51 protein-coding genes (1 of these 51 only partly in view) are annotated in these 57,024 nt (G+C 66.3%); 23 read left to right on the forward strand and 28 right to left on the reverse strand.

The annotated features are described in order from the left end of the window. Positions 1-56: 56 nt before the first annotated feature. Entirely contained in the window at positions 57-938 is an 882-nt protein-coding gene (locus JKF87_RS15605; protein ID WP_201100818.1) for an AAA family ATPase, read from the reverse strand. Between the two features lie 142 nt (positions 939-1,080). Here JKF87_RS15605 and JKF87_RS15610 point away from each other — a divergent pair, with 142 nt between their 5' ends. Beyond that, a complete protein-coding gene (locus JKF87_RS15610; RefSeq protein WP_201100819.1) occupies positions 1,081-1,887 on the forward strand; it encodes a hypothetical protein in 807 nt (268 codons plus the stop codon). 83 nt (positions 1,888-1,970) lie between these two features. On the opposite strand, the gene JKF87_RS15615 is transcribed toward JKF87_RS15610, so the two are convergent. Beyond that, positions 1,971-2,645, reverse strand: coding sequence for a DsbA family oxidoreductase (locus JKF87_RS15615; protein ID WP_201100820.1), 675 nt, complete (start codon positions 2,643-2,645; stop codon positions 1,971-1,973). 169 nt (positions 2,646-2,814) lie between these two features. On the opposite strand from JKF87_RS15615, the gene alaS reads away from it, so the two are divergent. Then, complete coding sequence (alaS, locus tag JKF87_RS15620) at positions 2,815-5,478, forward strand: alanine--tRNA ligase (RefSeq protein WP_201100821.1); 2,664 nt, start codon at positions 2,815-2,817, stop codon at positions 5,476-5,478. An 89-nt stretch (positions 5,479-5,567) separates the two neighbouring features. Here alaS and JKF87_RS15625 read toward each other — a convergent pair whose 3' ends face one another. The 3 genes from JKF87_RS15625 to JKF87_RS15635 form a co-directional block, all read right to left on the reverse strand. Then, the gene (locus JKF87_RS15625) at positions 5,568-6,122 is read right to left on the reverse strand and encodes a DUF2939 domain-containing protein (protein WP_201100822.1); all 555 of its coding nucleotides are present in this window, start codon (positions 6,120-6,122) and stop codon (positions 5,568-5,570) included. A 39-nt stretch (positions 6,123-6,161) separates the two neighbouring features. Continuing rightward, a complete protein-coding gene (locus JKF87_RS15630; RefSeq protein WP_201100823.1) occupies positions 6,162-6,758 on the reverse strand; it encodes a DUF2939 domain-containing protein in 597 nt (198 codons plus the stop codon). Between the two features lie 163 nt (positions 6,759-6,921). Then, positions 6,922-8,142 (reverse strand): NADP-dependent isocitrate dehydrogenase, encoded by a 1,221-nt coding sequence (locus JKF87_RS15635; RefSeq protein WP_201100824.1) that lies wholly within the window; start codon positions 8,140-8,142, stop codon positions 6,922-6,924. A 179-nt stretch (positions 8,143-8,321) separates the two neighbouring features. Here JKF87_RS15635 and JKF87_RS18545 point away from each other — a divergent pair, with 179 nt between their 5' ends. Next, positions 8,322-8,456 (forward strand): hypothetical protein, encoded by a 135-nt coding sequence (locus JKF87_RS18545; protein WP_257903729.1) that lies wholly within the window; start codon positions 8,322-8,324, stop codon positions 8,454-8,456. 43 nt (positions 8,457-8,499) lie between these two features. After that, positions 8,500-9,615 carry a DUF1176 domain-containing protein gene (locus JKF87_RS15640; protein ID WP_201100825.1) on the forward strand — a complete coding sequence of 372 codons (1,116 nt, stop codon included), beginning with the start codon at positions 8,500-8,502 and terminating at the stop codon, positions 9,613-9,615. Between the two features lie 58 nt (positions 9,616-9,673). On the opposite strand, the gene JKF87_RS15645 is transcribed toward JKF87_RS15640, so the two are convergent. Then, the gene (locus JKF87_RS15645; protein ID WP_201100826.1) at positions 9,674-11,470 is read right to left on the reverse strand and encodes a DUF885 domain-containing protein; all 1,797 of its coding nucleotides are present in this window, start codon (positions 11,468-11,470) and stop codon (positions 9,674-9,676) included. 89 nt (positions 11,471-11,559) lie between these two features. Further along, positions 11,560-13,392 carry a DUF885 domain-containing protein gene (locus tag JKF87_RS15650; RefSeq protein WP_201100827.1) on the reverse strand — a complete coding sequence of 611 codons (1,833 nt, stop codon included), beginning with the start codon at positions 13,390-13,392 and terminating at the stop codon, positions 11,560-11,562. Positions 13,393-13,670: 278 nt separating this feature from the next. On the opposite strand from JKF87_RS15650, the gene JKF87_RS15655 reads away from it, so the two are divergent. The 6 genes from JKF87_RS15655 (at position 13,671) to JKF87_RS15680 (ending at position 19,698) form a co-directional block, all read left to right on the forward strand. Further along, a complete protein-coding gene (locus tag JKF87_RS15655; protein WP_201100828.1) occupies positions 13,671-15,473 on the forward strand; it encodes a long-chain-acyl-CoA synthetase in 1,803 nt (600 codons plus the stop codon). 92 nt (positions 15,474-15,565) lie between these two features. Continuing rightward, a complete protein-coding gene (gene motA / locus JKF87_RS15660; protein ID WP_201100829.1) occupies positions 15,566-16,432 on the forward strand; it encodes a flagellar motor stator protein MotA in 867 nt (288 codons plus the stop codon). A 125-nt stretch (positions 16,433-16,557) separates the two neighbouring features. Then, on the forward strand, positions 16,558-16,860 hold the full coding sequence (locus tag JKF87_RS15665; RefSeq protein WP_201100830.1) for a hypothetical protein: 303 nt from the start codon (positions 16,558-16,560) through the stop codon (positions 16,858-16,860). Between the two features lie 81 nt (positions 16,861-16,941). After that, a complete protein-coding gene (gene mnmC, locus JKF87_RS15670) occupies positions 16,942-18,729 on the forward strand; it encodes an FAD-dependent 5-carboxymethylaminomethyl-2-thiouridine(34) oxidoreductase MnmC (protein WP_201100831.1) in 1,788 nt (595 codons plus the stop codon). A gap of 58 nt (positions 18,730-18,787) precedes the next feature. Continuing rightward, positions 18,788-19,189: a DUF6491 family protein gene (locus tag JKF87_RS15675; RefSeq protein ID WP_201100832.1), complete on the forward strand. Its 402-nt coding sequence runs from the start codon at positions 18,788-18,790 to the stop codon at positions 19,187-19,189. 71 nt (positions 19,190-19,260) lie between these two features. Beyond that, positions 19,261-19,698, forward strand: a complete 438-nt coding sequence (locus JKF87_RS15680) for a hypothetical protein (protein ID WP_201100833.1) — start codon at positions 19,261-19,263, stop codon at positions 19,696-19,698. A gap of 21 nt (positions 19,699-19,719) precedes the next feature. Here JKF87_RS15680 and gyrB read toward each other — a convergent pair whose 3' ends face one another. The 6 genes from gyrB to rpsT all read right to left on the reverse strand — a co-directional run bounded on the left by gyrB (position 19,720) and on the right by rpsT (position 27,540). Next, positions 19,720-22,155, reverse strand: a complete 2,436-nt coding sequence (gene gyrB, locus JKF87_RS15685) for a DNA topoisomerase (ATP-hydrolyzing) subunit B (protein ID WP_201100834.1) — start codon at positions 22,153-22,155, stop codon at positions 19,720-19,722. 166 nt (positions 22,156-22,321) lie between these two features. Next, positions 22,322-23,455, reverse strand: coding sequence for a DNA replication/repair protein RecF (gene recF / locus JKF87_RS15690; protein WP_201100835.1), 1,134 nt, complete (start codon positions 23,453-23,455; stop codon positions 22,322-22,324). 37 nt (positions 23,456-23,492) lie between these two features. Continuing rightward, on the reverse strand, positions 23,493-24,029 hold the full coding sequence (locus tag JKF87_RS15695) for a hypothetical protein (protein ID WP_201100836.1): 537 nt from the start codon (positions 24,027-24,029) through the stop codon (positions 23,493-23,495). After that, positions 24,026-25,144 (reverse strand): DNA polymerase III subunit beta, encoded by a 1,119-nt coding sequence (gene dnaN, locus JKF87_RS15700; protein WP_201100837.1) that lies wholly within the window; start codon positions 25,142-25,144, stop codon positions 24,026-24,028. The genes JKF87_RS15695 and dnaN overlap by 4 nt, the downstream gene beginning before the upstream one ends. Before the next feature lie 195 nt (positions 25,145-25,339). Further along, complete coding sequence (gene dnaA / locus JKF87_RS15705) at positions 25,340-26,794, reverse strand: chromosomal replication initiator protein DnaA (RefSeq protein ID WP_201100838.1); 1,455 nt, start codon at positions 26,792-26,794, stop codon at positions 25,340-25,342. A 476-nt stretch (positions 26,795-27,270) separates the two neighbouring features. Beyond that, positions 27,271-27,540 (reverse strand): 30S ribosomal protein S20, encoded by a 270-nt coding sequence (rpsT, locus tag JKF87_RS15710; RefSeq protein ID WP_201100839.1) that lies wholly within the window; start codon positions 27,538-27,540, stop codon positions 27,271-27,273. A gap of 248 nt (positions 27,541-27,788) precedes the next feature. Between rpsT and JKF87_RS15715 the strand changes: the two genes are divergently transcribed. From JKF87_RS15715 to metK, 4 genes are all read left to right on the forward strand, one after another. Then, the gene (locus JKF87_RS15715) at positions 27,789-30,299 is read left to right on the forward strand and encodes an ATP-binding protein (RefSeq protein ID WP_236261442.1); all 2,511 of its coding nucleotides are present in this window, start codon (positions 27,789-27,791) and stop codon (positions 30,297-30,299) included. A 181-nt stretch (positions 30,300-30,480) separates the two neighbouring features. Further along, positions 30,481-33,147: a TonB-dependent receptor gene (locus JKF87_RS15720; protein ID WP_201100841.1), complete on the forward strand. Its 2,667-nt coding sequence runs from the start codon at positions 30,481-30,483 to the stop codon at positions 33,145-33,147. Positions 33,148-33,432: 285 nt separating this feature from the next. Beyond that, positions 33,433-33,786: a helix-turn-helix domain-containing protein gene (locus JKF87_RS15725; RefSeq protein WP_201100842.1), complete on the forward strand. Its 354-nt coding sequence runs from the start codon at positions 33,433-33,435 to the stop codon at positions 33,784-33,786. Positions 33,787-33,987: 201 nt separating this feature from the next. Continuing rightward, entirely contained in the window at positions 33,988-35,190 is a 1,203-nt protein-coding gene (gene metK / locus JKF87_RS15730; RefSeq protein WP_201100843.1) for a methionine adenosyltransferase, read from the forward strand. A gap of 43 nt (positions 35,191-35,233) precedes the next feature. Here the strand turns inward: metK and JKF87_RS15735 are convergent, their stop codons facing one another. Further along, on the reverse strand, positions 35,234-35,863 hold the full coding sequence (locus JKF87_RS15735) for a bifunctional diaminohydroxyphosphoribosylaminopyrimidine deaminase/5-amino-6-(5-phosphoribosylamino)uracil reductase RibD (protein WP_201100844.1): 630 nt from the start codon (positions 35,861-35,863) through the stop codon (positions 35,234-35,236). Beyond that, the gene (gene gpmA / locus JKF87_RS15740; RefSeq protein ID WP_201100845.1) at positions 35,860-36,576 is read right to left on the reverse strand and encodes a 2,3-diphosphoglycerate-dependent phosphoglycerate mutase; all 717 of its coding nucleotides are present in this window, start codon (positions 36,574-36,576) and stop codon (positions 35,860-35,862) included. Before gpmA ends, JKF87_RS15735 begins: the two co-directional genes overlap by 4 nt. Positions 36,577-36,829: 253 nt before the next feature. Between gpmA and JKF87_RS15745 the strand changes: the two genes are divergently transcribed. Beyond that, positions 36,830-38,329, forward strand: coding sequence for a phosphomannomutase/phosphoglucomutase (locus tag JKF87_RS15745; protein WP_201100846.1), 1,500 nt, complete (start codon positions 36,830-36,832; stop codon positions 38,327-38,329). A 72-nt stretch (positions 38,330-38,401) separates the two neighbouring features. Here JKF87_RS15745 and JKF87_RS15750 read toward each other — a convergent pair whose 3' ends face one another. The 7 genes from JKF87_RS15750 to JKF87_RS15780 all read right to left on the reverse strand — a co-directional run bounded on the left by JKF87_RS15750 (position 38,402) and on the right by JKF87_RS15780 (position 44,263). Next, complete coding sequence (locus JKF87_RS15750) at positions 38,402-39,778, reverse strand: S41 family peptidase (RefSeq protein WP_201100847.1); 1,377 nt, start codon at positions 39,776-39,778, stop codon at positions 38,402-38,404. 237 nt (positions 39,779-40,015) lie between these two features. Beyond that, positions 40,016-41,092, reverse strand: coding sequence for a murein hydrolase activator EnvC family protein (locus JKF87_RS15755; RefSeq protein ID WP_201100848.1), 1,077 nt, complete (start codon positions 41,090-41,092; stop codon positions 40,016-40,018). Position 41,093: 1 nt separating this feature from the next. Continuing rightward, positions 41,094-41,558: a 23S rRNA (pseudouridine(1915)-N(3))-methyltransferase RlmH gene (gene rlmH / locus JKF87_RS15760; protein ID WP_201100849.1), complete on the reverse strand. Its 465-nt coding sequence runs from the start codon at positions 41,556-41,558 to the stop codon at positions 41,094-41,096. Between the two features lie 3 nt (positions 41,559-41,561). Beyond that, on the reverse strand, positions 41,562-41,975 hold the full coding sequence (gene rsfS / locus JKF87_RS15765) for a ribosome silencing factor (RefSeq protein ID WP_201100850.1): 414 nt from the start codon (positions 41,973-41,975) through the stop codon (positions 41,562-41,564). A gap of 155 nt (positions 41,976-42,130) precedes the next feature. Beyond that, positions 42,131-42,796 (reverse strand): nicotinate-nucleotide adenylyltransferase, encoded by a 666-nt coding sequence (locus JKF87_RS15770; RefSeq protein WP_201100851.1) that lies wholly within the window; start codon positions 42,794-42,796, stop codon positions 42,131-42,133. An 82-nt stretch (positions 42,797-42,878) separates the two neighbouring features. Continuing rightward, positions 42,879-43,769, reverse strand: a complete 891-nt coding sequence (locus JKF87_RS15775; RefSeq protein ID WP_201100852.1) for an alpha/beta fold hydrolase — start codon at positions 43,767-43,769, stop codon at positions 42,879-42,881. 2 nt (positions 43,770-43,771) lie between these two features. Beyond that, complete coding sequence (locus JKF87_RS15780) at positions 43,772-44,263, reverse strand: Fur family transcriptional regulator (protein ID WP_201100853.1); 492 nt, start codon at positions 44,261-44,263, stop codon at positions 43,772-43,774. Positions 44,264-44,421: 158 nt separating this feature from the next. Here JKF87_RS15780 and JKF87_RS15785 point away from each other — a divergent pair, with 158 nt between their 5' ends. Further along, complete coding sequence (locus JKF87_RS15785) at positions 44,422-45,201, forward strand: SapC family protein (protein WP_201100854.1); 780 nt, start codon at positions 44,422-44,424, stop codon at positions 45,199-45,201. Between the two features lie 60 nt (positions 45,202-45,261). Here the strand turns inward: JKF87_RS15785 and JKF87_RS15790 are convergent, their stop codons facing one another. The 3 genes from JKF87_RS15790 to phyR form a co-directional block, all read right to left on the reverse strand. Next, on the reverse strand, positions 45,262-45,669 hold the full coding sequence (locus tag JKF87_RS15790) for a hotdog family protein (protein ID WP_201100855.1): 408 nt from the start codon (positions 45,667-45,669) through the stop codon (positions 45,262-45,264). A 20-nt stretch (positions 45,670-45,689) separates the two neighbouring features. Next, entirely contained in the window at positions 45,690-46,709 is a 1,020-nt protein-coding gene (locus JKF87_RS15795; protein ID WP_201100856.1) for an NADP-dependent oxidoreductase, read from the reverse strand. A gap of 328 nt (positions 46,710-47,037) precedes the next feature. Next, the gene (gene phyR / locus JKF87_RS15800) at positions 47,038-47,832 is read right to left on the reverse strand and encodes an anti-anti sigma factor/receiver protein PhyR (RefSeq protein WP_201100857.1); all 795 of its coding nucleotides are present in this window, start codon (positions 47,830-47,832) and stop codon (positions 47,038-47,040) included. Between the two features lie 199 nt (positions 47,833-48,031). Here phyR and nepR point away from each other — a divergent pair, with 199 nt between their 5' ends. The 5 genes from nepR (at position 48,032) to JKF87_RS15825 (ending at position 52,388) form a co-directional block, all read left to right on the forward strand. Further along, the gene (gene nepR / locus JKF87_RS15805) at positions 48,032-48,235 is read left to right on the forward strand and encodes an anti-sigma T factor NepR (protein ID WP_201100858.1); all 204 of its coding nucleotides are present in this window, start codon (positions 48,032-48,034) and stop codon (positions 48,233-48,235) included. Then, positions 48,232-48,843, forward strand: a complete 612-nt coding sequence (locus JKF87_RS15810; protein WP_201100859.1) for a sigma-70 family RNA polymerase sigma factor — start codon at positions 48,232-48,234, stop codon at positions 48,841-48,843. The genes nepR and JKF87_RS15810 overlap by 4 nt, the downstream gene beginning before the upstream one ends. 123 nt (positions 48,844-48,966) lie before the next feature. Beyond that, on the forward strand, positions 48,967-50,658 hold the full coding sequence (phyK, locus tag JKF87_RS15815; protein WP_201100860.1) for a sensor histidine kinase PhyK: 1,692 nt from the start codon (positions 48,967-48,969) through the stop codon (positions 50,656-50,658). 47 nt (positions 50,659-50,705) lie between these two features. Next, positions 50,706-50,843, forward strand: a complete 138-nt coding sequence (locus JKF87_RS15820) for an entericidin A/B family lipoprotein (protein WP_201100861.1) — start codon at positions 50,706-50,708, stop codon at positions 50,841-50,843. A 90-nt stretch (positions 50,844-50,933) separates the two neighbouring features. Further along, positions 50,934-52,388, forward strand: coding sequence for an NAD-dependent succinate-semialdehyde dehydrogenase (locus tag JKF87_RS15825; protein WP_201100862.1), 1,455 nt, complete (start codon positions 50,934-50,936; stop codon positions 52,386-52,388). Positions 52,389-52,416: 28 nt separating this feature from the next. On the opposite strand, the gene JKF87_RS15830 is transcribed toward JKF87_RS15825, so the two are convergent. After that, entirely contained in the window at positions 52,417-53,217 is an 801-nt protein-coding gene (locus tag JKF87_RS15830) for a hypothetical protein (protein ID WP_201100863.1), read from the reverse strand. An 87-nt stretch (positions 53,218-53,304) separates the two neighbouring features. Here JKF87_RS15830 and obgE point away from each other — a divergent pair, with 87 nt between their 5' ends. Then, positions 53,305-54,351, forward strand: coding sequence for a GTPase ObgE (obgE, locus tag JKF87_RS15835; protein ID WP_201100864.1), 1,047 nt, complete (start codon positions 53,305-53,307; stop codon positions 54,349-54,351). A 68-nt stretch (positions 54,352-54,419) separates the two neighbouring features. After that, positions 54,420-55,448 carry a hypothetical protein gene (locus JKF87_RS15840; protein WP_236261449.1) on the forward strand — a complete coding sequence of 343 codons (1,029 nt, stop codon included), beginning with the start codon at positions 54,420-54,422 and terminating at the stop codon, positions 55,446-55,448. Here the strand turns inward: JKF87_RS15840 and JKF87_RS15845 are convergent. Together JKF87_RS15845 and secA are read right to left on the reverse strand one after the other, a co-directional pair. Further along, the gene (locus tag JKF87_RS15845; protein ID WP_201100865.1) at positions 55,445-56,605 is read right to left on the reverse strand and encodes an aminotransferase class V-fold PLP-dependent enzyme; all 1,161 of its coding nucleotides are present in this window, start codon (positions 56,603-56,605) and stop codon (positions 55,445-55,447) included. The two genes, JKF87_RS15840 and JKF87_RS15845, sit on opposite strands and share 4 nt — an antisense overlap. Before the next feature lie 76 nt (positions 56,606-56,681). After that, positions 56,682-57,024 carry the final stretch of a preprotein translocase subunit SecA gene (secA, locus tag JKF87_RS15850; protein ID WP_201100866.1) on the reverse strand. The gene runs 2,507 nt beyond the window's last position, so only the last 343 of its 2,850 coding nucleotides appear in the window; its start codon lies beyond the right edge, outside the window — the gene reads right to left on this strand; the stop codon is at positions 56,682-56,684.

A 57,024-nucleotide genomic window follows, 5' to 3' on the forward strand; every position in this document is an offset into this window, starting at 1 on the left:
GCTCGTCCGTCAGCCAATACAGGTCACTCATGATCCAGACTCCTCAGGAGCCTGAATCAGATCGCGCGCCTCACATCAATGGGTCCTGAGCCTAGTTTCATGATCATTCTGCACATGGATCTTTGGTTGTTTGGATGGAGGTGTGAATCAGGTTCATCCAATATCAACAATCTTGGGGAGAAATAGAAAACATAAGCCAGTATTTGAGCCATTTGAAGCATGCCAGTACCAGCAAGCTCTAAAGGTATCTCCTGTCCTGAGTTAGACACATAAGCTTCTATGTATTCGGCTAGAGACTCTTCAAATTGGACTCTAATTTCAAAATTTGGAAATATTGTTGAAAATGCATCCTGAAATTTTTTCCACTCTGCTGTTTTAGATAGGCGGTACAATACGTTTCTGAGGACGACATTTGCATCTCCCCGGGCAACTGCTCTCCGTAGAACGCCTTCCGATACAAGAGTCTCGTTCTTAGGTATTCCTGCGAGCCCAGGGCAAAAAACTGAGTACGGTGCATGAATATCAGCAGCAGCCTTTGCTGCCCATGGATGATGAAGTTTTATTGATATGTTTTTATTTTTGCCTTTGTACACAGAAACACTGAAATCTTCTTCATCATCCATGTCGAAGTGAAAAGATATTGCGTTGTCCTGAGTAAGGGCGGATCCATGCGAGACGCTGTAAATGCTCTCGGTTGGAACATATATTAACTCTGAAGGGCCGAAGCTTACGGCTGCTGATCGAGAAGCTACTGCCCATTTTCTATGGTAAGTTATAGTTTGAAGAAGCGAGATTGCAAAATGGATGCCCTGAATAAAGCTAGTTTTCCCAGAATTATTTGGTCCTACAAATAAATTTACTTCTCCAAGGCGAACCATGGCTTCGTCTATGCGCTTAAATCGACGAATTTTCACTTTTTGTAGCGCAGGTAACGCCATTTCTAACTCCCCAACTATTCCGCAACCATCGCTCGCAAGAAAAATAGCAAATTACAACATGCACACATTAGCGAATGCCCCTCCCGTCCGATCCTGACGCACCCGTCCTCCATCCTCCGCCTTTCAGGCAGGAGGCGGCGCAATGAACGATCGGGCTTCGGGCGGGCGGGAGAAGGACTGGCCCGAGAAACACTGGCATGAGGAGGCGCCGCGCATCATCGCCTCCGGCCGGTGGGAGCAGGACGAGTACGGCGGCACCACCTACATCCCCGACCATCTGCGGCCCTCGACCGCCGAGCGGGTCGAGACGACCCCGGCGATCCACCAGGATGTCGCGCGCGGCCATTATGACGAAGACCCGGCGCCGCGCGACGGCTATCACGTCCGCGCCGAGGCGGTCTGGGCGGCGGCGCGCCGCGACTATCTGGCCGGTGATGCGGCCGAGGCCGTGTGCCGCCGCTATGACCTGAAGCTGGGGACGCTGCGGTCCCGCGCCGCGCGCGAGGGCTGGCGCCGCTGCGTCGTCGAGGACGCAGGCGCCTGGCCCGCCCCCTGGCCGGATGAAGACGCCCCGGTCGAGGATGGGGCGGCGGACGCCCCTGACCTGGCCGCCATGACGGCTCAGGCCCTGATGCGGCTGAACCGGGCGGTGCGGCGCGGGCGGGCGGCCGAGGCGGCGTCGTGGCTGCGGACCTGGCGGGCGCTGTCCAGCGTGAACGCCCCTGACGACCCGGCCCCGCAATCGGCGGCCCAACCTGACAGCCAACAGCCTGACAGCCCCCCGCCCGCAGCCTCGCCCGACCCGCTCGACACGCTGGAGGCCGAGATGAAGGCGGTCGCCGCCCTGGCCCGCGACGCCGCCCGGCTGCCCCCCGACGACCATGCGGGCCGCCTCGCCATCGAGGCCCGCATCGCCGCCCTCGACGCCCCGACCGCCCCAGAGCCCTAGCGGGCCGATTTCAGACGATTCAGACGAATTGGACTCTGTTTTTTCCTGCGGGGCCGACCGGCGGTCCGGCCCCGCCCTGAGCCCTACGCCTCGCCGGCGATCTGGCGCAGGGCCTGTTCGAAGGCGTCGGCGGGCTGGCCGCCGCTGATCAGATATTTGCCTTCAACGACCACGGCGGGGACCGAGGTGATGCCGCGCGAGCGCCACAGATCCTCGGCCGCACGCACGGCCTGGGCGTAGCGGCCCGAGGCCAGGACTTCGCCCGCCTCGGCCCGGTCCAGGCCCGCCGTCTCCGCCGCCTGGGTCAGGACGCCGGCGTCGGTGATGTTGCGGTTCTCGGTGAAGTGGGCGACGAACAGGGCGCGCTTCAGGGCGCCCTGCCTGTCCGGCGCGGTCTCCTGCGCCCAGTGCAGCAGGCGGTGGGCGTCGAAGGTGTTCCAGATGCGGCTGTCCTCGCCCATCTGCATGTCAAAGCCCGCCTCGGCCCCCCTCTGTCTGATCATCGCGCGGTTGGCCGCCGACTGTTCGGGGGTGGAGCCGTATTTCCTGCCGATATGTTCGACGATGTTCTCGCCCTCGGGCGCCATCTGGGGGTTCAGCTCGAACGGCTGGAATCTGACATCCGCCTTGATGCCCTCGCCCTCCAGCCGCTCCAGCGCCGTCTCCAGCCCGCCCAGGCCCACGGCGCACCAGGGACAGACGACGTCGGACACGAAGTCGATCTTCAAGGTCTTGAGGGCGGGCGCGGCGTCGGTCATCAGGGGCGTCCTTCTGGAACAGCAGGTGTTGCAGGCATATGGGAACCGCATCGGACGGCGCCACCCCGCACGCGTCAGTTTCAGCCTTCGCACAAACGCATGGCCTGTTGCCGCGCAAACCCCTATATGGCCAGCTTCCCGCCAAGCCGTGTTCGAAGCCCGATAAGTCATGCCCAGCCTGAACGAGATCCGCTCCACCTTCCTCAACTATTTCGAGGCCGATGGTCACGAGAAGGTGCACTCGGCTCCTCTGGTGCCGCAGAACGACCCGACGCTGTTGTTCGTCAACGCGGGCATGGTGCCGTTCAAGGACTATTTCACCGGCGCGTCCAAGCCGCCCTATCCCCGCGCCACCAGCTCGCAGAAGTGCGTGCGCGCGGGCGGCAAGCACAATGACCTGGACAATGTCGGCTATACGGCCCGGCACCTGACCTTCTTCGAAATGCTGGGGAACTTCTCGTTCGGCGACTATTTCAAGGAACACGCCATCGAGAAGGCGTGGAGCCTGGTGACCAAGGACTTCGGGCTGGACGCCAAACGCCTGCTGGTCACCGTCTATATCGACGACGACGAGGCCGCCGCGATCTGGAAGAAGGTCACGGGCTTTGGCGACGACAAGATCATCCGCATCGCCGGTTCGGACAATTTCTGGGCCATGGGCGATAGCGGCCCGTGTGGTCCCTGCACCGAAATCTTCTGGGACCACGGCGACAAGATCGCTGGCGGCCCTCCCGGTTCGCCCGATGAAGACGGCGACCGGTTCGTGGAGATCTGGAACAACGTCTTCATGCAGTACGAGAAGGAGAACGATCAGATCGTTCGCAACCTTCCCAAGCCCAGCGTGGACACCGGCATGGGTCTGGAGCGGATCACCACCGTGCTGCAGGGCGTGCATTCGGTCTATGAGACGGACCTGTTCAAGACCCTGATCGCCGCATCCGAAGAGGCCACCTCGACCAAGGCCGAGGGCGAGCGCAAACCCTCGCACCAGGTCATCGCCGACCACCTGCGGTCGTCGTCCTTCCTGATCGCGGACGGGGTGACGCCGTCGAACGAGGGGCGGGGCTATGTGCTTCGCCGCATCATGCGCCGCGCCATGCGCCACGCCCACCTGCTGGGCGCGACGGATCCGCTGATGCACCGTCTGGTGCCGACGCTGGTGGCCGAGATGGGCGACGCCTATCCCGAACTGGCCCGCGCCCAGCCCTTCATCGAAGACACGCTGAAGCAGGAAGAGATCCGCTTCCGCACCACCCTGGGCCGGGGCATGGCCCTGTTCGACACGGCGGTTCAGGGCTTCAAGCCCGGCGACATGCTGGACGGCCAGACGGCGTTTACGCTGTCCGACACCTATGGCTTCCCGCTGGACCTGACGCAGGATGAGGCGCGCCGTCGCGGCTATTCGGTGAACGTGGACGGCTTCGAAGCCGCCATGGCCGAACAGCGCCAGCGTTCGCGCGAACACTGGAAGGGTTCGGGCCAGACGGCCAACACCAACGAATGGCTGGCCATCCGCGACCGGATGGGGCCGACCGTCTTCACCGGCTATGACAATATCGACGGCTCGGGCGAGGTCCTGGCTATCATGAAGGCGGGCCAGCCGGTCGAGACGGCGGAGGCGGGCGACATCGTCGAGGTTCTGTTCGACACCACCCCCTTCTACGCCGAAAGCGGCGGCCAGGTCGGCGACCACGGCGTGATCGAATGGCCCGGTTCTAATGGAATTGGGGGCAGCGCCGAGGTCATCGACGTGAAGAAGCACGCGGGCGACCTGCACGTCCTGTCGGCCGAGATCACCAGCGGCAAGCTGGAGATCGGAACGCGCGCGGCCCAGACGGTGGATGCCGAAAAACGCCGCACCATCCGCGCCAACCACTCGGCCGCCCACCTGCTGCATACGGCGCTGAAGAATGTGCTGGGCGCGACGGTGGCCCAGAAGGGTCAGTTGGTTGACGCCGAACGCGCGCGCTTCGACTTCAGCCACGGCGCCCCCCTGACCGAGGCTGAACTGGCCGCCATAGAGACAGAGGTGAACGCGGTCATCCGCCAGAACGTCCCGACCGAGACGAAACTGATGGCTCCTGAAGCCGCCATCGAAGCGGGCGCCATCGCCCTGTTCGGCGAGAAATACGGCGATGAGGTCCGCGTCCTGACGCTGGGCCGTTCGCTGACCAGCGATAACGCCCCCTATTCCGTCGAATTGTGCGGCGGCACCCATGTGACCCGCACCGGCGACATCGCTCTGTTCAAGATCGTGCAGGAGACGGGCGTCGCCGCAGGCGTGCGCCGCATCGAGGCCCTGACGGGCGAAGCGGCGCGTCAATATCTGCTGGCCCAGGCGGGCGTGGCCCGTTCGCTGGCGCAGGGCTTCAAGGTCCAGACGGCCGATGTCCCGGCCCGCGTCGAAAGCCTGACCGCCTCGGTCAAGACGCTGGAGAAACAGGTCGCTGAGCTGAAGAAGCAGTTGGCTCTGGGCGGCGGTTCAGGCGCGTCTTCGGCGCCGGAAGAGATCAACGGCGTCAAGCTGATCGCGCGCGTCCTGGACGGCGTGGACGGCAAGGGCCTGCGCGGGGTCGCCGAAGACTTCCGCAAACAGGTCGGCACGGGCGTCGTGGCCCTGATCGGCGTCACAGACGGCAAGGCGGCGGTCACCGTCGCCGTGACCAACGACCTTGCGGGTCAGGTGAATGCGGCGGATCTGGCGCGTGCTGCGGTCCTGGCCATGGGCGGCCAGGGCGCGGGCGGCAAGCCGGACTTCGCCCAGGGCGGCGCGCCGGATGGCGGCAAGGCCGAGGACGGCCTGGCGGCGGTGCGGGCGGCGCTGGCGGGCTGATCCGCCACGCTAACGGCCAAGCGATACAGATGAGGGGGCGGTCACTGACCGCCCCCTCATTGCATTTCAGAGGTGGGTGAGGCCGCCCCCTACTCCATCGGGTCCGGCGTCAGGTCCACGCCCGACAGCTTCCAGCCGAACAGGCCGTGGCGTGTCATCAGCAGCACGAGCGAGTCATCCGGCCTGTCCTTGCGCGTCAGGGCCACGGCGAACTTGTTCAGGCCGCGATAGGACCAGGACTGATGCAGCCGCTCCTTGGGCACGGCAGGCGTGTCGGCGGGCGGGACGGGGCGCTCAGGCTCAGGCTTCTCGGCCGAGCGCACCATGGCGGCGATGGCCTGAGGCGTGACGAAGTTGTCGACCGCGCCCGACACCAGGGACGGCGCGATCAGGGCGCCCAGAGCCGCCAACCCGACGTCCCCCTTGGATCTGTCGCGGATTTCGATGCGGGCGCGGGCGTTCAGTTCGTCCTTCAGGCTGGTGCGGAAGGCGGGAAAATCGACATAGCGCTCCAGCCCCGCCGCATCGCCCGTCCGGGCTGCGCGGATCAACCCCTGCGCCGCCACGAACGGCGAGGCGATCCACACGAACAGGAAGCCCGCGACCACCGCGATCAGCAGGCCGGTGATGATCTTGCGGTTCATGGCGTCTCCAGAAGGAAGCGGGGCGGGAGCCTCATGGCCTCAACCTCTCTCGCCGAGGGCGGGCGATGAGGGTGCGGGCGCGGCGGGAGCGGCAGGCGACGCGCCCTCCGGCAGGCCGATCTGAACCAGACGCCATTCGTACAGGCCCCGCCGCTCGAAGGTGAAGACGGTGCGAGATCCCCCCTTGTCGTCCACAGCGAACCGCGCCCGGTTCACGCCCCAGAAGATGGGCCTGGGCCAGGGCTTCCTGACCTTGGCGTCCGTCGCCGCCGTGGTCTTCCACTGGCTGGCGTAGCGCCCTTCGCCGCGCATCAGGGCCGACAGGGCGGCGGGCGTCAGATAGGAATCCACGTCCGGCGGGCGGATGATGGGGTTGCGATCCAGCTGCGCCCGGAAGGCGCCGATGGGGTCTTCCAGAAACGAGGGCGCGGGCGCCATGGCCTCGGGCCGCCCGATCAGCTGGGGCCGGAGCGACTGGCGCACGGCGGAGAAGTCGATCAGCCGCGTCAGTCCCTGCACGTCGCTGGCCTCCGCCGCCGAACGGATGGCGAAAAAGCCCACGGCGGGCGCGGCGAAGAAGGAGACGACCGCCAGCGCAATCGCCGCCAGCAGCAGATTTCCGAACAGACGCTTCACCCGACCTCCTTCATTTCACTGATCATGCACGGCTTTCACCCCAGCACAACGAAAAGCCCCGCTGGAGTGATCCAGCGGGGCTGAGTTCTTTCGAGCATCCTGCCGTGCTTCGCACGCATCAGGACAGGTCCTCCCCCACTTTGCGGGGGAGGATAGTGACGGCTTAGCCGACGTCCGGCAGAGCGGCGCGCAGGTTTTCGGCGACCTTGTCGAGGAAGCCCTCGGTGGTCAGCCAGCCCTGCTGGTCGCCGACCAGCAGCGCCAGGTCCTTGGTCATCGAGCCGCTTTCAACGGTGTCGACGACGACCTTCTCAAGCGTGTCGGCGAACTGGTCCAGAGCCGCGTTGCCGTCCAGCTTGGCGCGGTGCTTGAAGCCGCGCGTCCAGGCGAAGATCGAGGCGATCGAGTTGGTCGAGGTGGCCTCGCCCTTCTGGTGCTGGCGATAGTGGCGGGTCACGGTGCCGTGGGCGGCCTCGGTTTCCAGCACCTTGCCGTCCGGCGTCATCAGAACCGAGGTCATCAGGCCCAGCGAGCCGAAGCCCTGCGCCACGACGTCCGACTGCACGTCGCCGTCATAGTTCTTGCACGCCCAGACAAAGCCGCCCGACCATTTCATGGCGGCGGCGACCATGTCGTCGATCAGACGGTGCTCATAGGTCAGGCCGCGAGCCTTGAACTCGGCGGCGTAATGTTCGTCGAAGACTTCCTGGAACAGGTCCTTGAAACGGCCGTCATAGGCTTTCAGGATGGTGTTCTTGGTCGACAGATAGACCGGGTAGTTGCGCTGCAGGCCATAGGCGAACGAGGCATGGGCGAACTCGCGGATCGAGGCGTCCTGGTTGTACATGGCCATGGCCACGCCGGCGCCCGGCGCCTTGTAGACTTCGTGTTCGATCACTTCGCCGTCGTCGCCGACGAACTTGATCGTCAGGGTGCCGGGGCCAGGCATCAGGAAGTCGGTGGCCTTGTACTGGTCGCCGAAGGCGTGGCGGCCGACGACGATCGGCTGGGTCCAGCCCGGAACCAGGCGCGGCACGTTCGAGCAGATGATCGGCTCGCGGAAGACGACGCCGCCCAGGATGTTGCGGATGGTGCCGTTGGGCGACTTCCACATCTTCTTCAGGCCGAACTCGGCGACGCGGGCTTCGTCAGGCGTGATGGTGGCGCACTTGACGCCGACGCCGTGCTTCTGGATCGCGTGGGCGGCGTCGATCGTCACCTGGTCGTCGGTGGCGTCGCGGTGCTCCATGCCTAGGTCGTAGTAGTCCAGCTCCAGATCCAGGAACGGGAAGACCAGCTTGTCCTTGATCATCTGCCAGATGATGCGGGTCATTTCGTCGCCGTCGATGTCGACGATGGGGTTTTCGACCTTGATCTTGGCCATGCGCGTGTCCGCCTCTGAACGTTGGGGAAGGAATATCGTGGCGGCGGTATAGCGAGGCAGGGCCGCCACGCAAACCCCGACATGGGTTCGGCGGATTGCGAAAACGTCGCTGCGCCGGTGAACCGGATCGGCCGACATGCGCTTAACCAGGCCAAAGCTTGAGCATAAGGCCCTCCACCATGACCGAAGAGACCAAAATCCTGGTGGACGCCTGGATCGAACGGTTCGGCGAACCGCCCAGCATCATCGACGTGGAACTGATGAAAGACTTGCTCGCTGATGCAGATGAGGCAAACTGCACGACGCTCAATTAACACGGAAATAAGGCTGAGGGGAATGATGGGATCGCGGTACGCTATGAAATGGATGGCGGTGGCGGGCATGGCGGCGCTTGTCGCCTCGTGCGGACGCGGTGAAGCCAGCAAGGACGCCCCGACGGGGGGCCAGTCGGCCGATGCGCCTGTCGCTTCTGCGCCGGACGCCGGACCGACGATCACCCTGGCCAGCCGCCCCGAGAGCAAGAGCTTCCGCGACTGGAAGGTGACCTGCGACAATGGCGCAACCTGCGCCGCCGTCGCCCCCTCGGTCGAGGAGGCCCAGGGCTGGCTGAGCGTTGAGATGGCGCCCGAGACAGCGGCGGTTCCCAAGATTCTGGTCGGCGTCTGGCTGGACAACACCGACAACACCAGCCGTGCAACCCCCGTCACCCTGACCATCGACGGACGCAGCTTCCGCACTGAACCGGTGACCGACGCCGACATTCCAACGGCCCGCGTGGTCGTCGCCGACGCCCTGAACGCCGTGCGCGCCCTGGCGTCGGGCAAGGTCGCAACCGCCAGGGCGGCAGGTGAAACAGTGCCTATTTCGCTGACCGGCGCTTCGGCCTCGCTGTTGTGGATTGATGATCGTCAGGGCCGCCTGGATACGCCCAACGCCCTGATCCGGGTCGGCCAGCGCGTCGCCTCCGTCCAGGGTCCGGCCATACCCGTGATCACCCCTGCCCCCGCCATCGCTCAGGGACAGTTGGGCGGCGACAATCAGGTTCTGCCCAAGTCCATCGAAATCCTGCCCGCCGTCCGCGAATGCCGCAGTGAAAACTCGGGCGGCGGCGACGTCATCTCGGCCAAGCTGGGTCCGCAGCAGGAGCTGTGGGGCGTGCCGTGCGGGTCAGGCGCCTATAACTTCACCAGCAACCTCTACATCACCGGACCAAACGGCCAGAACCCGGTCGCGGCCCGCCTGCCCCAGGCCGACGGCACGACGTCCAACGAAGTGATCAACGGCTTCTACAATGCCGACAAACGCGAACTGGTCGCCTTCGCCAAGGGGCGGGGCATCGGCGACTGCGGCATCGCCCAGACCTGGGTCTGGACAGGGCGCAGTTTCGCCCTGGCGCTGGAACAGTCGATGGACAGCTGCAACGGCGTGCCGCCGGATCAATGGCCGATCAGCTACCGCGCCAAGGTGCAGTGACAAACAAGGATCATCAGCCCCGCCGCCTGACGCAGCGGGGCTGACGGCTGCGGGCGGATCAGGCCCGGCGGCTCATGACCTGTTCAAGCACCGCCAGCGGCAGGGAGCCGTTCTCCAGCACCGCGTCATGGAAGGCGCGCAGGTCGAAACCGGGCTTGGCCTCAGCTTCCTTGCGAAGACGGGCGATCACGGTGTGGCCGACCTTGTAGGCGCAGGCCTGACCCGGCCAGACCGAATAGCGGTTGATCTCGCTGTTCGAGGCGTCCAGCGGCTTGGCGCCCGAGGCCGCCATGTACTGAACGGCCTGTTCACGGCTCCAACGCTCAGAGTGGATGCCGGTGTCGACCACCAGACGCACCGCCCGGAACAGATAGGACATCAGGAAGCCGACGCGGCCCAGCGGATTGGCCGCATAGACGTCCAGATCATTGGCGGCGACCGCCTCGGCATACAGGGCCCAGCCTTCATTATAGGCCGAGAATCCGCCCGCCCGGCGCCATTGCGGCAGTTCACCGGACTCGCGCTGCAGCGCGACCTGCAGATGGTGGCCCGGCGAGGCCTCGTGATAGGTCAGGGTGGGCAGGGCGAACTTCGGCCAGTTCCCGCTGTCGCGCAGGTTGATGTAATAGGCGCCCGGACGCGACCCATCCAGCGGCGGCCCCTGATAGTATCCGCCCGGCGCGCCCGACTGGATCGACACCGGCACGCGCCGGATCTCGACATGGGATTTCGGCAGGCGGCCGAACACCTGCGGCAGCTTCGGGTCCAGATCGGCGACCAGCTGGTTCAGCCAGGCCAGCAGCTCCTCCTTGCCTGCATCGGTGTTGGCGAACAGCTGGGCCGGTTCTTTGTTCAAGGCCTGAATGCGTTCGCCCACCGTCCCCTGCGTATAGCCCTGCGCCTTCAGGATGGCGTCGATCTCGGCGCTGATTTCGGCGACCTGTTCGCGGCCCAATGCATGGATTTCTTTGGCGGTCAGGGTCGTGGTCGTATTGGCCTTCAGACCGGCGGCGTAGAAGGCCTCCCCGTCCGGCAGGCGCCAGACGCCCGCGTCATGCACCGCCTGCGGACGCAGGGCCTCGATGGCGGCCACCTGACGGGCCAGGGCGGGCTTGACCTTCTGATCGACGATGGCGACGCCGCGCGCCTCATAACCCGACAGGTTCAGCGCGCCGGTCTTGCGCGCCAGCGACTTGATCATGGCCATGTCGGCGGGGGAGGCGTCGCGCAGGGTGCGGATCTGCGGCAGCATCCGGTCGATGATGAAGTCGGGCGGGATCACGCCCAGACCGGCGTCCTCGCGGATCTTGGCCGTCTCGCCGTCCAGAACGCCTGCGAAGGCCTCCAGACGCGACAGGAAGGCGTCAGCGCCCGCCGCATCATCAATCCGGTGCTGGTTGTCCAGGAAGTCCGGCACGCTGAAATAGGAGCCTGACAGTTGGGTCACCACATAGGGCGACGGACGGCCTGGTCCGGCCCCATAGGCGAAGCGCGACGTCTGGGCCGCCGTTTCGCGGCCGAAAGAGGCGATCGCATAGTTCAGGGCGCCCGCCTGCGACAGGCCTGATTGGTCAAAGGCGCGCAGCTGCTCCCAGCGGCTGACGGCCTTCTGACGATCCTTGCGGATGGCGTCAGGTCCCGCCTCGCTCAGCTTGCTGGACAGTCCCGCGCGTGCGCCCTTGTCCAGCCCCAGGCTGGTGGCGTGTTCGGGGCTTTCGTCGATGTCCGCCTCGAACCAGCCGTCCAGCAGGGCGTTCAGGCGCCCATCGGCGTCGGTGGAAGCGGCCTGGGCCAGGGTCGGCGCGACCGCAGCCGTGGCGGCGGCGGTCAGCAGAAGGCGGCGACGATCAATCATTCGGTTACTCCCCCGAGCGGGCGCGTCACGCCGGACGCCTCCCCATAAACAACACTCAGACCGGCGCGCCTGCAGACATCAGCGCCGGATCAGGCCTGGGTCGCGACCCAGCCGTCCACGATCCGCTCCAGCACCGACAGGGGAACCCCGCCCGCCGCCAGAGCCGTGTCATGGAAACCCTTGATGTCGAAGCGCGGCCCCAGCGCGGTCTTGGCCTTTTCGCGCAGACGGACCCATTCGTTGTGGCCGACCTTGTAGGCGCAGGCCTGGCCGGGCCAGCCGCAGTAGCGTTCGACCTCGGACGTCGCCGCCCCTTCCTGATCGCCATAGGCCTCCATCATGTAGCGGATGCCCTGTTCACGGCTCCAGCCCTTGGAGTGGATGCCGGTGTCGACGACCAGACGGGCCGAGCGGAACATCAGCGACTGCAGATAGCCGATCTGCCCCAACGGATCATGCTCATAGGCGCCCAGTTCATCGGCCAGCTGCTCGGCGTACAGGCCCCAGCCCTCGACATAGCTGGAGAAGCCCAGAAGGTTCATCAGCATCGGCGCCGACGGGCTCTCCTGCTGAAGGCTGATCTGCAGATGGTGGCCGGGCGAGGCCTCGTGGTAGGTCAGGGTCGGCAGGCTCCACGACGGCCATTCCGACGTGTCCTTCAGATTGATCCAGTAGATGCCGGGCCGCGTCCCATCCAGGCTGGCGGAGTTGTAATAGCCCATCGGGGCGCCGGCCTCGATCTCGGGCGGGACGCGCTTGATTTCGACCGGGGCCTTGGGCAGGCGGCCGAAGGCGCGCGGCAGGCGGCCCTGCATGTCGGCCATCTGGGCGTTGAGCTTGGCGATCAGCTCCGCCTTGCCTGCATCCGTGTTGGGATAGACGTATTTCGGGTCATCCCCCAGCGCCTTGATCCGCTCGGCGACCGATCCCTGCGTCAGGCCCTGTGCCTTCAGCAAGACGTCCGCGCGGCCGGTCAGATTGGCCATCTGCTCCAGGCCGGTGCGGTGAATCTCGTCCGCTGTCAGACGCGTGGTGGTGATGTAGTGCAGGCTGTTGGCGTAATACTGATCGCCCTGCGGCAGGCGGCGTACAGACGCCTCGTGCGTGGCGCCCGGCAGGGCCGCCTTCAGCACCGCGTTCTGCGCGGCCAGGGCCGGATAGACCTGTTCGGTCAGCAGCCGCTCGACCTCGGCGCCCCAGTTTCCGCTCAAACCCTTGGCCTGGGCGCGGTCGATGACCGAGCGCGTGATGGGCGAGGCGGAGGCGGCGGTGGCCAGCATGCCTTCCTGTTGGCGCACGGCCTTGGCCAGGATGAAGTCGGGCGGCACGACGCCCAGGGCGTATTCTTCCTTCAGGCGGTCCGTCTCGGCGCGGAAGACATCGGACAAAACCCGCACGCGCGCCACATAGGCGTCGGCGTCGGCGGCCGTCTCAATGGTGTGCTGATTACCCAGGAAATCCGGCGCCGACTGATATGTGCCGCCCTGCTGGCTGACGCGGTAGGGATTGGGCCAGCCGCCCTGGCCATACGGAATGTCGAAGGTGGCGATGACGGCGTCGAGATTGGCGGTCAGGCTGTCGTAATAGAGCCCGTCTTGCGCCTGCATCGCGGACCGGTTCATGCCCGCCAGCTGGGCGCGCTGGGCGCGGAAAAAGGCGCGCTGGCCTTCTTCTTCTGCGCGGGTCGGTATGGTCAGCTTCGACTTGGCGGCGGCGCGCGCGCCCTTGTCCAGGCCGAAGGCGGTCACGGTTTCGGGGCTCAGATCCAGCGTCTCTTCGAACGCCTTGTCCATGAATGCCCGCAGGGTCTCGCCTGCGGCGTTCGTTGCCGGCGCCATAACCTGAGCGAAGGCGGCGTCGCCAAGGGCGGCCAGGCCTGCGCCTGCGGCGGCGGATTGGAGAAGGCGACGACGATCCAACATGAATATTCCCCCTTATTTGCATGGACAATGAAACCGCTCGCCGTCGCGGAGCAAGTTAAAACGCCGCCAACCCGCGCGCCGGAGCGCCCAGGCCTGCGCGATCCGCCACACTGCGACGATAGGAGCGAGAAAAACAGCGCTCGGCCTCTGGATTTCCCCGGCGTCAACGGAACAAATGGAAATCCCCAGAAGGATTGTGTCCAACGCAGTTGCCGAAGGGGACGCGTTCGTCCATCACCGGGCGTCTCGCCAGCACAGAGACGGGAGCATCGAAGAGCATGGGATTGGTCGCGAATATTCGTCGGGATGTGCGGTTCGCGCGTGGCCTGTTCCGCCTTTTGAAGCGCATCAAGCCGATCGAACTCGATAGCGACGTGCTGCTGTGCGACGACTTCGAAGAGGCTGTCGACAAGTTCGCCGACAACATCGCCGTCGAGGACGAACGCCGCAGCCTGACCTATCGCGAGCTGGACAACATGGCCAACCGGTTCGGCCATTGGGCCAAGGGCCGGGGTCTGCGCCGCAACGACACCATCGCCCTGATGATGACCAACCGGGTCGAATATCTGGCGGCGTGGCTCGGCTTCTCCAAGGTCGGCATCTCGACGGCACTGATCAACACCAATCTGACCGGCGAGGGCCTGGCCCACTGCCTGGCCATCTCGGGCGCCTTCCAGGTGGTCGCCGACGAGGACTGCTGGCGTCAGGTCGAGGACGCCCGCGCCCTGGTGCCGCACAACCTCATGCTCTGGGTCATGGGCCTGACCGAGGCTGACGAGTCCAGCGAGCGCCGCGGTCTGGACAAGCCGGTGCGCGGCGGTTCGTCGGTGCGCCCGACCCGCTCGGCGCGCGAAGGACTGACCAATCGCGACACCGCCCTGTTCATCTACACCTCTGGCACCACCGGCCTGCCCAAGGCGGCGCGCATCCCGCACTCGCGCGCCCGGACCTATATGCGCGCCTTTGCCGGCGCCACGCGCTCCACGCCCACGGACCGCATCTATGACTGCCTGCCGCTGTACCATTCGACCGGCGGTCTGGTCGGCGTCGGCGCGGCCCTGCTGAACGGCGGGCGGCTGATCATCCGCAAGAAGTTCTCGGCCACCAATTTCTGGCCCGACGTGAAGGCGTCCGGCGCCACCATGTTCGTCTATATCGGCGAACTGTGCCGTTACCTGACCGCCGCGCCGCACAATGAGGACGAGACCAAGCACAAGCTGAAGCTGGCCTTCGGCAATGGCCTGCGCTCCGACGTCTGGCCCGAATTCCAGAGCCGTTTCAAGATCCCCGAGATCCTGGAATTCTACGGCTCGACCGAGGGCAATGTGTCCCTGTTCAACTTCGACGGCAAACAGGGCGCCATCGGCCGGGTGCCCAGCTATCTGAAGAAGCAGATCAACATCCGTCTGGTCCAGTTCGACGTCGACACCGAACAGCCCATTCGCGGCCCCGACGGCCTGTGCCGTCTGGCGCGCGTCGGCGAAGTCGGCGAGGCCATCGGCGAGATCGGCAACGACATCCGTCACGACTTCTCCGGCTATGCCGACAAGGCCGCCTCGCAGAAGAAGATCCTGACCGACGTGTTCAAGAAGGGCGACCGCTGGTTCCGCACCGGCGACCTGATGAAGCAGGACAGCGAAGGCTATTTCTACTTCGTGGACCGGATGGGCGACACCTTCCGTTGGAAAGGCGAAAACGTCTCCACCTCCGAGGTCGAACAGGTGCTGATGACGGCGCCGGGCGTCGAGACGGCCATCGTCTATGGCGTGCCGGTGCCCGGCCAGGACGGCAAGGCCGGGATGGCGGCCCTGGTGGTGGACGGCAAGTTCGACGCCAAGACCTTCTCCGACCATGTCGAGAGCAAGCTGCCGGGCTATGCCCAGCCGGTGTTCGTGCGTCTGATGAAGGCGGTCGAGACGACCGGGACCTTCAAGTTCAGAAAGGCCGACCTGGTCGCAGACGGCTTCGACCCGGAAAAGGCGGGCGCGGCGACCCTGTATGTGCGCGGCGGCAAGTCCGGCTATCAGAAGCTGACGCCTGCGGCGCGCGAGGCGATCCTGAACGGCGAAGGCCGCATCTGATCCTGTGACGATGAGAGACGGCGTTCGCGAAACGCCGTCTTAATCATTAATCGCCATGCTTCACGCCTCTCGCGTGAGGATCGCCCGCACCCATGTTTCAGATCATCGGCATCGTCATGCTGTTCGGCATGGTGTTCGGCAGCTACATCCTGGCGGGCGGCAAGTTCGGCGTCATCGCCCACGCCCTGCCGCATGAGTTCATGGCCATCGGCGGCGCCGGCGTCGCCGCCTTTCTGATCTCCAACAGCCTGCCGGTGATCAAGGCCTCCCTGGGGGGACTGGGCAAGACCTTCTCCGGCCCCAAGTGGAAGAAGCAGGACTACAAGGACCTGCTGAGCCTGCTGTTCCAACTGACCAAGACCATGAAGTCCAAGGGCGTGGTGGCGCTGGAAAGCCATATCGAGAAGCCCAAGGAATCCACGATTTTCCAGAAGTACCCCAAGGTGCTGAAGGACCATTTCGCCGTCGACTTCATCTGCGACACCCTGCGGATGATGACCATGAACCTGGAAGATCCCCACCAGGTCGAGGATGCGATGGAGAAACAGCTCGAGAAACATCACCACGAGCATCTGGAGCCGGCCCACGCCCTGCAGAACCTGGCCGACGCCCTGCCCGCCCTGGGCATCGTCGCCGCCGTCCTGGGCATCGTGAAGACCATGGGCTCCATCACCGAACCGCCGGAAATCCTGGGCGGCATGATCGGCGGCGCCCTGGTCGGCACCTTCCTAGGCGTCTTCCTGGCCTATGGGCTGGTCGGGCCGTTCGCGGCGCGGCTGAAGGCCATCGTCGATGAGGAAGCGGCCTATTACAAGATCATCCAGTCCGTGCTGGTCGCCCACCTGCACGGCAATGCGGCCCAGATCTCGGTCGAGATCGGTCGCGGCGATATCCCCTCGATCGCCCAGCCGTCCTTCGTCGAGATGGAAGAGACGCTGAACAACATCACCAACGACTGAGCAGGCGGCCGGTCGTTTCATGCGGCTTCACGCCGCCGGGATTGCGGCTTGCGCCGTCGATCACGGCGGCCCTATCGTTTGGACAGAGGCTCCCGCCCTCGCGACATGCATACGGAGGATTTCCCATGCGCATCACCGCCCTCATCACCGTTTCCGCCGCCGTTCTGGCCCTCGCCGCCTGTGGGAAGGGCGCGGACGAACACGCCGCCGCCGCCAAGCCCGCCAATGACGCGGTCGAGGCTGCGGGCGTCGCCGAGGACTCGGTTCTGACCACGGAACAGTCCGCCCAGGCCGCTGCTCAGGCCGCCGACCAGGCGGCGCAGGACGCCCACAGCGTCGACACCGCCGCCATGACGCCCCTGCCCAGCCAGACGGCCCCTGCTGCGGCCCCCGCCGCCCCTGCCGCAGCCCCCGCTGCCGCTCACTAAATCCAGACGGCCGATCGACGTCCGACACGGGCCGCTCCGCAAGGGGCGGCCCTTTTTGCTGACGCGTGCTAGAGGGCGCGCATGACGACCCAAGACGCCTCGCCGCAACTGACCTGGACCGAAGAGGGCGAGCCGCGCTCGGGCCGGTTCGGGGATGTGTATTTCTCGCGCGACGACGGCCTGGCCGAGACCCGCGCCGTCTTCCTGAACGGCTGCGGCCTGCCGGACGCCTGGGCCGGTCGGCGTCGGTTCACGGTGGCGGAGCTGGGTTTCGGCACCGGTCTGAACATCGCCGCCCTGCTGAGCCTGTGGCAGGCGCACCGGCCCGAGGGCGGACGGCTGCACATCTTCTCGATCGAGGGCTTTCCCCTGACGGCGGACGAAGCGCGCCGCGCCCTGTCCAACTGGCCGGAACTGGCCGAGGCGGCGCAGGCCCTGACGAACGCCTGGCCGTCAGGCACGCCCGGCTTCCACCGGTTGGACCTCCCCGGTTTCAACGCTGTCCTCGATCTGGCGGTCGGCGACGCCGAATGGGCGCTGAGGGAATGGTCGGGCCAGGCCGACGCCTGGTTCTTGGACGGCTTCTCCCCCGCCCTGAACCCCGGCATGTGGTCGCCGGAGGTGATGGACCAGATCGCCGCACGTTCAGCCCCCGGCGCCCGCGTCGCCACCTTCACCGTCGCCGGAGCCGTGCGCCGCGGCCTGGCCGAACGCGGCTTCACCGTCGAGAAAATGCCGGGGCATGGCCGCAAGCGCGAACGGCTGGAGGCCCGGCTGCCGACACATCCCGCCCCCGAAACCGGGCCTCGCGTCGCCGTGATCGGGGCTGGCATAGCGGGCGCTTCGGTCGTGCGCGCCCTGACGGCGGCAGGCGTCGCCCCGCTCGTGTTCGAGGCCGACAGACCCGGTGCGGGCGGATCGGGTTTTCCGTCCGGTCTGGTGACGCCCCGCCTGGACGCCGGAGATGCAGGCATCGCCGCGCTCTACGCCCAAGCGCTGGAGCGTGCGCGTGACCTCTATCGCGCCACGCCGGGGGCCATAGTCGCCGAGGGCGTGCTGCAACTGCCTCAGGCCGAGCGTGACGCCGCCCGCTACGCCAAGATCGCCGCCCAGCCGATCTGGCCAAGCGGCGCCATGACGGTGGTGTCGCCCGACGAAGCCGCCGCCCGCATCGGCGAACCGGCTTCGACCGGAGGCCTGCTGATGGGCGGCGCATGTGCGGTCAACCCCGCCGCCATCCTGTCCGACTGGCTGTCCGGGGCCGAGATCATCAAGGCGGTCGTCACACGGATCGAACCCAGCGACGCGGGTTGGCGGCTGTTCAACGGCGACGCCGTGCTGGCCCAGGTCGACGCCGTGGTCCTGGCTGCGGGCTGGGGCTCCGCCTCTCTTCTGGAAGATAGGGACGCCGCTCCTCGCCTGTCGCCCGTTCGCGGCCAGGCCAACTGGATCAGCGGGCCCGCCCCCGCCCCCGTCGCCTGGGGCGGCTATGCGGCTCCGATGCACGACGGGCTGCTGTTCGGCGCGACCCATGACCGGGGCGACGCCTCTACCGACGTCCGCGACGACGACACCACGCGCAACCTGACGACCCTGGAGCAGCGCCTGCCGCGACTGGCCGCTTCAGTACAACCAGGCGCGATCCAGGGCCGCGCCGCCATCCGCGCCACCACCGCCGACCGTCTGCCCGTGGCAGGCGCCCTGGCCCCCGGCCTGTTCATCCTCAGCGGCCTCGGCTCGCGCGGCCTGTCCGCCGCCCCCCTGTTGGGCGAGCACATCGCCGCCCAGATCATCGGCGCGCCTTCCCCCCTGCCGCAGTCCGCTGCTGCGCGGGTCGGACCGCTGCGTCCCGCCGTCGCCAGAAATTGATTTGCTGAAACATTCGTCAGGACAAAATCTGGAACGGGGCTTTTCAGGGATCAAAACCATGCGTCTTGTCTCCACACTCCCGCTCCTGGCCATCGCCGCCCTGGCGGGGTGCGCGCCGACCGGCGCCGCCCGCACCGCCAACCCGAACGAACAGGCCAGCGCGCGCACCTGTTTTCGCACGATGAACGTCCGCAACTTCCGCGCCGAGGACTGGCAGACCCTCTATGTCCGCACCTCGGCCCAGGACGTGTTTCAGATCCAGTCCGCCGGGGTCTGCAAGGATCTGGACAGCGCGATCGCCATCGAACTGCGGCCTCTCGACGGGTTCAGCAATCTCTGCACCGGCGACTTCGCCACCCTGAATGTCGGCAGTCCAGGACACTCGACCTGTCGCGTGCAGATCGGCAAACGCCTCAGCGCCGAGGAGATTGCGGCCCTGCCCAGTCGGGTTCGTCCCTAGGGGCCTGTCACGAGACGATTGCGCTTTTCCTCGGACGGGTATGAAATATCACCGTTCAGAGGGAGGTCATCATGAGCGGAATCGCCAAATATCTCACCATCGGGGCTGCGGCCCTCGCCATCGCCACACCAGCGGCCGCCGAGAGCTGGGCGCAGTTCTCGTCCAACGATCAGACGCTCTATGTGATTGATCTGGATACGCTGACGCCGGTGGATGGAATTGTCAGCGCCCACATGGGCCGGGTGCCGGCCAAGGGCGACGCCAGCGACCTCAGTTATGACACCGAGGTCGTCCTGATGCGCTGCGCCGACGGCCAGTCCAAGCCCGGCGAGATCGTCACCTATGGCCCCGACGGCGCCGAAACCGATCGCTACACCGACGAGGGGCCGTGGGGCGCGTCCGGCGGCGTCTATGAATCGATCAAGCGCATCGCCTGCGAGAATGCGTTGCCCGCCAGCACGCCCTACCCGACCATCGCGGCCTTGATCGCCGCAAAACGCGGCCAGTAGGCCGCGTCCGCGACACGGGATTCAGACGTCGACGGCGGCGTCCAGGGCGTTTTCCTGGATGAACTCGCGGCGGGGTTCGACGACGTCGCCCATCAGTTTGGCGAACAGGTCGTTGGCGTCTTCCTCGTGTTCGACCGAGACCTGCAGCAGGGTGCGGGCATTGACGTCCAGCGTCGTCTCCCACAGCTGCTCGGGGTTCATCTCGCCCAGACCCTTGTAGCGCTGGATGGCCAGGCCCTTCTTGCCGGCGTCCAGCACCGCGTTCAGCAGGTCCAGAGGTCCGCGGATCGTCGTCGACTTGTCCTTGCGGCGATAGACGGCGGGCGCGGAGAAGACGCCGTCGAAGGCGGCGGCGCGTTCGGCCAGACGACGCGCATCCAGCGAGCGGATCAGCGTCTCTTCCAAGACGATGGTCTCCTGCACGGCGCGACGGGTGCGGGAGAAGACAACTGCGCCCTGAGCCCCCGGCGCCCCGGACCATTCGCCATCGCCTTCTTCGGCATAGAGGTTCAGGCGGACGGCGGCGTCGGCGGCGGCTTGCGCCGTGTCGGCGTTCTCGACGAACAGACCGGCCAGAGCCGCCTGTTCGATGGCGAAGGCGGGTGCGCGCTGGCTGAGACGGTCCACGCCCGCCTTGAAGGCCTTGGCCTCGCGCACCAGAGCCTGCAGGTCCAGGCCCAGGCGGCGTTCGCCGGTCGACAGGTCCAGTTCCGCCTCGGACGAACCTTCCTCGATGAGGTAGGAATCCATCTCGGCCTGATCCTTGAGGTAGCGCGACTGCTTGCCCTTGGAGACCTTATAAAGCGGCGGCTGGGCGATATAGACGTGGCCGCGTTCGATCAGCTCCGGCATCTGACGATAGAAGAAGGTCAGCAGCAGGGTGCGGATGTGAGCGCCGTCAACGTCGGCGTCGGCCATCAGGATGATCTTGTGATAGCGCAGCTTGTCGGCGTTGAAGTCGTCGCGGCCGATGCCGGTGCCGAGCGCCAGGATCAGGGTGCCGATCAGATCGGACGACAGCATCCGGTCAAAGCGCGCGCGCTCGACATTCAGAATCTTGCCGCGCAGGGGCAACACCGCCTGGTTCTCGCGGTTGCGGGCCTGTTTGGCCGAGCCGCCTGCGGAATCGCCCTCGACGATGAACAGTTCTGACTTGGCCGGATCGCGTTCCTGACAGTCAGCCAGCTTGCCGGGCAGGCTGCTGATTTCCAGCGCGGATTTGCGGCGCGTCAGGTCGCGCGCCTTGCGGGCGGCTTCACGGGCCGACGCCGCCTCGATGATCTTGGAGACGATCATCTTGGCTTCGACGGGGTGCTCCTCGAACCATTCGGCCAGACCTTCCGAGCACAGGTTCTCGACCGCCGGGCGGACCTCGGACGAGACCAGCTTGTCCTTGGTCTGGGAGCTGAATTTGGGGTCCGGCACCTTGACCGACAGCACGCAGGTCAGGCCTTCGCGGGCGTCCTCGCCGGTCGGCGCGACCTTCTCCTTCTTGGCCAGGCCGGAGCTTTCGATATAGCTGCCCATCACCCGTGTCAGGCTGGCGCGGAAGGCCGACAGGTGGGTGCCTCCATCCCGTTGGGGGATGTTGTTGGTGAAGCACAGCATCGTCTCGTGGTAGCTGTCGTTCCACCACAGGGCCAGGTCCAGTTCGATCCCGTCCTTCTTGCCGCGAATGACGATGACGTCCTTCAGGATCGGCGTCTTGGACTTGTCGAGGTGGCGCACGAAGGCTTCGACGCCGCCCTCGTAGTGCAGGATCATTTCGATGGGTTCGGCGTGCCGCTGGTCCGCCAGCCGGATGACCACGCCCGAGTTCAGGAAGGCCAGTTCGCGCAGGCGATGCTCCAGCGTCTTCAGATCGAAGTCGATATGGCTGAAGGTGGTGACCGACGGATAGAAGGTGACCTCGGTGCCGCTCAGAGGCTGTCCGGCCTTGGGGCCTTCGGTGCGGATCGGGGCGACGCCGGTGACTTCCAGCGACTTGGCCGTGTCGCCGCGTTCGAAGCGCATCTCGTGCTGCTTGCCGTCGCGGAAGATCTTCAGCTGAAGCCAGTCGGACAGGGCGTTCACGACCGAGACGCCCACGCCGTGCAGGCCGCCCGAAACCTTGTAGGAGTTCTGGTCGAACTTACCGCCCGCGTGCAGCTGGGTCATGATGACCTCGGCCGCCGACACGCCTTCCTCGGCGTGGATGTCGGTGGGAATGCCGCGGCCGTTGTCGGTCACGGTGACCGATCCGTCGGCGTTCAGGATGACCTGAACCAGATCGGCGTGGCCAGCCAGGGCTTCGTCGATGGCGTTATCGACCACCTCATAGACCATATGGTGCAGACCGGACCCGTCGTCGGTGTCGCCGATATACATGCCGGGGCGTTTCCGCACCGCGTCCAGGCCTTTGAGAACCTTGATGGAATCGGCGCCGTATTCGGGCTGGTCGGCAATCGGATCGGTCATGAAGTCAGTCAATGTGACGCCCGGGGAACGGGCTTCGAGACAGGGTGTGGACGCCGCGAATCTGGGCGGCGCCCGAAGCCGTCAATATATAGGAAATTTAGCAGCAATTGCGAGGGGAACAGCCGTTTTGCGCGGGTCCATCGGCAGCGGCGGTTCCGCCGATAAATCAGTCGCTCTCCAGCGCCCCGCCCGCGACGCGGACAAACTGCGCACGCCCCTCCAGACCGGCGAACAGTGAGCGCTCAGTGCCCGTCATGAAGGCCTGCAGATCAAGGGCGACAATCTCGTCGAACAGGGCGGCGCGGCGACGTTCGTCCAGATGGGCGGGGGCCTCGTCCAGCAGCAGGACGGGCCGGGCGGCTCCTGCGCCTGCATGACCTGACAGACGGGTGATCTGGGCCAGGATCAGGTTCAGAACCAGCGCCTTCTGTTCGCCCGACGACCCTTCGGCGGCGGGGCGGTTCTTTTCGCGATGGATGGCGGTCAGATCGGTGCGGTGCGGGCCGAACAGGGACCTGCCCGCTGCGCCGTCACGGGCGCGGGCCCTGGCCAGACCTTCGCGGATCGAGGCGGCGATTTCGTCTTCTTCGGCGCCGGCTTCGGCCATCTGTTCGGCGGCCCCGTCCAGCCCCAGGTCCGCCTGGGGGAAAGGCCGGTCGCCTCGGGCGTCGATGGCGGCCTGCAGCGCATGCAGGGCGGCGACACGGGCGATGGCGGCCCGCGCCCCCGCCTCGCCCAGCCGGGCCTCCAGCGCATCCAGCCAGACCGGGTCGGCCTCACGCCCATCTGCAGCGTCATTCAGCAACCGCAGCCGCTCGCGCAGGGCCTTTTCATAGGCCGAGACGCTGGCGGCGTGGTCGGGGTCGGCGGCGAAGACCAGACGGTCGAAGAATTTCAGCCGCTCGGCGCGGGCGTCGGAGAACAGCCGGTCCTGTTCAGGCGTGGCCCATACGGGTCGGAGGTAGTCCAGCAGCCGACCGGGCTGGGCCGTTTCGCCGTCGATGCGCACGATGCGGCGTGACGCGCCCGCCGTCTGGACGCCCGTGCCCAGCCGCGTCTCGTCGTCCAGTTCGACCATGACGGCCCAGGCGCGGCCGGTCGCCTCGCCCGGCTCGCGGCGGCCCATCTCGGCGGCCGTCGCCCCCCGCAGCCCCTTGCCGGGGGTCAGCAGGCTGACGGCCTCCAGCAGATTGGTCTTGCCCGCCCCGTTCGGCCCATGCAGCACGACCGGCCCGGCATCGAGCGCCAGCCGCGCGGCTGCATAGGAGCGGAAGTCGGTGAGGGTGAGGGAGGCGATCAAGGAATGAGGGCTTTCGCGGCGCCGGACATCCTATGGATCATCCGTAGCGGATGCGCCATTGCTCCAACAGCGTCGAAAGCGGCTCGGGCGCCAGGCCGATGTTGCGCGGGAAGCTTCCGTCGATCGGCACGTCGCCCGCTCTGTTCAGCCTTGAGGCCAGCCCGCCAGAAAAGGACGAACCTTCCTTGAGCCGCCACACCGCATGAGGCGCAACGCCGCCGACGGACTGGCCGTCGGCATCCCGGCTTGCAGCCTCGCTGTAGAGAGAAAAGCCTTCAACCTCGCTCCAGGGGATCAGGCCCGGCGAAAGGGGGCCCGTCAGATGGAAACCCTCTGTCGTGAGGATCAGCTTCGGCGGCCTGACGAGGGCGAGGACGGAGGCCCCGGCGGCGGCGGCCAGACAGAACACCCCCACCCAGCTCCACAGCGTCTCGATGGCGTCGCCAGACTGTTTGATGAACCACAACCCCAGGGCCGCCGTCGCCACAAACAGCGCCAGCGACCAGGCCACCACGCTGCGCGACGTGGTCAGGACCAGACGTTCGCCCGTCGGATTGCCGTTGACGACGGTCACACCCGCAGCGGCATCAGCACATACTGGACGCCCGGATCGCCGGGATCGAGCACCAGGGTCGGCGAGGCCGGGTCGGCGAAGCGGAAGGCGGCGTTCTCGCCGGTGATCTGACCCGCGACGTCCAGCAGATAACGGGCGTTGAAGCCGATCTCGAACGGTTCGTCGGAATAGCCGATCTCGACCTCTTCCTCGGCCTGGCCCGCCTCCATGTTGCGCACGGTCAGCTTCACCCGGTCATTGTCGAAGGCCAGCTTCACCGAGCGGCTCTTTTCCGCCGAGATGGTGGCGACGCGGTCCACGGCCTTGGCGAACAGGGCGTTGTCGATGTCGGCCTGCTTGTCATTGCCCTTGGGGATGACGCGCGAATAGTCCGGGAAGGCGCCGTCGATGACCTTGGAGGTCAGGCTGGCCTCGCCCAGCTGGAAGCGGATCTTCTGGGCCGAGACCTGAACCTCGACCGGGCCGTTGGTGTCGTCCAGCAGACGACGGACCTGATCGACGGTCTTGCGCGGCACGATGACGCCGGGACCGCCCGCAGCCCCTTCCGGCGCCGGGGTCTCGGCCAGGGCCAGACGGTGGCCGTCGGTGGCCACGGCGCGCAGCAGGGGAATGCCCGCCTCGGCGACCGTGTGCAGATAAAGGCCGTTCAGATAGTAACGCGTCTCTTCGGTCGAGACGGCGAACCGGGTCTTGTCGATCAGACGGGCCAGGTCTTCCTTGGGCAGGACATAGGAGGCCCCGGCGCTCTCGGTCGACATGACGGGGAAGTCGCCTGCAGGCAGGACCGGCAGGTTGAAGCGCGAACGTCCGGCCGAGACCACCAGACGGGGATCATCGCCCGAATAGAGCAGCGACACCTCGGCGCCTTCCGGCAGCTTGCGCACGATCTCGTACAGGGTGTGGGCGGGCGCCGTGATCTGACCCTCGACCTGAACCTGGGCCTCGGCCTCGTCGACCATCTCCATGTCCAGGTCGGTGGCCGCGAACGCCAGCCGGTCACGACCTGCGCTGAGCAGGACATTGGACAGGATCGGGATGGTGTTTCGACGTTCAACGACGCTCTGCACGTGGCCCAATGCCTTCAGGAGCGCGGATCGTTCGATAGTCAGTTGCATGTCGTCTCGCCCGGAGACGGCGCCTCCCCGGAGACGCCGCGATTGAGGGGTTTAGACACTAGCGAATTAAGCGCGCTGAGCAAGGAAGCGGCTTGTGGTTAGTTGTTGTCCACGCGTGGATAAGTGGGCCGAGTGCGGGGACGGAGCGCAAAAATCGAGCGAACCTGCCGCCCTGCGCCCCGCAAACCCTGGAGATCAGCCCCGCAGCTTGCGGGTCAGGGCCTCGACATCGCGGGCGATCTGATCGTCCTGCGGCATCAGCTCCTCGATCTTGCGCACGCCGTGCAGGACGGTCGTGTGGTCGCGACCGCCGAAGCGACGGCCGATGTCGGGATAGGAGCGGGTCGTATGCTGCTTGCACAGATACATGGCGATCTGGCGCGGGCGGGCGACCGAACGGGTGCGGCGCTCCGACAGCAGGTCGGCCTGTTTCAGGTTGAAGTGTTCGGCGACCGTCTTCTGGATCTCGTCGACGGTGATGCGGCGCTCAGGCCCGCCACGCATGGCCATGCCCAGCAGGGTCGAGGCCTCATCGACCGAGACGGCGGACAGGCGCGAACCGGCGGCGGCGGCCAGGGTGTTCACGGCGCCCTCAAGCTCGCGCATCGAGCCGGGCGTGCGGTCCACCAGCTGCGCCAGCACGTCCGGGGCGGCCTCGCCCTGAACCACGCCAAGAGCCGACAGGGCACGCAGACGGTTCTGGGCCACGGCGATCTTCAGCTCACGGTCGCCCGCCTCGACCGGGCAGGTCAGACCGGCGGCGAGGTGGCTGCGCAGGCGCGGCTCCACATCGGTCAGGGCCATCGGCGCGCGGTCGGCCGAGAAGACGATGCGTTTGCCGTCCTCGATCAGGGCGGTCAGGGTCGACAGCAGTTCTTCCTGGGTCGAGGTCTTGCCGCCGACGAACTGGACGTCGTCCAGCAGCAGCATGTCGGCCGAGCGCAGGCTTTCCTTGAAGGCGGCTGTCGAACGGTCCTGCATCGCCTTGACGAAGGTGGACAGGAAACGCTCGGCGGTCAGATAGACTACCTTGGCCTGGGGACGCAGGCGCTGGGCCTCCCAGGCGATGGCGTTCAGCAGGTGGGTCTTGCCGTAGCCGTAGGGGCCGCAGAAGAAGACCGGGTTGAAATGACCGTCGGCCCAGCTGGCGACCTGTTTGGCGATGGCCAGGGCGAAGGCGTTGCCCTGGCCCTCGATGAAGCTGTCGAACGTCAGGCGCTCCTGCAGACCGGCGGCGCGCACGGCGCGGGCGCTGTCGGCGACAGGGGCGATGGTGGGGACCGCCATATTGGCCGAAGACAGGGCCACCAGACGCGGAGAGGCGTCCAGCACGTGACCGGCCGGAACGGCGGTGGCCGGCGCGGGCGAACCCACCTCGGCGCGGCAGCGCACGTCCAGACGGCGCGACAGGCCGTCCAGGCCCAGCCACAGCTCGTTCATGCGGCGCAGGGCGTTCTTGCGCACCCAGTCACGGGCATAGGCGGTCGGGGTGACCAGGATCAGCTGACCGGCGGAATCCACGCGGACAGCCGAAGGCGCGACGTAGGAGTTGAACGGGCCGTCGCCGATCTCGGCGCGCAGGCGCACGGACGCCTCGCCCCAGATCCGATCCAGATCCGTCGTCTCCAGCCTGCTCGATCCGCCCGCCATTGCCGCTGCGCCCCCAACCATATTTCAGCCACTCGCTGCAAAATCCAATCCGAACCTCGGCGCTTCAGGGCGATGGTTCAGGGACGACTTCTCCTGCGCCGAAAAGCGATGCTTTCCGGACGGGGCCGAACTCTTGAACAGACATCTCCCGCCAACGCGAAACTACAGTCTCGCGCCGTCTTCATCCGTATTGGGATGGAAGTGCGTTAGAGGCCAAAACTTACGCTCAGAGCCTCTTGGGTCAACGGAGATTCGTTGGCTGATTCGCAGTTAAATTGTTTGACTCCGACAAACCCTGCGCCCGCTTGAGGAATTCCGGATTTCACCCCTGCCAGCCTCCCCTCGCCATGAGGTGGAGGTTAACGGCACAACGCGAAACGGCGAAGGAGCTTTCGCCCCTTCGCCGTTGAAATCACTAGAAAATCCTATAACAGAACGACGATAGACGTTCCGTATCAGGGATAATCCTTAATGGATCAGGCCGCCGACAGCTTCTTCAGCTGAGCCGCCAGGCGCGACACTTTGCGCGATCCGGTGTTCTTGTGAACGACGCCCTTGGAGACGGCGCGCATCAGCTCGGATTGCGCTTCGACGAAAGCGGTCTTGGCGACAGCAGCGTCGCCGCCGGCCAGAGCTTCCTGGAACTTGCGCAGATAGGTGCGAACGCGCGAGCGACGCGCCTTGTTCACTTGGGTCCGCGCTTCGATCTTGCGGATCGCCTTGCGGGCGCCGGGGTTGTTGGCCATGTCAAACCTTCGAACGGAAAACGCCGCGGAGCACACGTCCACGGCGCAGAAATCTCAAGAGGGCGGGCCTATAGCCGATAGGCCGGGATCGGTCAACGCGGAGTCTGACTCCTTTGCCCGGTGCCTCTGTCCGGTCGGCGCCCTCTCAGTTCGTCGCTCGCCCCTCTGATAAACCTTCGTTCAACACACCCTATGCCAAAGGTCGGGGCTCACACGGAAGTTTCATGTCGCGTCCCAGACACTCAGTTTTGACCGTTCTGACCGTCCTGGGTCTGACGATGTTGCTTGTGCAGAACGCACAGGCGCAGCCCCCCGACCCGGTGCGGACGCCGTTGGAGCTGGCCGCCGCCGTGGAGAAACGCGCCGCCGCAACTGATTTCGCGGCCCTTGACGCCTTTGGCCGCACGGCGATGAACCGTCATGATCGCGAGGGCCTGCAGCGCCTGCATCATGTCGCCTGGATTCTGCTGAACCAGGGCGAGTTCGTCCAGGCCCGGACCTGGAACGACCGTCTGACCCAGGCCGCACGACTTCAGAACGATCTGCGATACCAGCAAGTCGCCCGGCTGAACGCGCTCAGCCTGCGCTATAATCAGGGTGAAACCGGCGTCGCCGAAGAGATGCGCCAGATCGCGGCCAGCGAACAGGACTGGTTCGCCAGGGCGCACGCCACCCGCCTGTGGGCCCTGGCCCTGATGGACCGCGACAAGATCGGCGAGGGGCTGAAACTGCTGGCCGACGCCGACGCCTTCATACCGAGCACCTCCGCCTATGCCGAAACCGCGCAGGCGGGCCTGTGGGAGATGACCGGTCTGGGCCTGATGAAGCTGAATGACATCGACGGCGCCACCGCCGCCTTCGGCCGGTTCGAGATTGATCTGGCCAATCCCGCCTATCCGCGCCCTGATTTCGACGCCATCTATAATCTGGCGCGGCTGTCGACCCAGTTGGGCGATCCTGAACAGGCCCAGCGCCTTTATATGGCGCACCACCGGCTGACCTTGCGAGCCGGCCTGCCCAGCCTGGCCATCTATGACGCCAATCTTTGCGTCACCACGGCTGAGGCGCGACACGCCCCGAACGACGTCCTGGCCTGCCTGGCGCCCTATGGTCAGGACCTGGGCGCCGCCTCCTTCCTGGCGGCCAATCTGCTGCCGTCGCGGGCCATCGCCTATGCCCAGACCGGACAACTGGCCCTGGCGCGCCGCGATCTGGCGGCCATCAAGGGACGCATCGCCGCAGGCCAGTACCGGGATCAGAACAGCTACAAGCTAGGCCGCATCGAGGCCGAAATCCTGTTCGCGGAAGGCAAGCCCCGAGAGGCCTACGAGACGCTGCGCGACTATGCCGAACAGGACAAGATCAACGACGCCCGCCGCTACAGCGCAGGCATTCGCCAGGTCACCGGCGACATGCAGCAGCAGTTGGCCGAACGGCGCGCCCAGTTGGAGACTGCGCGGGTCAACACCACCCTGCAGCGCGATGTCATCAAGGCCCAGAACGGCGGCATGGTGATCGCGGTCATCTTCGTGCTGTCGGCCTTGGCCGCGATGTTCTGGCTGTGGCGTCAGGCCGGCCACCTGCGGGTCGCGCGCCGCCGCGCCGAGGACGCCAGTCGCTCCAAGTCCGAGTTCCTGGCCAATATGAGCCACGAGATCCGCACTCCGCTGAACGGCGTGGTGGCCATGGCGGACGCCCTGTCGCGCACGGCCTTGCCCCCGCCAGAACAGGAGATGGTCAATGTCATCCGCACATCCGGGGTGACGCTGGAACGTCTGCTGTCCGACATCCTGGACTCTGCCAAGATCGAAGCGGGCCAGATCGCCATCGAACACGCCGCCTTCGAACTGGGCGACACGGTGCGCGGCGCGGTCGCCCTGTATCGCCCCAAGGCGGATGCGAAGGGCCTTATCCTCCAGACGCAGATCGATCCCGCGCTGGAAGGTCTGGTCGAAGGGGATGTGGTGCGCCTGCGTCAGGTGCTGTCCAATCTGATCTCCAATGCGCTGAAGTTCACCACCGAAGGCTCCGTCTCCATCGCCGTCGATGCGGCGGGACCAGATCGGGTGCGGTTCACGGTGACCGACACCGGTTGCGGTTTCGACGCTGATTTGAAGGATCGGATATTCACCCGCTTCCAGCAGGCGGACGGCTCGATCACGCGCCGCTTTGGCGGGACGGGGCTGGGCCTGGCCATTTCACGCCATCTGGTCGAATTGATGGGCGGGTTGATGGATTGCGACGGCGTCCCCGGCGAGGGGGCCCGCTTCTGGTTCGAACTGCCGTTGCCGACGGCCGCCGCGCCGATCACCACGCACGCCCAGGCCAGACAAGACCTTAATGAAACCGCCTTCCCGGCCCGCATCCTGCTGGCGGACGATCATCCCGCCAACCGCAAGGTGGTGGAGATCATGCTGGCGCACCTGCCCACCGAACTGGTCACGGTCGATGACGGCGACGCCGCCGTGGCCGCCTTCCGCGACGGGGGCTTTGAACTGGTGCTGATGGACATGCAGATGCCGGTGATGGACGGCCTGAGCGCAACCACCGCCATCCGCGCGCTGGAGCAGGATCAGGACCGCCCCCGCACGCCGATCATCATGTTGACCGCCAACGCCCTGCCCGAACATGTGGCGGCGAGCGCGGCGGCGGGCGCAGACGGCCACCTGACCAAGCCGATCACCCTTTACAGTCTGCTCGACGGCATCGCGACGGCCATGGAGGCGGCGCAGCGCCAGCGACGGCCGCAGCCCGCCTAAAGCCCGGTTTCCGGATCGAGCCAAACGCTCTTTAACGGCCCAATTCCGGATTTCCGTCGCTCGAAATTCGCCGGTGTTGAAACCGCGCAACGCTTTCCAAAACTTCATTAATTTGGCCGTTTTGCCGCCACGATTGGCGCGCCTCCAGAGGGCCTGTCCACGTCCCCGGAATACGCCTCTCATGACCCTTTCGGCCCTGATGCTGCTGGCTCTGGCTCCCAACGCCGAAGCCGTGCAGGTGCAAAACCCCCAGACCGACGAACCCGTCGTCGTCCTGCCCGATGTCGAAGTGACGACCACGCGGCGCGGCGTGGCTCTGGGCGGTCAGGAGCCGATCGTCTCGTATGACGCCGCGCAGATTCAGGCCTTCGGCGCGACCAATATCGGCGAACTGGTCAGCCTGCTGGAGGCCCAGACCCGCAGCGCGCGGGGCGGCGCCCCGGTCTTCCTGGTCAATGGGCGGCGCATCTCGGGCTTCCGCGAAATCCGCGGCCTGCCTCCCGAGGCCATAGAACGGTTCGACGTCCTGCCTGAGGAGACCGCCCTCTCCTATGGCTACAGCGCCGACCAACGCGTCGTGAACGTCGTGCTGAAGGCCGACTTCCGCTCCATCACCGCCTCGGGCACCGTGACCCGCCCGACCAGCGGCGGCCAGACCGTTCTGGACAACAGCAACAACGTGCTGCGCATCGCAGGATCGACCCGCTGGTCGATGGACCTGAACCTGAACTCCCAGACCGCCCTGTTCGAGACCGAGCGCAACATCGACCGCAGCGGGGCCGCTGAACTGTTCGACCTGCAGGGCAATATCGTCGGCCTGCCACGCGGCGCCCAGATCGACCCCGCCCTGTCGGCTCTGGCGGGTCAGGCCGTCACGGTTGCGGGCGCGCCAGCCAGCGCCGCGAACGGCGCCCCGTCGCTGAACGACTTCCTGGGGACGGCGAACAGCCCGCGTCAGGGCGACCTGAACGCCTATCGCACCCTTCTGCCCAACACCGGATCGGCGGAAATCTCCGGCACGCTTAAGAAGGATCTGAACCGGGACATCGGCGCCACCTTCAGCGGCAGCTACAAGACCGCCTCCAGCCTCAGCTATCTGGGCCTGCCGGGCGTGACCCTGACCTTGCCGTCGGGCAATCCCTATTCGCCGTTCGGCGATGATGTGCAGTTGTTCCGCTATCTGGACCGCCCAGACGCCCTGAAACGCGAGGTCGACACCCAGACGGCCGGCGTCGGCACGGTGCTGGACGGTTTCGCAGGCGACTGGCGCTGGACCCTGACGGGAACCTATGACTGGGTCGAGACCAAGACCTCGACAGGCCGGGGCGTCGACCCCGCCGCCCTGCAGGCCAGCCTGATCGCGGGCGCCCCCACGGCGAACCCGTTCGGCGACATCGACGGACGCGTGACCGACCGCCTGCGCGATACGGCCAAGTCCACGTCTGGCGTCGCCAACGCCGAGCTTGTGGTCAACGGCAAGGCCTGGAGCGGCCCGGCGGGCGACCTGACCTCAACCTTCAAGGTCGGCGCACAGCATCAGTCGCTGGATTCCGAAAGCCTGCGCAACGGCGTCGCTGACGAGCGGTCGCTGTCGCGCGATCTGGGACGGCTCCAGGCGAACTTCAGCCTGCCGATCGCCAGCCGGGACCGGGGCGTTCTAGCCAAGATCGGCGACCTGTCGGCCAGCATGAACCTGGCCTATGACGAACTGTCGGACTTCGGCGGGGTCAGCACCATCGGCGGGGGCCTGAACTGGTCGCCCATCCAGCGCCTGTCGCTGGGCGTCGACTATTCGGATGCGGGCAAGGCCCCGACGATGCAGCAGTTGAATGATCCGACGGTCTCGACGCCGAACACGCCGGTGTTCGACTTCAGAACGGGCGAGACGGTCGAAGTAGCCTATGTCACAGGCGGCGCGCCCAATTTGAGCGCCGAGAACGCCCGGTCCCTGAAGCTCAGCGCCAACTGGCAACCCTATAGCGCCCGCGACCTGCGCTTCAACCTGGCCTACACCCGCACCGATACGGACGACCAGATCGCCAGCTTCCCGACGATCACCCCCGCTCTGGAAGCCGCGCTTCCGGAACGGTTCCAGCGCGACAGCGACGGAACCCTGCTGTCCATCGACGCCCGTCCGCTGAACTTCAGCCGCCGCGAGCAGCAGGACGTGCAATGGGGCTTCAACTTCTCGCGCCCCTTCGGCAAGCCAAATCCGACCGCTGAACGCGGCCAGCGCGGTCCGGGCGGTTTCGGCGGGGGCGACGGCGCCCCGCGCATGGCGGGTCCAGGCGGTCCTGGCGGTCCTGGCGGTCCGCGCGGCCCAGGCGGCGGAGGACGCGGCGGCGGCGGGATGCAGCCGGGCCAGGGCATGTTCAACCTGTCCTTGACCCACACCTGGAGACTGCAGGACGAGGTGACCATCCGCGACGGTCTGGCGCCGCTCGACCTGCTGGACGGCGACGCCATCAGCGGCAGCGGCGGCCAGTCACGACATGAGGTCCAGCTTCAGGCTGGGGCCTTCCGCAACGGCCTGGGCATGTTCGTCAACGCCAACTGGCGCGCGGGAACCCACGTCAACAGCACCGACGTCGCGTCGCCCAATCTGGATTTCTCTGGCCGAACGACGATTAATTTATTCGCATTCGCAGATTTGACCCAGAGGACGAAATGGGTCGAAAAATTCCCGCTCCTGAAAGGCACGCGCATCGGTTTCGGGGTGACGAACATCTTCGACGACCGGGTGTCTGTGACCTCCAGCGACGGTCAGACGCCGCTCAACTATCAATCGGATTTTCTGGACCCGACGGGGCGGACCTTCCGCATCAACCTGCGCAAGATACTGTTCTAACGGCAAGCTTCAGCATTCACCGAACGATGGTTGTGAACCATACACGCAGAACGGCATTATAAATCGCATAGAAACGTTTGCGATGAGGAAGAACGACAGATCAAGAATTGCACAACGCTAAGTAGCCGCCATCGTCACTGACAGGAATGTTCATACTACTTCCCCGATAACGGAATGATGTCGATATTCCCTTGGTATTCGCCCTTTACTGCTACGCTTTTTGCTTGACGTAGGCAGGTTTTTGGGGCCTCACGCGCTCAACCGCCTAGTATCCTGAAGGCCAAGATGAACGACCTAGTAGACCCCGTAGACGTCGCGATCGGCACGCGCATTCGCGCCCGCCGCGAAGAACTCCGCATCACTCAGGCGCAACTTGCGGCTGGCGCCGGAGTGACCTTCCAACAGATTCAAAAGTACGAACGCGGCGTCAACCGCGTGTCCGCAGCCCGCCTGCTGCAGATCGCCGCCGTTCTGAAATCCACCGGCGCCGCCCTGTTGGGCGAGCTGGACGGCGCAGAGGGTGACGAGCTGGCTCTGGCCGCCCCGGGCGCCGCTGAGCTGCTCTCGACCTTCCGCGACATTCAGGACGCCGAAAAGCGCGACGCCCTGCTGTTGGTGGCCAAGAGCCTGCGCCAGTAAGACGAAACGCGGTGCGCGTTCGGCGCCGCCGCGATGACGCCAGACCGATAAAGGCGCGCCCTGCGGGGTGCGCTTTTTCTTTTTTGCGCCTGAGATACAAGCTTTTCGCGTCGAGAACGAAACCTAGGCACGCCCTACGTCTTGAAGATATAAGCATATCTTTATATGTCTGATCGCCTGACCATCAGACAGGAGCCTTCCTTGGCCCGTTCCTCCTTCCTCTTCACCTCGGAAAGCGTGTCCGAAGGACACCCTGACAAGGTCGCCGATCGCATCTCCGACACCGTGGTGGACGCCTTCCTGGCGAAGGACCCGGAAGCGCGCGTGGCCTGCGAAACGATGGTGACGACGCAGCGGATCATCCTGGCGGGTGAAGTCCGCGCCACACAGCCGGGCAACACCAAGGAACAGAACGAGGCCTTCACCCAAGGCATCATCGACAGCCTGGAGCCGCTGGTCCGCGCTGCGGTCAGGGACATCGGCTATGAGCAGGACGGCTTCCACTGGGAAACGGCCGAATACGCCTGCCATCTGCACGCCCAGTCGGCGGACATCGCCGTCGGCGTCGACTCCACCAATGAGAAGGACGAGGGCGCAGGCGATCAGGGCATCATGTTCGGCTATGCATCGAACGAAACGCCTGAGCTGATGCCGGCGACTCTGGCCTACAGTCACAATATTCTGAAAAAGCTGGCGGAGCTGCGCCACGCGGGCGGCTCGATCCTGGAGCCGGACGCCAAGTCCCAGGTCACCCTGCACTACGAAGACGGCAAACCCGTCCGCGCCACCTCCATCGTCGTCTCGACCCAGCACGCCAAGGGCAAGACCCAGGCTGACGTAGCCGCCGTGGTCAAGCCGGTGGTCGAAAGCGTACTGCCGCAAGGCTTCATCACCGACGAGACCGTCTGGCACATCAACCCGACCGGCATTTTCGAAATCGGCGGCCCCGATGGCGACGCGGGCCTGACCGGCCGCAAGATCATCGTCGACACCTATGGCGGCGCAGCCCCGCACGGCGGCGGCGCCTTCTCGGGCAAGGACCCGACCAAGGTTGACCGCTCGGCCGCCTACGCCGGCCGCTACCTGGCCAAGAACGTCGTCGCCGCCGGTCTGGCCGACCGTTGCACCATCCAGATCAGCTACGCCATCGGCGTCGCGGCGCCCCAGTCGATCCACGTGGACCTGCACAACACGGGCAAGATCGATCCCGCCGTGCTGGAACGCGAACTGCCCAAGCTGATCGGCGGCGCCACGCCGCGCGGCATTCGCGAGCATCTGAAGCTGAACAAGCCGATCTACGCCCGCACCACCGCCTACGGCCATTTCGGCCGCGAGCCTGACGCCGACGGCGGCTTCAGCTGGGAAAAGACCGATCTGGTCGAGGCGCTCAAGGCCCTCGCCTGATCACGATGTTCCGGCCTGGCGACCACCAGGCCGGACACGCATCTCAGCCCGCCAACAGACCCTGATCGCGCAGGGCGTCAGCCAGTTCGCCCGGCCCGGTCCACAGACGGGTGTAGCCTGCCTCGCCCAGTCGTTTCAGCTCGGTGACCAGATCAGCCTTGGGCGAGGCGACGAAACGCCCGTCAAAACCCACGCCGTCCGCAGAGACGCGCACCAGAGGCCGCCCGGTTTCAAGCCGGTGCAGGAAGCCTTCGCACAGAACCACCGCCTCTTCGGCCAGCAATCCCGTCTCCACCGTCAGGCCCGCCGTGCGCAGCCGCTCTGTGCCACGCCCCGCCGCGAACGGCGACGGATCAAGACAGGCGACCACCACGCGCGCCACCCCGGCCTCAGCCAGGAAATGGGCGCAGGATTTACGCCCTGAAGACCGTGCGCCACACGGTTCCAGCGTCACATAGGCCGTTGCGCCGACAACCTCAGCGCCAGCGGCGGGCACAGCCTGCTCCTCGGCGTGAGGGCGTCCGCCCGGCGCCGTGGCGGCCTGGGCGATGATGCGGCCGTCCTTGACCAGCACGCAACCGACCGCAGGATTGGGCCAGGTTTCGCCCATGCGGCCCTTGGCCAGTTCAATGGCCTGGGCCATGAAGCCCCGGTCGGCGTCGCTCCAGCTCATGCGACGGCCGGAGGCAGTTCTTCGGCGCGCGAGGCGTCAAGATAACGGGCTGCGGTCGGCTTCAGGTCGGCGTCCAGGTCGATCTCCAGCGGGTTGCCGGTCGGGATCTCCACCCCGACGATCTTGTCGTCCGGCACGGCGAACAGCAGCTTGACGATGGCGCGCAGCGAGTTGCCGTGGGCGGCGATCAGCACGTCTTCACCGGCCTTCAGGCGCGGCGCGATCTCGGCGTCCCAATAGGGTTCGACCCGGTCCAGCGTCGTCTTCAGGCTTTCGGTGTCCGGGATGACCTTGCCCGCATAGCGGGGGTCGGCGTTGAAATCGAACTCGCCGCCCGGCTGCAGGGGCGGCGGCGGCACGTCATAGCTGCGGCGCCAGACCTTGACCTGATCCTCGCCGTGTTTCTCGGCGGTCTCGGCCTTGTTGAGACCCGTCAGGCCGCCGTAATGGCGCTCGTTCAGACGCCAGTCCTCGATCACCGGCACATCCGTCAGGCCCGCCGACTGCAGGGCCAGGGCGCCGGTGCGCTTGGCGCGCGTCAGGACCGAGGTGAACATCACGGCAGGCTTGAACCCGGCCTCGGCGATCAGTTCGCCGCCATGACGCGCCTGGGCCTCGCCCTCCGCCGTCAGATCGACATCGACCCAGCCGGTGAACCGGTTTTCGAGGTTCCATTGGCTCTGGCCGTGGCGAAGCAGGATCAGACGCGACATTCAGCAGGCTCCGTAAAAGACGGGCGTAAAGGGGAGAGGTTCGGGGTAGGCCGCTGTCATCAGCCGGTCAAGGTTTCGCCATCGTCCTGCATCGCCGACAGCCATAACAACGTTCGCATCGTGTTGCAGCGCAACAGTCTGCAAGGCTATAGGGTAACCCGCCCATCGCTTCGCGCAATCCATTTGCGGCCCGCCTTATCGTCGGACAGGACTTTGTGGTCCTGACGCCGCTGCAATCTTCAAGGTCATCTCCATGCTGAAACCCCGCCAGGATCTGACGCCGAACACGGCTGCGTATGAAACCCAGGCGCTGGTGAAGCCGACGGGGTTCCGCGAGTACGACGCACGCTGGATTCTGGAGAAGGAGATCAACCTTCTGGGCATTCAGGCGCTGGGCCTTGGCCTGGCCACCTTCGTCCACGAGATCGGCGTCAAGCCCAGGATCGTCGTCGGCCACGACTTCCGCGGCTACAGCCTCAGCGTCAAACAGGCCCTGATCATCGGCCTCTTGGAAGGCGGGATGGAGGTTCTGGATGTGGGCCTGGCCCTGTCGCCCATGGCCTATTTCGGTCAATTCGAACTGGACGCGCCTTGCGTCGCCATGGTCACCGCCAGCCACAACGAGAACGGCTGGACCGGCGTGAAGATGGGCGCGAACAAGCCGCTGACCTTCGGACCCGACGAAATGGGCCGCCTGAAGGAGATCGTGCTGGGCGGACAGGGTGTGGCGCGCGACGGCGGCAGGCTGGTGCGCGTCGACGACTTCCGCGAAACCTACATCGCCGACGTGGCGTCCAAGGTTCGGATCAAGCGCCCGCTGAAGGTCGTCTGCGCCTGCGGCAACGGCACGGCCGGCGCCTTCGCCCCCGACGCCCTGCGCCGCATGGGGGTCGAGGTGATCGAGATGGACACCGACCTCGACTACAATTTCCCCAAATACAATCCGAACCCGGAAGACCACGCCATGCTGGTGCAGATGGCCCAGCGGGTGAAGGAGACGGGCGCCGACCTGGCCCTGGGCTTCGACGGCGACGGCGACCGCTGCGGCGTGGTGGACGACACGGGCGAGGAGATTTTCGCCGACAAGATCGGCCTGATGCTGGCCCGCGACCTGTCCAGGGTCCACCCCAACTCGACCTTCGTCGTCGATGTGAAGTCGACGGGCCTGTACAAGACCGACGAGGTGCTGAAGGCCAATGGCGCCGAAGTCGTCTATTGGAAGACGGGCCATTCCTACATCAAGCGCAAGACCGCCGAACTGGGCGCCCTGGCCGGGTTCGAGAAGTCGGGTCACTTCTTCATGGCGGGCGAGCTGGGCCATGGCTACGACGACGGTCTGGTCGCGGCCGGTGCGGTCTTGGCCATGCTGGACCGCAATCCGGGCAGGAGGCTCAGCGAGCTGAAGTCCGCCCTGCCCGACGCCTGGACCAGCCTGACCATGTCGCCGCATTGCGATGACGAACTGAAATACGGCGTGCTGGACCGGATCGTGAAGGAATACGTCGATCTGGCCGCCGCCGGAGGGGAAATCCTGGGCCGCAAGATCATTGAGGCCATCACCGTCAACGGCGTGCGCGTGCACCTGGACGACGGCTCCTGGGTCCTGGTCCGCGCCTCGTCCAACAAGCCCGAACTGGTGGTGGTGGTCGAAAGCATGCGCAGCGAAGACGACATGCGCGACCTGTTCCGCAAGGAGATCAAACCGCGCCTGGCCGCCTATCCCGAGATCGGCGCGTTCAATCAGGAGATCTGATCGGCCGGTCATGTCGCCGTCAGTTGGCTGGTTGACAGCCAACTGACGCAACCAGGCGCCGCAGCGCCAGGATTATTGCTGTTCGGGTTCGTCCGATGCGGGCGCGTCTTCCGGCTTGGCCTTGGCGCCGGGTTCGGAGACGACGATGCCTTCCGGCGCCGCCGACAGTTTGGACAGATCGCCGCCCGCGCGCAGGACGTCCAGAGCGCGCTCCAGCTGATAGTCCTTGTCCTTGGGGAACTTGTCGCCGGGGGCTTCGTGCGGGATGTGGGCGCCCTTGCGCTCGGCGCCGATCGAGGAATCCAGCGCCGTGGCGTAGGCGGCCTCGGAATAGATGAAGCTGGAGCGCGAGACGATGCGGGCCTCGGCCTCCGAGCGGGCGACCTCCAGGTCCGGCTCGATGCCGATCTTCTGGATCGAGGCGCCGGACGGGGTGTAGTAGCGCGCGGTCGTGATCGACAGGGCGCCGTCCTGCCCCTGACGCAATGGGATCACCGTCTGGACCGACCCTTTGCCGAAGCTTGTCAGGCCGACGACCGTGGCGCGCTGGTGATCCTTCAAGGCGCCCGCGACGATTTCCGACGCCGAGGCCGAGCCGTAGTTGATCAGCACCACCACCGGCAGGCCGCCGGTCAGGTCGCCGGGCTTGGCGGAATAGCGCTGGATCTGGTCAGGCTTGCGCCCACGCTGGCTGACGATCTCGCCGCGCTCCAGGAAGGCGTCGGACACGTCGATGGCGGCATTCAGCAGACCGCCGCCATTGTTGCGCAGATCCAGGACATAGCCCTTCACGCCCGGCTTTTCGGCCCTGATCTTGGCGATGGCCTCGGACAGTTCGCGGCCGGTGTTCTCGTTGAAGGTCGAGACGCGCAGATAGCCGAAATCGCCCTCGATCCGGCCGGTGACCGACTGGATCTTGATCAGCTCGCGGGTCAGGACGACCTCGCGCGGTTCTTCGCCGTCGCGCAGGAAGGTGACCTTGATGCTGGTGCCGACCGTGCCGCGCAGCTTTTCCGACACCTGGCTGACGGTCAGGCCGGATGCGTTCTGGCCCTCGATGGAGGAGATGACGTCGCCCGCCTGGACCCCGGCCTTGGCGGCGGGGCTGTCATCCATCGGCGAAATGACCTTCACCATGCCGCCCTCGGACGTGATGGTCAGGCCCACGCCGGAATATTCGCCCGAGGTGCGTTCGCGCAGGTCGCCGTAGCTGTCGGGCGGCAGATAGTTCGAGTGCGGGTCCAGCGCCGTCATCATGCCGCTGAGTGCGGCCTCGATCAGCTTCTTGTTGTCGACCGGGACGACATAGGCCTGCTCGACGATGCCCACCACGTCGCCGAACAGCTCCAGCAGGCGGAAGGTTTCGTTGCGAGGCGTCTGGCTGGACACAGCGGCGGCGGATCCGCCGAGCACCAGTGCGGCGCAGCCGACGAGGAGCAGTTTACGCATTCGGTCTCTTTCGGTGGGGCCGATCATCGATGGCGCCCGATAAGGTAAGGCCCCGCAGACACGATGAAATCATGGCGACGCAGCGTCCACTGGATAAAATCAGCGTCAGAAGGGAAAGCAAGGTCTTATCGTACCTTGGCGATCAATGACGCAGAGAATGCGACGTCTCAATCACCCAGCTCTCGTCATCCTCGGCACGAGACCGAGGATGACGAGCAGGGAAGCGTGCGTCACGGATCACCGCAGCCAGGGCGCCGGATCGATGGGGCGTTCGTCGCGACGAAGCTCGAAATAGATGTCGCCGTCAGGTCCGCTGCGCCCCAGGGGCTGGCCGTCCGACACGCGGGCGTCCGGGGCCACGTCCACAGCCTCCAGCCCGGCGATGACGGCGCGCCAGCCGGGGCCGAGATCCAGGATGACCACCTGCCCCCAGCCGGTGAGCGGTCCCGCATAGGCCACCTTGGCGTCGGCGGGCGCCGTGACGGCGGCGCGGTCGGCCCGCCAGCGCCAGCCGGAGGTCTTGGGTCCATAGGTTTCGCTGGGCTCGCCCTTGATCGGGCTGCTGAGACGGCTGCGATTGGCGGGCAGGCGCGCGGTTTCCGGCTCTGGCGCCTCGGTCGTGGGCACGGCGCCGCCGAGTTCGCGGATGCGGGCCTCCAGCACCCGGGCGGCGCGTTCGGCGGCGCGGGCCTCGGCGCCCAGTACGGCGGTCAGGGCGGACTTGCGCGTGGTCAGGGCCTCGATCTCGCCGCGCCGGTCCCCCTGGGCGCTCTCGGTCGTCAGCAGGCGTTCGGAGGACAGGACAGCCAAACGCCGCACGCGCATGATCTCGGCCTGCTGCTCGCCCAACGCAATGGCCCGGCGCTCAAGCTCTGGCGTCATGGATTTCAGCAGGATGGAGGCGCGCACCGTGTCGATGGCCTTGTCCGCGGGAACCAGCAGCGGCGGCGGCGGGCGGCGGCTCATCATCTGAAGGGCGCTGAGCAGGCGGCCCTGGGCGCCGCGTTCGCGAGCCAGATCGGCGACCAGGGCGGCCTCGCGGTCACTAAGCTGGCGCAGACGGGCGCGCTGGGCCTCGATCTGCATGTCGCCGTCATTCTCCTGCACCCGAAGCTCGGCCAGCCGGTGCTCCAGATCGCCCAGCTCACGGCGCGCGGCGTCGGCGTCGGCGCGCAGGCGGCGCGCGCGCACGGCCTCGTCGCGATATTCGGCCTGAACGCGCGAAAGCTCGCTCTCCGGCGCCTGACGGCCCGTCGCCGGGGCGGCGGCCATAAGCCCTGCCAGCAGAATGAGGATGTAGGGCGCGCGACGCATGTCAGTCGCGATGATAGGGCGATCCGGCCAGGATGGTCACGGCCCGATACAGCTGTTCGGCCAACATGGCGCGGGCCAGGGCGTGAGGCCAGGTCTGGGGACCAAAGGCCAGGGTCGAGGACGCGGCCTGGCGCACGCTTTCGTCCAGCCCGTCCGCCCCGCCGATGGCGAAGACCAGACGCCGTTCGCCCTGATCACGCAGCCTGGCGATATGGTCGGCGAAGGCGCGCGAGGAATAGGTCTTTCCCCGTTCGTCGCAGGCGATCAGGTGTGCGCCCTCGGCGGCGGCCAGGATCAGTTCGGCCTCGGGCGCCTTGCCGGGTTTTCTCGCTTCCAGATCGATCAGATCGAGGGGACCCAGGCCAAGCGCCCGGCCCGACAGGGTGGCGCGCTTGGCGTAGTCGTCGGCAAGCGTCGCTTCCGGCCCGCGACCGGGCCGGCCGATGGCGACGATGCTAAGCTTCATCGTTTAGTCGCGCGCGGTGCGGTGAGCGGAATCGACCGCCCAGATCTTCTCGATGTTGTAGAAGGTGCGCACTTCGGGACGGAACAGGTGGATGATCACGTCGCCGGCGTCGATCAGGACCCAGTCGCAGTGCGGCAGGCCCTCGACCTTGGCCTTGCCCAGACCCTGTTCCTTCAGGGTGCGCAGCAGGTGGTCGGCGATAGCGCCGACGTGACGGTGCGAACGCCCGGACGCCACGATCATGGTGTCGGCCATGGCGCTTTTGCCCTTGAGGTCGATCAGGACCATGTCCTGAGCCTTGTCCTCGTCGAGGCGGATCAGCAGGGCTTCTTCGAGCGGGGTCGAGCCGACCGGGCGCGGGGCGGAATCGCCGAAAGCAGGGCCGTCTTCGGAATGGAGAGGTTCGATAGCGTCCATCTCGTGCGCCGTGTTCGAAACGGCGGCGTCTTGCGCATCATACGCGGGCGAGGGGGTCAGCGGAGGGCTCCGGGAGCGTTGACTAAAGCAGACCTGTAGCACGGATGGGCCCGATCGTGAACCGGCGAAGGGATCAAACCCGAATCACCGTGGCGTCAGGACGGCTTTTCAGACCCGCGTGCAGCCCGTATCGCGCTGGAGGAGCGGGGATTCAAAGGCGCCGTCAGATAGGTCCAGGCGGGGGCCGCAAGCGTGGCCAGAAGCCCCGCCTGCTCGGCCGGAACCCGCGCCCCGGCGAACCGGGCGGCAGCGGGCGCCGTGCGGCTGTCCAGCAGCGAGCCGGGCCGAGCGATGACCGCCACCGGCATCAGCCGCATAATGTCAGTCCAGCCGCGCCATCTGTGGAAACTGGCCAGATTGTCAGATCCCATCAGCCAGACGAAATGCACCCCCGGATGCCGCGCGACCAACAGGCGCAGGGTGTCCACCGTCCAGGCGACGCCCGCGCGCGTCTCGAAATCCGACACGATCATCGATGGGCCGTGAGCATGTTCGCGGGCCGAGGCCATGCGGTCGGCCAGAGGCGCGCTGTGGCGGGCGTCCTTCAACGGATTCTGCGGCGAGACCAGCCAGACGACCCGGTCCAGACCCAGGCGGCGCTGGGCCGTCTCTGCGACGTGGGCGTGGCCGTCATGGGCCGGATTGAAGGAGCCGCCGAACAGGCCAACCTTCATCCCCGGCGACAGGATCAACCCATCGCGCAAGGCCCCAGAGCGGGGACCGGCGCCCTTGGGCGCAGAACCGGCGTGGAAAAAGGTCAAGCGGGCGTCTCTGACGGGGGAGTTATGCTCAGCGGCGCCCTTAACACGGGGGTGCGACGCTGTCTCAGTTTATCGTCCGTCGTCAGACAGCCGCCTCGAACAGGGCGTCGCGGGCGATGTCGGCGTGGGTCATGGGGAACAGATGGCCGCCGCCGGGAACGACCTCGACCGTCAGATTGCGCGCGGCGTGGGAGCCGACCGGCACGCTGGTCAGGGCGCCGTGCTCGGCCTTCAGAACGCGGATCGGGCCGGGATAGCGGCGCAGCGCCCGCCATGGATCATGGGCCTGGGCGGCATAGTTGGCGGCCTCCCACTCCGGCTTCGCCGTCAGGGCCCAGCCCTCAGGCGTCTGGGTCAGGCCGTCGCTGAGATAGTCAGCCAGAACCATGTCGGGCCAGCCCTTGAAGGCGCCCCGCCCGCGATAGGCGGCCATGGCCTGTTCGGGGCTGTCGAACACGGCGCGGCGGCGGCGCGTGGACTTGGCGATGGGGATGTTGTCCAGGGCCAGACGGGCGAAAGGCAGGTTGAAGGCGAAGACTGCAGACCGCCTCCAGATCACCGGATCGAAGAGAACCAGACTGGACACCCGGTCCGGCTGTTCCGCCGCCGCCATCAGAGACGAGGTTCCCCCCATCGAATGCCCGGCCAGAACCACCGGCGGTCCCTCGACCGCCTTCAGCAGGCCCAGCAGGTCGTCGCGGTAGTCCAGCCAGCTGGTCTTGACGCGCGGATCGGTCGGCAGGCGCGTCAGACCATGCCCGCGCAGATCCGGCGCCCAGATGCGCAGCGAGGCAGACAGCGGCGACAGCAGGCTGCGGTAGGTGGCGGCGTTGAAGCCGTTGGCGTGAGAGAAGATCAGGTCGACCGGACGTTTCGGATCACCGAAATCCAGCACCGACATTTCCCCGGCACCCCAGCGGTTGTCGATGGGCACGCTCAGGCGGCGGGGCGGGGCCATCAGGGCCGCATCCATGATCACGCAGCCTCGCGGCAGGCGGGGCAACGGCCATGCGCCTCGATCGTGGTGCGGGCGATCTGGTAGCCGGCGGCGACGGCCGCGGCGTCAATGGCGCCCTGATCCGGGCCTGCGACTTCGCGCGTCGAGCCGCAGCAGTCGCAGATCAGAAAAGCGGCGGCGTGGGACGCCGCGCCCTCATGTTCGGCGCAGGCGACATAGGCGCTGATGGAGGCGATGCGGTGGGCCATGCCCAGACGCTCCAGAAACTCTAGCGCGCGATAGACGGTCGGGGGCTTTGCGGCCTGTCCGTCCTCGCCGAAACGGGCGATCAGGTCATAGGCCTTCACCGGCTCGCCGGTCTCCAGCAGCAGAGCCAGCACGCGGCGACGCGGCGCCGTCATCCGCTCACCCGCCGCTGACGCGCGCGCTTCCGCCGCCTCCAGCGCGCGCGTCAGCGTAGAGCCGTGCAGGCCCGAATGGTCGTGGTCATGATCGCAGGCGGAACCCATGGCACACAGCTAATGGCTGAACGCCCGCACCGCAACACAGGGCGTCAACGCCTACATCGCGATATCGTCAGATAAGGTTCAGGTTACGGCGTTTGCCGCTGGGGCAGGCTTGCGTTAGAAGGCCCGCTTCATCCCATTCTAGAGCGTCCTGGCCTTTTATGACCGACACCACTCAATCGCCGCTCGAAGGCAACGTCCTATTCTACAACAAGCCGGAGCCGCTTGACGCCGCCCAGCACGGCAACCTGGGCGTCAACGCCAAGGCCGAGCCTTACGCCTTCGTCGCCCAGACGAACGTGGTGCCGCTGACGGTGACCGAGTTCGCCGCCGCCGCCCTGTCCTATCCCGTGATCTTCGTCGGTGAGAGCCGCCAGCCGGTCGCCGTCATGGGCCTGAACCAGAACGACAATCTGTTCGTGTCGCCGGAAGGCGTGTTCCGTCACGACGCCTACATCCCCGCCTATGTGCGCCGCTATCCCTTCGTCTTCGCCGACGACAAGGCCAACGGCCGCCTGATCCTGTGCATCGATCGCGGCGCCGACATCGTCGCCGAGGGCGGCGAGAACCCGCTGTTCGTCAATGGCCAGCCCAGCGACTACACGAACATGGCGATGGAGTTCTGCAACAACTTCGAACAGGAGCGCCTGCGCACCGAGTCTTTCGTCAAGCTGGTCAACGAGCTGGACCTGCTGGACGTGCGCGAAGCCCTGTTCACGCCGCGCGACGAGAACGGCGCCCCCGGCGAGCCGCAGAAGATCGCCGAATACTACGCCGTTTCGGAAGACAAGCTGCGCGCCCTGTCGCCTGAAAAGCTGGCCGAACTGCGCGACAACGGCGCCCTGGGCCAGATCTATGCCCACCTGGTGTCGCTGCTGGGCTGGGATCGTCTGATCGCCCTGGCCTTCGTGCGCAACCAGACCGCCGCGACCGTCAACTAAGACGTCTCAAGGCCTGAAAAGATTTCGCCCCGCTGGTTCGACCAGCGGGGCGTTTTCATTTCAGCGGCGCGAAAACAGCGCCCGCGTCAGGCACGAGAAAACCAGCCGCCCCGCCTCATCCAGCAGGTCATGAGAGGCGATGACGATGCCCTTTTCGTCGCCGACCGGGTCCTTGCCCATCACGGTCATGCGGCCGCGCAGCAGCTCGCCTGCGGGCGGATTGCGCAGATAGCGCAGGGCGTCGACGGCCAGCACCTTGGTCTGGGCCCAGTGCGCCGCCTTGTCCGCCGCCAGACGGCTCCACAGCACATAGACCATGGCGTCCGGCGCCCCATAGGCGGTGTCCCAGCCGGGCTGGAACCGTTCGGTGAACAGGTCCATCGCCTCCTGATCGACCGCACAGGCGCCAAGGGGCACGACCTGACCGGTCTCAAGGTCTTCGAAATGGACGAACAACGGGTCGCTCATGGCGTCTCTCAGTTCTCGCGTCAGGCCGGTTCTTCGGAAACGCGGACCAGCAGCTTGCCGTCGTGATCGCCGGTGAACAAGCGGTTCAGCGAAGTGACGGCCCCTTCCAGCCCGTCATCCACGTGCACCTTCCACTTCACCTGGCCATCGATCAGCCAGGGCGCCATTTCAGCAGCCATTTCCTGAGCGCGGTGCGCGTAGTCCAGGACCAGGAAGCCCTGCACGTCCAGCCGATGGGTGATGATGCGCGCGAAATTCGGCGACGGCGGCGCCTTGGTGGCGTTGTAGGACGAAACCAGACCACACACCGCCATGCGGCCATGCACCTTCAACCGGTTGAAGACGGCGATCATGATGTCGCCGCCGACATTCTCGAAATTCAGATCCACGCCGTCCGGCGCCAGCCGGTCCAGCGCCTCGCCCACATCCTCGTTCTTGTAGTCGATGGCCGCGTCGAACCCCAGTTCGCCGGTCAGCCAGGCGCATTTCTCCGGTCCGCCTGCAATGCCGATGACCCGGCAGCCGCGCTGTTTGGCGATCTGACCGGCGATCGAGCCGACGGCGCCCGCCGCCGCCGATATCACCAGGGTCTCGCCTCCCTTGGCCTTGAGCACGTCGGTCACGCCGAAATAGGCCGTCAGACCCGTCATGCCCAAAACCGACATATTGGCCGTCAACGGCAGGCCGGGCGCACGGTGGATCGGACGCAGCGCCTGCTCCCTGACCACGGCGTAGTCCGCCCAACCCCCCGACAGGGGTGATACGACGTCGCCGACACGGAACCGCGACGACCGCGTCGCCTCCACCACCCCCAGCGTCAGGCCGCGCATGACCTCGCCCAGGGCGACCGGCGGCAGATAGCCTTCGGAATCATTCATCCATGTGCGGTTGGTCGGGTCCAGCGACAGATAGATGGTCCGAACCAGAACCTCCGATTCCTTCAAATCCGGGATCGGGCTCTCCACCAGCTCCAGATCGCCCTTTTTGATCAAGCCCTTGGGGCGCTGTCGCAGCACCCATTGTCTGTTCATGCCGGCCATCAGGCTTCTCCGCACGTTTCTCCCAACCGCCACCTTGGCCCGCCCGCACCACAGGGTCGAGACGACACGCAAAGAAAAAGGCGACCCAAGCGGGCCGCCTTGAAGTGGCATCATCGAGAATGAGGCGCGGAGGCGACAGATTGGCTGTCGCCAATCTCAAGTCGGGGGGGCGTCGCCGCCTCCGCAGACCGATAACGAGGCGTCAGAACACTGGTTCCCCGGCGCATACGCTTTTTTCGAACCCATGCCGGATCATTTGGGTGAGACGCATGAAAAAGCCCCGTCGCCGAAGGGGACGGGGCTTTCGCAATATGATCGAGGTGTCGCCTTATGCGGCTTCGCGCTGGCGCGACGGGTGGAAGAACAGCGCCTGGCTGATCGCCGCCTTCACCGTTTCCGGCTGGAAGGGTTTGGTGATCAGGAAGGTCGGCTCAGGCCGTTCGCCGGTCAGCAACCGCTCGGGGAAGGCGGTGATGAAGATGACGGGGACATCGAAGTCCTTGAGAATCTCCTTGACCGCATCAATGCCCGACGAACCATCGGCCAGTTGAATGTCGGCCAGGACCAAACCCGGACGATGGCGGGCCACGGCCTCGATGGCTTCGTCGTGGGTGGTGGCGGCGCCGGTCACGCGGTGGCCCAGCTCCTTCACCAGGCTTTGGATGTCGGCCGAGATGATGGCCTCGTCTTCGATGACCAGGACGTCCGTGGCCAGTTCGGCGTCGATGTCGGATTGGGCGTCGGCGATCAGACGTTCAACATCACGCGGGTCAGCGCCCAGGATCTGGGCGGCTTCGGAAGGGGTGAAGCCTTCCAGCGCAGTCAGAAGGAAGGCCTGACGCGAACGCGGCGCGATCAGCAGCAGGCGGCGGGACGCATCGTCGCGGCCTTCGGTCGGTCCCTTGTCTTCCAACTGAGCGCCTGTGGCGGACCAGATGGTGTGGAAGACGTGATACAGGGCGACGCGCGGCGTCATTTCGGGAGACAGCTGCTGTTCGCCAGCCGCCAGGGCCTCAAGCGCTACGCGTACATAATTATCGCCCGTCGCCTGATCGCCGGTTAGCGCCCGCGCGTAACGGCGGACGTAAGGCAGGTGAGGCGCAAGTCTAGCCAGAAGGCTCATTCCGGTTTTTCCCCGACTAATCGGCCCTCTCGATCCGCGAGAAAGCGCTACAGCGAACAGAAACGTATTGGACACGGCACGGTTCCATATCATCAGAGAAGCTTGAGCATTAAAAGCGATTGATGCGGAACCGTGCAGGGTGGCGGGCGTTAAGCCTGCTGCATTTCTGCACTGCAGTTGGGTGGGCGGTGTTCTGTCTATGATTGATTCTACTGAGACTTCGCGGCGCACGGACGTCGACGAGCATGATGAGGTGGTGCTCGAAGAAGCCCGACTGCGCCAGCAGGCCATCGGGGTGAAGCTGCGTCATATGTTCGATGAAGTGGTGAATGAGCCGGTTCCGGACGAGTTTCTCGACATCTTGCGACGAGCCGATGAACGCTCGTCTGGGGGCGCCGCATGAGCACCTCGCGCCTGGGCGCTGCGCCCAAGCCTCCGTCGGCGGACGATAACGCCTTCAAACATGAGCTTGTCGCGCTGATTCCGCATCTGCGGGCCTTCGCCCGAACCCTGACCGGCGATCCGACAGCCGCCGACGATCTGGCGCAGGACGCCATGATGAAGGCCTGGGACGCCCGCGCCAGCTATCAGATGGGCACAAACATGAAGGCCTGGACCTTCATGATCCTGCGCAACCAGTTCTATTCCGAAAAGCGCCGGTCGTGGCGCCAGTCGCAACTGGACCAGGAAGCCGCCGAACGCACCCTAGTCGCCGTCGACGACCCGGAAGCCCCGGTCGCCCTGGACGAATTGCGTCAGGCCCTGAAAACCCTGCCCGAAGAACAGCGCGAAGCCCTGATTCTGGTGGGTGCCGGCGGCTTCGCCTACGAAGAGGCGGCCGAGATCTGCGGATGCGCCGTCGGCACGGTCAAGAGCCGCGTCAGCCGTGCGCGCCGCGCCCTTCAGGCCACGCTGGAACGGGGCGGCTATGACCGTGACGGCAAGGCGGCGGGCGACGCCATGCGCAGCATTCTGGGAGAAGCCGACCGCCTAAGCGGCGCGCGTGGCTAGACCTCATTGTCCGTGAACGCGAAGTCGTCGGGGCACGGAAACGTCCAACGGCGAACGCCGGAGTTTTCACGCGGCCGGGGTTCCGAACGATTCCAGGGCATCCGGTTTCGACTGGGCGTCGCGATGGCGGCCGCCCTGCTGCCGATCTTCATCCTGAGCCTGATCCAGACGCAGGCCGACTTTCGGCAACAGGCGCAGGACCGGCAGGTCGGACTGCAACTGGCCGCCGAACGTTCCGCCGACAACGCCAAGGCGCAGTTGGACAGCGCCCATATCCTGCTGCGCGCCCTGGCGCCGGACGCGATGGGCCCCTACTGCGCTTCCCGCCTGACCGCCCTGGTGAACCAGCTTGAGGGCTATGAAGGCCTTTACAGGCTGAACGCAGGGGGACAGGCCATCTGCGCCTCCGGCCGCAGCGACGGCGCAAGGTCGGACGTGGCCCCCGCGTCCGAAGCCCCCTGGTTCCGGCGACTGAAAGGCGGCGAAAGCCTGGTGGTGGAGCGAGCGCCCGCCAGTTCCGGCTATCAGGCCGCGCTGATCATCGCCATCCGCGCGGAACGGCCGATGGGCGCGTTCGACGGCGCCATGGCGGCGGTCATTCCGCTGTCAGTCCTGCAGCCGAACACCCATGACCGCGCCCTGCCCGCAGGTTCCGACGCCGCCATCGCCGATTCCACGGGACGGCTTCTGGTCGCCAGCAATCCTGAGGCCTTCGTCCTGAACCAGAGCGGCAAGGTCGGCAGTTGGATCAAACGCGCCAGCGAACACGGCTCGTCGGTGTTCGAGGCCAGGGACACCGGCGGGCACCGGCGTGATTATTCCGCGGCGCCCCTGGCCGGCGGCGACCTGTACGCCCTGCTGTCCGCCCCCGCACCCGTCCTGCTGTCCTGGGCGCGGCTCAATCCGATCAGCACCCTGCTCTTGCCCCTGGGCGCCTGGCTGACGGCGTTTGCGGCGGTGATGCTGTTGTCGGAGCGCATCTTCATCCGCTGGCTGGACTATCTGGAGCGGGTCGCAGCCATCTACGCCAAGGGCCGGTTCTCGGTGCGTCCGCTGCAGGCGATGAATGCTCCGTCCGAAATCCGCGTCATGGCCAAGACCCTGGACGAGATGGCCGAGGCCATCACCGAGCGCGACATCGAACTGAATGCCTCGCTGGCGGAAAAGGACGCGCTGATGCGCGAGATCCACCACCGGGTGAAGAACAACCTGCAGATCATCTCGTCCCTGCTGTCGATGCAGCAGCGCGCCCTGACGGACGCCCCGGCCAAGGCTGCGCTGGGGGATACGCGCCAGCGGATTTCAGCCCTGGCCCTGATCTATCGCACCCTTTACCAGAGCGAGGACATCCGCCACGCCGACGCCAAGGTCTTCCTGACCGAACTGGTCGGCCAGTTGATCGCCAGCGAGGCGGGGCGCGGCCCCTTGGTCACCAGTTCGGTGGAGGCCGACAGCCTGTTTGTCGACCCGGACAAGCTGGCGCCCCTGGCCCTGTGGCTGGTCGAGGCGGTGACCAACGCTCAGAAACACGCCTTCGCCGGGCGCGGCGGCGAACTCAAAGTCCGCTTCAAGGTCAATGGCGACACCAGCCTGCTGGAGGTCGAGGACGACGGTCCCGGCGCCGCCGGGATCGCAGAGGCCGGGGTGGGCCGCACCCTGATGGGGGCCTTCGCCAAACAGCTGCGCGGCGAGGCCGAAATCGTCGAGGCGCCGTCAGGCGGCGCCATCGCCCGCATGACCTTTGTGACCCCTGAGGCCCTGACGCCCAACGATCCGACCGACAAGGCCGGAACCGCCGCCAAAGCGTCGCGTTAGACCAGCGAACCGACGCCCCTCGACGTCGGCAATCTGGAGAGACACCCATGCGCAAGATCTTTATTCTGGTCGCCGCCGCCGCAGCCCTGACCACCGCCGCCTGCAACACGGTTGAAGGCGTGGGCCGCGACACCGCCGCCGCCGGCCACGCCGTCACCGGCGCCGCCCAGGACGCCAAGAACTAATCCGCACGCGGCCTCGCCGCGCCAAAGACGCTTGCAAGGCCCCGCTCCGTCGGGGCCTTGTTCGTTTCAAGACCGCCTCAGGAGATCGCTGTGAACCAGACCGCCCGCAACGCCGGCCTCGCCCTGCTGAAACAGCACGCCCTGATCGCTGGAGAACCGATCCCTGCGAAGGGCGGCGGCATCGCCGTGGACGATCCGGCGACCGGCGACATCATCGGCCACGTCCCCGATCTGGGCGCCAAGGAAACCGAGGCCGCCATCCAGGCCGCCGCCGACGCCTTCACCGACTGGTCCCGTTCCGATCCGCACAAGCGCGCAGCCTTCCTACGCGCCTGGGCCGCCTTGATCGATGAGAACACCGAAGGTCTGGGCGCCCTGATGGCGCTGGAGAACGGCAAGCCGTTCGAAGAGGCCAAGGGCGAGGTCGCCTACGCCAACAGCTTCCTGAAATGGTTCGCCGGTCAGGCCGAGCGGCTGATCGGCGAGACGCAGGACAGCCCCCTGGGCCATCTGATCCTGACCTATCGCGAGGCGATCGGGCCGTGCGCCCTGATCACGCCGTGGAACTTCCCCGCCGCCATGCTGACGCGCAAGCTGGGCCCGGCCTTCGCCGCAGGCTGCACCGCCGTGGTCAAGCCCGCCAGCCAGACCCCCTTCACCGCCATCGCCCTGGCGGAACTGGCCTATCAGGCAGGACTGCCCAAGGGCGCCCTGTCCATCGTGACGGGCGACGCCGCGACCATCGGCAAGGTGCTGACCGACAGTCCCCTGATCCGCAAGCTGAGCTTCACCGGCTCGACCGGCGTGGGCCGCAAGCTGGCCGAACAGTGCGCCCCGACGCTGAAGCGGGTGTCGATGGAGTTGGGCGGCGCCGCGCCCCTGATCGTCTTCGCCGACGCCGATCTGGATCTGGCGGTCGCCGAAACCATCAAGGGCAAGTTCAGGAACTCCGGCCAGACCTGCGTCTGCCCCAACCGCGTCTATGTCGAACGTGCGGTCGCCGAGGCCTATGCCGAAAAGCTGGCCGCCGAGGTGGCCAGGATCAAGGTCGGCGCCGCCTTCGACGAAGGCGTCAAGGTCGGCCCGCTGATCGAGGAAAAGGCCATCGACAAGGTCGAGAAGCACGTCGCGGCGGTCAGGGCCGATGGCGGCAAGGTGCTGACCGGCGGATCACGCCATGAACTGGGCGGGCGTTTCTTCCAGCCGACGGTGACCCTGGGCGGCGACGACGAACTGTTCCGTGAGGAAGAGACCTTTGGCCCGATGATCCCCGTCTTCGCCTTCGACACCGAAGACGAGGCGCTGGAGAAGGCCAACGCCAGCGAGTTCGGGTTGGCGTCCTATCTGTTCACCCGCGACCTGGACCGGGCCATGCGGTTTTCGCGCGGGATCGAGGCGGGGATGTGCGGGGTCAACACCGGCCTGATCTCCACCGCCGTGGCCCCGTTCGGCGGGGTCAAGCAGTCCGGCTATGGCCGCGAAGGCTCGATCCACGGCATCGACGAATATGTGGACATCAAGACGGTGACCCTGGCGCTGAAATAGGCGCATTTCAGACCAGAATCCGGGCGTCTCAGACGGTCAGGGAGATACCCGGCGCACCCAGATCCTTGGCCGCGTCCTCGACCTGTTTCAGGGCCTCGGCGGCGGCTTTTTCCGCCTCGACGCCGTCGCGTTGCTTGGCCGGATCCGCCTTGGCCGCAGCCGCCGACTTGGCCAGGCTCTTGATGCGGTTGGCCAGGTTACGGACGTCCGACAGAAACTCGCGGTCGGCCTTGGCGGCCTCACCGTGGCGCGCGGCCTCGGCGAACCTGACCTCGGCCTCCTGGGCCATGCGCTTGTAGGGATTGGTTTCGGCGCGCGGGTCCGCCGGGTTGGCCGCGGCCTCCTTGTCGCCGTCGCCGGTTTTCTCGTCGGGCTCAGCCGATGTCGTCTGGGCGTTCTGGGCGTTGGCCCCCGCCTCGGCGCCGTCGCCCGATGCGGCCTGAGCTGACGCGGCATCTGGCGATGAGGCGGTCGCGGACGCCGGGGCGGGCGTCGCCCCCAGATCACCAACAGAGCCGCCTGCGCCGGTGTAGCCCTTGACCGCAGACTTCAGCTCGCGCGCCAGTTGGGCCAGCACCTTGGGATCGACCGAACCGCTCATCTGCAACATCCGCAGGCGGGCCTTGATCTGATCCACCTTCTGTTTGGCGGCGGCCTTGCGCTGTTCCGACGCCTGGCTGGAGGAGGCCGAGTTCATGTGTTTCAGCGTCGCCACCGCCGACCGGGCGTCACGCAGCTTGGTCTCGGTGCGATCCTGGGCGGCCTTTTCGCGCTGGGCGCGGCCTTCGGCCAGGACATTGACCAGGGATGCGGCGGACGAGACGTTCATGGGCGAAGAGTCTGGACCGCACCGCTTAATGACCTGTGAATTACGCTACGCCTCGCCCTCGCCTCGGTCTTTTGGCATAAGCCCGCGATGAAGTTCCTCGACCAGGCAAAAATCTACATCCGTTCCGGCAATGGCGGCGCGGGCTCCGTGTCGTTCCGACGCGAGAAATTCATTCCCAACGGCGGCCCCGACGGCGGCGACGGCGGCAAGGGCGGCGACGTCTGGATCGAGGCGGTCGAGGGGCTGAACACCCTGATCGACTATCGCTACCAGCAGCATTTCAAGGCCCAGACCGGCCACCACGGCCAGGGCCGCCAGATGCACGGCGGCAAGGGCGACGACATCCATCTTAAGGTGCCCGTCGGCACCCAGGTGCTGGACGAAGACAAGGAAACCGTCCTGCTGGACCTGGATAAGCCCGGCAAGATCGAGATGCTGCTGAAGGGCGGCAACGGCGGCTGGGGCAATGTGCGCTTCAAGGGGCCGATCAACCAGGCGCCGACCCACGCCAATCCGGGCCAGGAAGGTCAGGAGCGCTGGATCTGGCTGCGCCTGAAGCTGATCGCCGACATCGGTCTGGCGGGTCTGCCCAATGCGGGCAAGTCGACCTTCCTGTCCGCCGCCAGCGCCGCACGGCCCAAGGTCGCCGACTATCCCTTCACCACCCTGACGCCGAACCTGGGCATGGTGGACCTGTCGCCGTCCGAGCGGTTCGTCATCGCCGACATCCCCGGCTTGATCGAAGGCGCCAGCGAAGGCGCAGGCCTGGGCACGCGCTTCCTGGGCCACGTCGAGCGGTCGGCCAGCCTGATCCACCTGATCGACGGCACTCAGGATGACGTGGTCGCCGCCTATCATGTCATTCGCGGCGAACTGGAAGCCTATGGCGAAGGCCTGGGCGACAAGGCCGAGATCCTGGCCCTGAACAAGATCGACGCCCTGTCGCCTGAAGAGCGCGAGGAAAAGGCCGCCCAACTGCAGGCCGTCGCCGGCCGCCGCCCCATGCTGGTCTCCGGCGTCTCGGGCGAGGGCGTCCCCGCCTTGCTGCGCGCCGCCTGGGCCGAGGTGAAGAAGACGCGCGGCGCCCTGGCCGAGGAAAGCGAAGCCGGTCAGGTCACCGGCTGGCAGCCCTGATCCGCCGTCCGCCCTGAAATCAGAAATCGCCGCCCGCCCGAGCAGGCGGCGATTTTCGATGCTATGGCTTGGCCTCGTCCGAGGTGAAGCTGGAGCGTTCGGCCCTGATGCGTCGCTTTTTCATAGGATCAGCCGCCGCCGCCCTGATCGGCCTGCTGCTCGCGGGCGGCGCCTACTGGGCCTACTGGCATTTCCATGCGCGCTTCCAGCCGGTGACGATCAACCGCAATCAGGCGCAGATTCAACGGCTGCTGGACGAGGCCTCGTGGGTGTCTGACGGGGCAGGCGGCAAGGCCGTCTATATCGTCAGCTATCGCGACAGCGGCTCGGCCCAGCGTTACGAGCGCGAAGAGGCGGCCAAGCTGAGGGCAGCGGGCGTCGAGGTTCGTTACATCGTGTTCGCCCGCGCCGACCGCGAGGGTCTGGCCCAGTCCACGGCGGCGGAACGGGCCACGGTCGCCGAACTGTGGCTGAGCCGCGACTGGATGCTGCATCAACGCTGGATGGCCACCCCGTCTCGCAGCTGGACGGCGGCGGGCGTGCCCCAGGCGGACGGCAATCTGGCCCGCACGGCGGTCGTGGACGCCAGCCGCCAGTTCGATGAGCAGTTAAGCCTGCTGCTGAAACAGGCGGGTGTGCGGGTGACCTATCCGCTGATCCTGTGGCGCGACCGACAGGGCTTCCTCAAGGCCTGCGCCTGCGTCGACAGCCGGTCCTGGCCCGCCCTGCGCGATGATCTGAGCGCGCCCGACCGCGTGGGCCAGCCAGCGCCGGATGACGAGGCGATCAACCCGGTCGAGGAGCCCCTGCAGATCGAGCCGGTCCAGCCCGCCGATGACGGCGCCCTGCCCTATCCCAAACTGTCGCCCACGCCGCCGCCTGCCGCAGCGCCGTCCGAGCCCTATGCGCCCTATCCGCTGGCCCGTCCCGAACCTCTGCCTGGCCCGTTCGCGCCACCAGCACCGCAGCCGCAGTTTCGTCCTCAGTCCCAGCCTCAGGCCCGGCCGCCTGCGCCTTCACAACCTCGGCCGCGTCCGCCCGCGACGACACGCCATGCCCCGCAGGCCCAGAAGCAGGACGATACGACCTTCTATTAGAGGGCTCGACAGGCGGCGATCAGGCGCTCCACGTCCGCCTCGTCCTGATAGAGGCCGAAGCCGAAGCGGATCACATCGTCGCGCACGTCAGTGACGATGTCGGCCTCAAGCAGGCGCGCCTGCCAGGTCTTGGCGTCAGCGTGGCGCAAGGCCAGGAAGCGGGCGCGCGGCGCGTCAGCATCCACGGGATTGAGGATTTCAGCTTGGTCCAACACGCCGGCCTGTCCCGACTGGACGGCGGTCTGGAACTGCTGCGCCAGGGCGCGGGCATGGGCGGCGACATCGGCGGTCGTCAGGCCCTGATCCGCCAGCATCCCGCGCACGGCGTTGAAACGGTACAGGGCCGAACAGTCGAAGGTCGCGCCCCAGAAACGGCCACCGTCAGAACGATACTGAACCCCTCCCGGCGGACCGGACAGATCGCCGAACTCCGCAAACCAGCCTGTGACGACAGGGCGAGGGCAGAAGCCGGGCGGCGCGTGCAGGAAACAGGCCCCCTCGCCCGCCATGGCGTACTTGTAGCCGCCTGCGACATAGAAAATGCGGTCCGCCACTGCCGACAGGTCCGTCGGGACGGCCATGAAGCCGTGATAGCCGTCAACCAGCACCCAGGGTCCCTCGGGCCGCGCCAGATCGGCCAGGTCCTCGATTCGGTCGAACAGGCCGCCGGTGCGGAAGAAGACCTGGCTGACCATGATCCAGTCATGCTGAGCTTCACGCGCCGCAGCGACGAACCGGTCGGCAAAGGTGTCGAAGGGCGCCAGCGGGATGCGGGTGACCACCGCCTCGCCCGCCTCCTGCCAGCGCTCGGCTTGTCGGCGGAACGAGTGGAACTCGCCGTCCGTCGCCAGAATGCGGACGGGCTTCTTCTCGAACCCAGAGAACAGACGCAGCAGGAAATCGTGGGTGTTGGACGAAAAGACCAGACTGTCCGGCGACGGCAGGCCCAGTTCCTTCGCGACATTCGCCTGCGCCTGCGGGATCACCTGGCCGAACAACAGATCCCATTTGTTGTCGGCATGGATGTTGGCGTCGATCCAGGCCTGCTGCTGAGCCTCGAAACTGATGTCAGGCCACAGATGATGACTGTGGGCGGCGAAATGCAGCCGCTCCGGGGCCAGCGACAGGGCGCGGGAGAAGAGGGACTTGTGGATCATCCCTCTTCTTAGCCCTTAGCGCAGCCTACTGTCATTGGTGCGCGGCGAGCGATAGCGCCCGCGCGCGGCGCCCCGCTTAGACCAAGGCCCCGTGGCAGTGCTTGAACTTACGGCCCGAGCCGCAGGGGCAAGGGGCGTTGCGGCCGGTGACTTCCCACCCGGCAGGCAGGGCGTCGATGGGCAGGCGTGAACGCTCGTCACCGATCAGCGTGCCCTCAGGGTTCTGCGCCTGCGGGTTCAGCATCTCGTTTTCGCCGGTGCCGGGGTTCAGGTGGATTTCCTGGAACTCGGGCATTTCAGGCGGCGCCTGGAAGCGGAACTCGACCGTCATCAGCCAGCGGGTGACGTTGTGGCGCAGGTCGTAGAGCAGGCTTTCAAACAGGTTGAAGGCTTCGGTCTTGTACTCGTTCAGCGGGTCG

Origin of the sequence: Brevundimonas nasdae (genome assembly GCF_016654005.1) — a bacterium.
GTDB lineage: Bacteria > Pseudomonadota > Alphaproteobacteria > Caulobacterales > Caulobacteraceae > Brevundimonas > Brevundimonas nasdae.

Coding starts and splice junctions, on each gene's coding strand:
- JKF87_RS15745 (WP_201100846.1), top strand. CDS start 36,830: ATGCTGAAACCCCGCCAGGATCTGACGCCGAACACGGCTGCGTATGAA.
- JKF87_RS15810 (WP_201100859.1), top strand. CDS start 48,232: ATGAGCACCTCGCGCCTGGGCGCTGCGCCCAAGCCTCCGTCGGCGGAC.
- JKF87_RS15820 (WP_201100861.1), top strand. CDS start 50,706: ATGCGCAAGATCTTTATTCTGGTCGCCGCCGCCGCAGCCCTGACCACC.
- phyR (WP_201100857.1), bottom strand. CDS start 47,832: ATGAGCCTTCTGGCTAGACTTGCGCCTCACCTGCCTTACGTCCGCCGT.
- JKF87_RS15680 (WP_201100833.1), top strand. CDS start 19,261: ATGAGCGGAATCGCCAAATATCTCACCATCGGGGCTGCGGCCCTCGCC.
- alaS (WP_201100821.1), top strand. CDS start 2,815: ATGCCCAGCCTGAACGAGATCCGCTCCACCTTCCTCAACTATTTCGAG.
- JKF87_RS15790 (WP_201100855.1), bottom strand. CDS start 45,669: ATGAGCGACCCGTTGTTCGTCCATTTCGAAGACCTTGAGACCGGTCAG.
- JKF87_RS15775 (WP_201100852.1), bottom strand. CDS start 43,769: ATGGATGCGGCCCTGATGGCCCCGCCCCGCCGCCTGAGCGTGCCCATC.
- dnaN (WP_201100837.1), bottom strand. CDS start 25,144: ATGCAACTGACTATCGAACGATCCGCGCTCCTGAAGGCATTGGGCCAC.
- JKF87_RS15635 (WP_201100824.1), bottom strand. CDS start 8,142: ATGGCCAAGATCAAGGTCGAAAACCCCATCGTCGACATCGACGGCGAC.
- nepR (WP_201100858.1), top strand. CDS start 48,032: ATGATTGATTCTACTGAGACTTCGCGGCGCACGGACGTCGACGAGCAT.
- obgE (WP_201100864.1), top strand. CDS start 53,305: ATGAAGTTCCTCGACCAGGCAAAAATCTACATCCGTTCCGGCAATGGC.
- rsfS (WP_201100850.1), bottom strand. CDS start 41,975: ATGGACGCTATCGAACCTCTCCATTCCGAAGACGGCCCTGCTTTCGGC.
- JKF87_RS15615 (WP_201100820.1), bottom strand. CDS start 2,645: ATGACCGACGCCGCGCCCGCCCTCAAGACCTTGAAGATCGACTTCGTG.
- phyK (WP_201100860.1), top strand. CDS start 48,967: ATGGCGGCCGCCCTGCTGCCGATCTTCATCCTGAGCCTGATCCAGACG.
- JKF87_RS15675 (WP_201100832.1), top strand. CDS start 18,788: ATGCGTCTTGTCTCCACACTCCCGCTCCTGGCCATCGCCGCCCTGGCG.
- JKF87_RS15785 (WP_201100854.1), top strand. CDS start 44,422: ATGACCGACACCACTCAATCGCCGCTCGAAGGCAACGTCCTATTCTAC.
- JKF87_RS15735 (WP_201100844.1), bottom strand. CDS start 35,863: ATGAGCTGGAGCGACGCCGACCGGGGCTTCATGGCCCAGGCCATTGAA.
- JKF87_RS15845 (WP_201100865.1), bottom strand. CDS start 56,605: ATGATCCACAAGTCCCTCTTCTCCCGCGCCCTGTCGCTGGCCCCGGAG.
- JKF87_RS15625 (WP_201100822.1), bottom strand. CDS start 6,122: ATGAACCGCAAGATCATCACCGGCCTGCTGATCGCGGTGGTCGCGGGC.
- gpmA (WP_201100845.1), bottom strand. CDS start 36,576: ATGTCGCGTCTGATCCTGCTTCGCCACGGCCAGAGCCAATGGAACCTC.
- rlmH (WP_201100849.1), bottom strand. CDS start 41,558: ATGAAGCTTAGCATCGTCGCCATCGGCCGGCCCGGTCGCGGGCCGGAA.
- JKF87_RS15610 (WP_201100819.1), top strand. CDS start 1,081: ATGAACGATCGGGCTTCGGGCGGGCGGGAGAAGGACTGGCCCGAGAAA.
- JKF87_RS15780 (WP_201100853.1), bottom strand. CDS start 44,263: ATGGGTTCCGCCTGCGATCATGACCACGACCATTCGGGCCTGCACGGC.
- JKF87_RS15795 (WP_201100856.1), bottom strand. CDS start 46,709: ATGGCCGGCATGAACAGACAATGGGTGCTGCGACAGCGCCCCAAGGGC.
- gyrB (WP_201100834.1), bottom strand. CDS start 22,155: ATGACCGATCCGATTGCCGACCAGCCCGAATACGGCGCCGATTCCATC.
- motA (WP_201100829.1), top strand. CDS start 15,566: ATGTTTCAGATCATCGGCATCGTCATGCTGTTCGGCATGGTGTTCGGC.
- rpsT (WP_201100839.1), bottom strand. CDS start 27,540: ATGGCCAACAACCCCGGCGCCCGCAAGGCGATCCGCAAGATCGAAGCG.
- JKF87_RS15755 (WP_201100848.1), bottom strand. CDS start 41,092: ATGCGTCGCGCGCCCTACATCCTCATTCTGCTGGCAGGGCTTATGGCC.
- mnmC (WP_201100831.1), top strand. CDS start 16,942: ATGACGACCCAAGACGCCTCGCCGCAACTGACCTGGACCGAAGAGGGC.
- JKF87_RS15650 (WP_201100827.1), bottom strand. CDS start 13,392: ATGTTGGATCGTCGTCGCCTTCTCCAATCCGCCGCCGCAGGCGCAGGC.
- JKF87_RS15665 (WP_201100830.1), top strand. CDS start 16,558: ATGCGCATCACCGCCCTCATCACCGTTTCCGCCGCCGTTCTGGCCCTC.
- JKF87_RS15750 (WP_201100847.1), bottom strand. CDS start 39,778: ATGCGTAAACTGCTCCTCGTCGGCTGCGCCGCACTGGTGCTCGGCGGA.
- dnaA (WP_201100838.1), bottom strand. CDS start 26,794: ATGGCGGGCGGATCGAGCAGGCTGGAGACGACGGATCTGGATCGGATC.
- JKF87_RS15640 (WP_201100825.1), top strand. CDS start 8,500: ATGAAATGGATGGCGGTGGCGGGCATGGCGGCGCTTGTCGCCTCGTGC.
- JKF87_RS15645 (WP_201100826.1), bottom strand. CDS start 11,470: ATGATTGATCGTCGCCGCCTTCTGCTGACCGCCGCCGCCACGGCTGCG.
- JKF87_RS15605 (WP_201100818.1), bottom strand. CDS start 938: ATGGCGTTACCTGCGCTACAAAAAGTGAAAATTCGTCGATTTAAGCGC.
- JKF87_RS15655 (WP_201100828.1), top strand. CDS start 13,671: ATGGGATTGGTCGCGAATATTCGTCGGGATGTGCGGTTCGCGCGTGGC.
- JKF87_RS15725 (WP_201100842.1), top strand. CDS start 33,433: ATGAACGACCTAGTAGACCCCGTAGACGTCGCGATCGGCACGCGCATT.
- JKF87_RS15720 (WP_201100841.1), top strand. CDS start 30,481: ATGACCCTTTCGGCCCTGATGCTGCTGGCTCTGGCTCCCAACGCCGAA.
- JKF87_RS15830 (WP_201100863.1), bottom strand. CDS start 53,217: ATGAACGTCTCGTCCGCCGCATCCCTGGTCAATGTCCTGGCCGAAGGC.
- JKF87_RS18545 (WP_257903729.1), top strand. CDS start 8,322: ATGACCGAAGAGACCAAAATCCTGGTGGACGCCTGGATCGAACGGTTC.